Source organism: Pseudoxanthobacter soli DSM 19599 (assembly GCF_900148505.1).
GTDB classification, from domain to species: Bacteria; Pseudomonadota; Alphaproteobacteria; order Rhizobiales; family Segnochrobactraceae; genus Pseudoxanthobacter; species Pseudoxanthobacter soli.
Genome location: NZ_FRXO01000002.1, coordinates 170,841 through 226,414, shown reverse-complemented (window position 1 = coordinate 226,414; position 55,574 = coordinate 170,841). Strand labels below are relative to the sequence as shown.

The following is a 55,574-nucleotide window of genomic DNA, read 5'->3' as shown; positions in this document are numbered from 1 at the left end:
TTCATTTCGGGCGAACGTGGGTGGCGATCAGGCCGCCGCCGCTCGCCGCCAGCGTTCGGAAAGCGACGACCATGAAGAAAGACATTCACCCCGACTATCACAGCATCAAGGTGGTGCTGACCGACGGGTCCGAATATATCACCCATTCGACGTTCGGTTCCGAGGGCGACGTGCTGACCCTCGACATCGATCCGCGCACTCATCCGGCCTGGACCGGCGGCCAGCAGCAGCTGCTCGACCGCGGCGGCCGCGTGTCGCGCTTCAAGAACAAGTTCGGCAGCTTCCTCGGCTGAGGCAGCGGCATCGCTCCCGAAGTACCGTCGCCGCCGATCCGGCGCGATGGTTGTACATCCGGGAGGGCGCTGCGCCGTTCGATCGTTTCAAGCCGCGTCCGGGACCACCCGGGCGCGGCTTTCGTTTGTGAGGCGTGCCGTGTGAGGCACGGCGCGTGTAAGGCATGGGTGCGAAGGGTAGGGGCCGCCGGAGAAGGGTAGGGGCCGCCGGATAAGGGCGCGTCGACCCGGTCCGGTCAGGCCGGATTTCCGCCGCCGGCATCGCCGCCGTTGCGCGGGCCCGGCACCGGTGTGAACGCCGCTTCGAGGCGGGCGTGCGAGCGTGCGACGGGGTTGTCGTGCACGAGCTGAAGCACGGCGCGCGCGGGGCGGCGCGCCGGCCGTTCCGCCGTCAGCGCCGCCTCGATGGCGCCGGCCCGGCGTTCGAGCCCGTGCAGCCGCGGGTCTTCGGCCGCTGCATTCCAGCCGGCCTCCTGGCAGGCCGGCATCGTGCGGGCGCGGGCGGCGATCCGCGCGCGCTCCGCTTCCGCGGTCTCGGGCGGAAGGTCGCCGCTGCGTTCCATGTCGTCGATCAGCGCAAGCCCGGCGATCCTGTCGAGCCGGGAATCGAGCCGTGCCCGGCCGGGGCCGGGTGGCAAGGCCGTGGCGGCCATGCGCAGCGCGATGATCTCGTCGAACAGGAACGCGGACACGGGTGGTTTTGCAGGCCGGACGGAGGAACAACCGAGGAGCCGTCCTACTAGCCGCTTGCGGCGGAAAAGGGGAGTCGCCGCTCAAGGCGGAAATCGCGCCCAAAAAGAAGCCGCGACATGCGCGGCTCTACCAGGTGGCCTCGAACAGGGGAGGGAACCGGGCAGAATCCGCGTCGCGGGTCAGGGCAGTCGAACCAGGGCGCCCGCAGCGCCAGCTTCCGCCATCCCCATTCGTCCCCGAAAGCGGTTAACGCCCGGTTGATGAAACCGGGCGATTGCGAGGATTTCTCGCGCTCAGCGCCGGAAAAGCGCGTCCGCGGCGTTCTGGGTGGCGCGCTTGGCCTCGATCGCGGCCCGGACCCGGGCGATTTCCGCCTCCAGATCACCGACGAGCGCCTCGAGTTCCGTGACCGACAGCCGCGCGAGTTCGCTGCCGAGCGTGTGCGCCTGCGCCTTGCGGGCGGCCGGGGTGGCGAACGGATCGTCCTCGATCATGGCGTCTTCCTCCTGCAGGGCGCCGGCCCCGTCTCCGGGCGTTCATAGCAAAGAGAGCGCCCGCAGGCATCCGCTTCGCCTCGACCTCGCCGCGCGGGGGTGGCATCAGGAGGGTCGAGAGCCGCGCACGCTGGCGACACTGCCGGGCGTGCTGCAGCGGGGTTCCGGCCGGATGGCCGCCGCCCGCGGGTTCGCCTCGCAAGCCAACGGAGATGTTCCATGAGCGCCAGCGTACCGGAAACCATGAGCGCCAGCCCGCCGGAAACCATGACCGCGATCGCCTGCCCGGTGCCCGGCGGCCCCGAGGCGCTGGTGGCCGAGACGCGGCCGGTGCCCAAGCCGGGCCCGGGCGAGATCCTGGTGCGGGTGGAAGCGGCAGGCGTGAACCGCCCCGACGTGCTCCAGCGCATGGGCCATTATCCGCCGCCGGCGGGCGCGCCGGATATCCCGGGCCTGGAAATCGCCGGCCGGGTCGCCGCCGTCGGGCCGGATGTGACGGCATTCGCGCCCGGCATGGCGGTGACGTCCCTCGTGGCGGGCGGCGGCTACGCGGAATATTGCCTGGCGTCCGCCAATATCGCCCTGCCGGTGCCGGACGGTCTCACCATGATCGAGGCCGCCGCGATCCCCGAGACCTTCTTCACGGTGTGGTCCAACGTGTTCGACCGCGCCGGCCTTGCCGCCGGCGAGACGCTGCTCGTCCATGGCGGTACGTCCGGCATCGGCACGACGGCGATCATGCTCGCCAAGGCGTTCGGCGCGCGGGTGATCGCGACTGCCGGTTCCGCGGAGAAGTGCGACGCGATGCTGGCGCTGGGGGCGGACCGGGCGGTCAACTACCGCGACGAGGACTTCGTTGCCGCCACGAAGGCCGAAACCGGCGGGCGCGGCGCCGACGTCATCCTCGACATGATCGCGGGTGACTATGTCGAGCGCAACTGGCGTGCCGCGGCGGTCGAAGGGCGCATCGTGCAGATCGCCACGCTGGGCGGCAAGGCGAAGAATCTCGATTTCACGCCGCTGATGGTGAAGCGCCTCGTCCATACCGGCTCCACGCTGCGTGCGCGAGAAGTGCCGTTCAAGGCGGCGATCGCGCAGGCGCTTCACGACCGCGTCTGGCCGTTGGTGGCGGTCGGCCGCGTCAGGCCGGTGATCGATTCCACCTTCCCGCTGGTGGAGGCCTCCGCCGCTCATGCCCGGATGGAATCGTCGTCCCACGTCGGCAAGATCGTGCTGACCGTCTGACGAACGCACCCGGCCGCGTTGCCGTTGAGCGGCTTTGGCGTCCGCTCACCCTCGCCGGCGTGCCGTTAAGGCGGCGTTGACCACGCCGGCCGAAACGTGGTGAACGGACCTTGATCCTGATCGGTACAAAGGCATCTTTCGATCAGCCATGGTGCGCGCAGCCCGTGCTTTTCCGGCTCGGGAAAGCGGGTGCGCGTGCCTGACCGGCCCCGAATGTCCGCGCGCAAGGGTCGCGCCGCGTCGCGCGCGGAGGGGCCGGCATCAGAGATGCCGGCTTGTGCCGCCGGCCCCATGTCTGCGTATCGGAGTTGGTGCGCGTATCGGAGTTGCCGGATGAAGAGACGCTCGAAGTTCGCTGCCTCCGCCTTGTTGTCGTTGGCCGGCGCTGTGGTCTCGGCGACGGCGGCAAGCGCGCAATATTACGATCCGTCCGCGTCGATGGATTCCTACGGCACGGCGGCGCCTGCTCCGGCCCCGCTGCCCGCCGCCGATGCCTATGCGGCGCCTTCGGCCGGCTACAAGTGGAGCGGCGCCTATGTGGGCGGCGTGCTTGGTGCCGGCTGGGGAACCGCGAACGTCGATTACGGCCTGTTCTCGACGACCAATTCGCCCTCCGGCGCGACCGGCGGCATCGTCGGCGGGTTCAATTTCAATCTCGCGTCGAATTTCGTGCTGGGTGCCGAGACCGACCTGACCTGGAACGGCCTGACCGACCGGCAGAACGCCGGGTTCACGGAAGTGACGACCCGCAGCAACTGGCAGCTCACCGCCCGCGGCCGCGCGGGCGTGGCGCTCGATCGCATCCTGCTCTACGGCACCGCGGGCGTGGCCTTCAACGATATCGAGGTGTCTGCCGCCGGTGCCTCCAACAGCGAGGTTCGCACCGGCTGGGTGGCGGGCGGCGGCGCGGAAGGTGCGATCACCCAGCACATCACCGCGCGCGCCGAACTGCTCTATTCGAGCTTCGGCCGCGACGAATACGCCGTCGGACCGACGCCGGCCTCGACGGATTTCAGCATGACCGTGCTCCGCGGCGGCATTGGCTACCGGTTCTGACCGCGCAGCCGAGCCGTCGTTGCCGGATCGAGTCCCTCAGCGCCCTTCGGGATCGGTCGCGGCGAACGCCGGCACCGCGGCGGCGAACGCGTCGAGCCAGGCGACGAGCGCCGGATGGTCCTTGCGCCAGCGGCCATCGAACCGGAGGTCGAGATAGCCGAGCGCGCAGGCGAGCGCAATCGAGCCGGCATCGGTGAAGGCGTGGTCCGGCTCGCGGGGCGGAGCGAGCTCCAGGGTGTCCAGCGCGCGGGCGACCTTGCCGGCCTGCCAGGCCACCCAGTCGGAATGGCGGCGGGCCTCCGGCCGGTAGCGCACTTCGTAGATCTGCAGCAGCGCCGCATCCATCATGCCGTCGGCCAGCGCCTGCAGCCGCAGCACGCGGAACCGGCCTGCGGGGTCGCTGGGCACCAGCACCCCGCCACCGGCGAGATGATCGACATAGTCGATGATGACGGCGGAATCGAACAGCGTCGAACCACCGTCGAGCACCAGCACCGGAATCTTGCCGAGCGGGTTCTCGTCGAAGAACGAGGGCGCAGGCGCCCGCGTATCCACCGATTCGACGGTGAGGGTGTCATCCAGCCCGGCGACCGCGAACGCGATGCGCACCTTGCGGCTGAAGGGCGAGGGAGGAGAGGAGCGCAGGATCGGCATGGGGGTCAGTCTCCCTCGAACGAGATCAGCGTGCGGACGGCGACGCCCTTGGCACGCAGGCGATCGGCGCCGCCGAGATCCGGCAGGTCGATGATGAAGGCGGCGGCGACGACTTCGCCGCCGGAGCGGCGGACGAGATCGATGGCGGCCTCGGCGGTGCCGCCGGTGGCGATGAGATCGTCCACCACCAGCACCCGGTCGCCGGGGCGGATCGCATCGGCGTGAACCTCGATGGTATCGACGCCGTATTCGAGCGCGTAGTCCTGACCGATGGTCTTGGCCGGCAGGCGCCCCTTCTTGCGGATCGGCACGAAGCCGCGGCCGAGTTCATGCGCCACGGCGCCGCCAAGGATGAAGCCGCGCGCCTCGATGCCGGCGACGAGGCTCACCCGTGCGTCGAGAAACGGCCATACCAGCCCGTCCACGGCGGCCCTGAGGCCGGCCGGGTTGGCGATCAGCGTGGTGATGTCGCGGAACATCACACCCGGCTTCGGGTAATCGGGGATCGTGCGGACGAGCGCCGCGAGATCGAGGTCGGCAACATCGAGATCGACGCGAAGCGTCATCGGCTGGCATCCTCCCGGCGGATCGTCACCCATGCGTCCGTTCATCCGTGCGCCGCGGGTGTGTTCCGCATCGATTCATGATTGGCGGATCGTCTTGCCTTGTCCGGGTGGGGCCCGTCCATCGTGCCAGAGCGACCTCGGCGTGCACCTTGCCCGGTCTCGTCGCCCGGAGCTACCGCCCCTGCCGCGACACAGGGTTGCATAACCGGCAAATCGATTGGCAGGCTTATGAATACGCCCGCACCGCGCCGGCAGGCAACGGCGAACTCTGGTCGGTTTTCGGCGCCCGCCGCCCTTCTGCGGCGCTATCGGGCCAGCACGCGGCCGGCGACCGCGCCGAGATTGGCGACGAGCGCGGGATCGCGATAGTCCGGCGCCGTCATGATGGCGAAATCGAGCGCGCGGTCCGAACCGGCCGGGCAGGGTTCATGCTCGTCCGGCAGGTCGGCGATCAGGCGTGCGACGAGGTCCTGCGCCTTCGCGCGGTTCTCGGTCATGACCCGGATGACCGACTGCACGTCGACATCGCCGTGGGCGTCGTGCCAGCAATCATAGTCGGTGACCATAGCCACGGTCGCGTAGCAGAGCTCGGCCTCGCGTGCGAGCTTGGCCTCGGGCATGTTGGTCATGCCGATCACGTCGCAGCCCCACGAGCGATAGAGCCGGGATTCCGCGAGGGTCGAGAACTGCGGCCCTTCCATCACGAGATAGGTGCCGCCGCGGACGACGGGCACCCCGGCCGAACGCCCGGCCGCTTCCAGCCGGTCGGCAAGGCGTGGGCTCACCGGCTGGCCGAACGCCACATGGGCGACGCAGCCGGCGCCGAAAAAGCTTTTCTCGCGCGCGAAGGTGCGGTCGATGAACTGGTCGACCACCACGAACGTGCCCGGCGGCAGATCCTCTCTCAGCGAGCCGCACGCCGAAAGCGACACGACGTCGGTGACGCCGGCGCGCTTCAGCACGTCGATGTTGGCGCGGTAGTTGATGTCCGTCGGCGAAAAGACGTGGCCGCGGCCGTGGCGGGGCAGAAACACCACCTCGCGTCCCTTGAAGCGTCCGCGCCGGACGGCGTCGGAGGGGGTGCCCCACGGGCTTTCGATGCGCTCCCATCGCGCATCCTCAAGACCCGGCAGGTCGTAGATGCCGGAGCCACCGATCACGCCGAGAACGCATTTCGCCATGGGATCGTCCTGATGCGGGGAGGGTCGTCAGCCGGCAATACCGGACCCGGACCTCCGCCTCAAGAGCGGGAAAAGCGCAGGGCGGCGGGGCGTGTCACGGCGGGCTCGAATCCCGCGCGGCCAGCGCCGCGTGAAGCGGCGCACAGGCGCGCATCGTTCAGGCGCCTCTTGCCGGTTCACCGGAACTCCCAATATAGCTGCCCGTGATGCAGACCGATCAAGCCACCTCGACGCCGCCCGAAGCCGCGCCCCCGACCGGGGCCGGCGCAGCGGACGACTATGCCACCGGCGCGGCGGACCATCCGCTTGCGACCCGGTCCGGCCGCGTCAAGGCGTGGCTCGACCTGATCTTCGTCGATCACGGCTTCATCCGGCTCGCCTACCTCAACCTTCACCATGTCGGCAGCGGCCTGTGGCGCGCGGCCCAGCCGGCGCCGGCAGATTTCCGCCGCTTCGCCGCGAAGGGCGGCCGCTCCGTGGTCAACCTGCGCGGCGGCCGCGACCTCGGCGCCTGGCCGCTGGAGCAGGAAGCCTGCGCGGCGGCGGGCCTCGCGCTCTACGAACTTCCGTTCCGCACGCGGCAGGCGCCGAGCAAGGAAACCGTGCGCGCGGCGGCGGACCTGTTCGCCCGCATCGAATATCCCGCGCTGATCCACTGCAAGTCCGGCGCCGACCGCACCGGCTTCGCCGCCGCGCTCTATCTGATCCTTCGGGAGGGCCGCACGGTGGCGGAGGCCAAGCGGCAGCTCCTCCTGCGATACGGCCACATGCGGGCCTCCCGCGCGGGCATTCTCGACGCGTTCTTCGACCGCTATCGCGAAGACGGCGAGGCCCGCGGCATGGAACTGCTCGACTGGGTCGAGACACGCTACGACCCTGATGCTCTCAAGCAGAGCTTCCGCCCGCAGACCTGGGCGAGCGTGGTCTACGACTGGATCCTGCGGCGCGAGTGACGCCGCGAGCCCGCGCGGCGCCGCCGTCTGGTGAGGCCCTCAGGCCGCGAGCGTGCGGCGTCCGGCGTGGCGGGCGCGGGCGGCGTCGCCGAAGGCGGTGAACAGGCCCTTCGACAGCCGATCCTCCCAGAACCGCCATTCCGGATGCCACTGCACGCCGATGGCGAAGGCGCGCGCGTGCGGCACCCTGAAGCCCTCGACGAGGCCGTCCGGCGCCGTCGCCTCTACGACGAGATCGGGCGCAAGTCGGGCGATGCCCTGGCCGTGAAGCGAGTTGACGCGCCACGTCGTCGTGCCGGCGAGCCCCGCGAACAGGCCGCCCGGTGTCAGCGACACCTCGTGGACCGGGGCATATTGCACGTCGAGCGGCGCGGTCTTGTCCTCACGGTGGTCGGCATAGGCCGGCTGCTCGTGCACCTTCTGGTGAAGCGTGCCGCCGAGCGCGACGTTCATCTCCTGGTAGCCGCGGCAGACGCCGAACAGCGGCACGCCCGCGGCGATGGAGGCGCGAATCAGCTCCAGCGAGACGCGGTCGCGGTCCGGATCGGCGGGCAGGCTCGGATCGGCCGGCTCGCCGCCATAATGGGACGGATCGACATTCGATGGGCTGCCGGGCAGGAATACGCCGTCGAGCACGGCGAACAGCTCGGCGAAGTCGATCGGTGTCGGCGCGAATCGCCCGTCAGTGTCCGACAGCCGCGCCGGGATCATCAGCGTCAGCGCGTCGGCGCCCTCGGCGACGGCATAGAGATATTTCTCGGTGATGGCGTGGATGCGGTGGCCTGCGCTTTCCTTGACGTCGCAGACGACTCCGATGACCGGCCTCATGATGTCCAATCCTGTCCGTGCCGGCCACGGCGGCCGGCCAGCGCCGCAGCGGCGCGTATTGCCTTCATCATATGGAGAAGAGACGCTTTCGTGGCCAGTCCGTGCGACTGCGACCCGTTCAGGCTCCCGGACGGCGCGAGCGCTCCCCGGCGGCCCCATCCGAATCGACCGGGTCCGTCCTGCGGGCGAAGCGAATCTCGCCGTTCACTTCGGTCGCCTCCAACACGCCGAGATCGAGGCCGACATTGACGACCCGCACCAGCGCCTTGACGAACTCCTCCATCCGCGTCTGCACCAGCGGTCGCTGCAGGATGCCCGACTTGAGGCGATAGCCCCCGCGCGGGTCCTCCTCCAGCAGGTCTTCCGCCACCATCTCCTTGATTTTGCGGCGCGTCGTCTCGCGCGGAAGCCCGGTCGCCTCCGAAACGGACAGGGCGCTGCAGGGAACCTGGTGCTCGGTGGGGAACTTCACGTCCATCGAACCGTAGAGCTTCATCAGCTCCGGGTTTTTGATGAATTTCGCGCCGGTGGCGATGCTGATCGTATGGATGATGATCGCCTTCTGAAAATCGAAGCTAGTGATATCATTGTGAAAGAAAGCCGTCTTAATCGTTAAGTCGCTGAAATAATATCCGAAGGTGCGCGACAGCTTCTTGTACTGGTCCTCCTTGAGGACGATTTTTGTCTGTGTATTCCGTGACATCGGTGTTACTCTCCCCCAAATGAGAGTCGGACCTTCATGCGCTTAAATCGGGATGGCCGTCACGGCCGGAGAATGAAGCGTGTGTCAATTTTCGACCGGGCACACCATGCTATCCCATTTTCGGGCGCCGCGGCCATTTCCATCGGCTGATGCAGACCCCAAATAAGGGGGCGGGGTGTGACACGACTGCGACGGAGGATGGCCTGCGCATTGCTTGCCTCCAGGCTGATACCAAAGCGATGACGGGCTAGAATTTCGAAATGGTCGAATCGAAGAAATCCAGGCGCAAGCCGAGAAAACAGGTGGGAGTGCTGCCGTACCGCTGGACGGACGACGGCGGCTGGGAGATCTACCTGATCACCTCGCGCGAGACGCGTCGCTGGGTCATTCCGAAGGGCTGGCCGATGAAGGGGCGCACCGCGTCCGGCGCGGCGACCCAGGAAGCGTTCGAGGAGGCCGGCCTCGTCGGCAAGACCGCCAAGCAGCTCGTCGGCACCTATGTCTACGACAAGCGCCTCGTCGGCGGCGGTTCCGTGCCATGCGCCGTGCTGGTCTATGGCATGGCGGTCGAAAAGCAGCTCGACGACTGGCCGGAGAAGGGCCAGCGCGACGGCCATTGGTTCAAGCCCGCCGATGCGGCCGAGGCCGTTCAGGAAGACGGGCTCGCCGCGTTGATCCTGGGCTTCGCGTCCGGCGGCGGGGATGGCGGCGCGCGCAAGGCCGGCTCGAAGGCGGCCGGGAAGGCCAAGGAAGCAGACGCGCAGGCTCCGAAATCATCGTCGGCTGCGAAACCGTCAGGTGCCAAGGCGTCTCCGAAACAGAAGGCCGTTGAGGGGCAGAGGCCCACGGATCAGAGAGTTTCGGAGGGTCAGGGATCGCGTCAGGGCGGGGCCGCGGCGCTCGCCAATGTCGGTGAGGCCGCGACGACCGTCTGATCGCAGGCGCCGCTCATCCGGTCGTGGCACCGCGCAGGGCCCCGGCGAGGGACAGCACCGCATCCACAAGGATGTCGACGTCCTCCGGCCGGGTGCGGTGGTTGACGAAGGCGGCGCGGATCGCAAGCCTGCCGCCGATGCGGGTGGTGGAGGGCGCGGCGATGCCGCTCTCCTGCAGTGCGACCACGATGTCGTGGTTGAGGGTGTCGGCGTCGTGTTCGTCGCGGACCCGGAAGCACACCACGTTGAGCGGCGCGGGCGCCAGGAGTTCCAGCCGCGGATCGGCGTCGACGCGGGCGACGAGTTCACGGGCGCGGTCGCAGCAGGCCTCGACCACCCGCCCGAGACCTTCGGCGCCATAGGTCTTCAGCGTCATCCAGACCTTGAGTGCCCGGAACCCGCGCGACAGCTCCGGTCCGAGATCGCAGGGCCACGGCGCATTGCCGGCGAGGCCGCGGGTCTCATGCTGCAGATAGTCGACATTCTGGGCGAAGGTGTCGGCGAGATGCTGCTGGTTGCGAACCAGCACGCAGCCGGCGTCGTATTGCACCTGTCCCCACTTGTGGAAGTCGAAGGCCACGGAATCGGCTTCTGAAATCCCGGCGACGAGCGGACGGAGCCTCTGCGACAGCGCCACGAAGGCGCCGAACGCGCCATCGACGTGAAACCACAGCCCATGTTCCCGCGCGATCCCGGCCACTGCGGCGAGATCGTCGACCGCACCGGAATCGACGGTGCCGGCAGTCGCCGCGATCAGGAACGGCGTGAAGCCGGCGGCGAGATCGGCCTCGATCAGCCGGCCGAGCGCGGCTAGGTCCATGCGGCGGTCGGCCGTCACCGGCACGCGGCGCAGAGCGTCGCTGCCGATGCCCGCCATGTCCATCGCCCGTGGCAGGCAGGCGTGCGCGCCTTCGGAGGCGTAGGCGACGAGCCGCGCCTCGCCGAGCCCCAGTCGGCGGACGTCGGCGCCGAGCGCCCGCCGCCGGGCGCAGAGCACGCCGATGAAGTTCGCCATCGAACTGCCGGTCAGGATCAGGCCGCCGGCGGTCTCCGGCAGTCCGAGCGCGGAGGCCGCCCAGCGGACCACCTGCCGCTCGACCTCGATCGGGGCATGGTCGCGGCCGCCGAGATTGGCGTTGAGCCCGGCCGCCAGGATCTCGCCCAGCATGGCGGCCGGATTACCGCCGCCGTGGACCCAGCCGAGAAAGCGCGGATGGGTGTTGCCCGTCGCGTAAGGTTCGACCAGCCGCCGGAAATCGGCGTAGGCCGCTTCAATTCCCACCGGTTCATCCGGGAGATGCGCACGCAGCTCCGCCCGCAATCCGTCCGGCAGCGGCTGCCAGACCGGCCTTTCCCGGATACCCGCGACATAGTCGATCATGTCGTCCAGCATCCGGTGACCCAGCGCGCGAACCTCGTCCCAGCTTTCGGGATCGAGGCTCGCCGCCCGTCCGGGCGCAGGCGGATGGGCGGCGGGCATGTCTGAGGAAGGCGCTTCGGGCGCCGCCGGCCGGGGATCGGATGCCGCTGTCATCGTGTCTTCGGGACTGCTGGGAAAGGGAGAACGAAGCCTGGAGCAGATGGACGGGCGATGGCAAGCCGCAGCCAGCGTATCGGGGATATCCCCACGGGGCGTGCGTTTCGCGGGGGTATTCGCCGATCTTATTGAGATTGTTGATGAAAGTGGCCCGCGCGCGCATCGGCTGCGGAAACCGCACCGTGTACAGCCCCTGCCTGCGCGCCGATGCCGCCCCTAATTTGGGGAATCGTACTCAGGACCGGCGGAGACGACGACGCGGTTCCGGCCCTCGCGCTTGGCGCGGTACAATGCCGTGTCCGCCCGGCGCAGCATCAGGTCGAAGCTCTCGTCGTCTCGCTCGCGCACGCTGACACCGACGCTGACGCGGGTCTCGATCTCGCCGGCGTCGGTCGGAATAGGCGTCGCGCAGATCGCCTGCCGGAGCCGGTCGGCCGCGACGGTCGCGGCGTGAACATCGAGCCCGGCGGCCATGACCACGAATTCCTCGCCGCCGAGCCGCGCGATCAGGTCCTCGCTGCGCAGCGCTTCGATGGAGCGCGCGGCGATGGCCTGCAGAACCTGATCGCCGGCGGCATGGCCGTAGGTGTCGTTGATCGACTTGAAGTGATCGACGTCGATCATCAGCGCGGCGAGCGACGGCGCGGTGGCGAAGGCGACTGCGCTCGCCTCCTCGAAGGAACGGCGGTTGCAGAGGCCGGTCAGCGGGTCGGTTTCCGCCAGCCGCCGCAGATTGCGCTCCAGCAGGTGACGCGCGGTGACGTCATGGAAAAGCCAGATGCGACCGTTCTGGCCGTTCGAACGGATCGGATGGGTATCCACCTCGAACTGGCGGCCGCCGAGGTCCCATGTCGCCACGACCGAATAGTCGATGTCGGTCTGCAGCGGGCGGTAGGCGTCGTCGAGTTCGGCGGCGTTGAGGCACGAAGCGCGCAGGCCGCGCATCGCCGCCGACAGGGTGTAGGGATCGAGATTTGCTGCGCCGAGGCCAAGCAGGTCGGCCGCTCCCTGGTTGACCAGGATGTCCATGCCGTCGTTGTCCAGAACGACGACGCCGCTCGAGACGCTTTCGAACAGGTCGTGAAACCGCTCGGTCATCAATTCCCGCTGCATGGCGGCGTTGCGGTCGCGCAGCAACTGGCCCGTCACGGACGTCAGCAGCCTCAGCCCGATTTCCAGTTCCGAGGGGGAGGGGGTGATACGAGGCGCGTCTCCCCGCGCCCAAGCCAGCAGGATGCCGCTGCGCCTGGCATTCTCCACCGGCGTGGAGATGAAGAAGGCCTTCTCGGCAGGCCCGCCGAGGGCAGTCAGCATCGAACTCGGCAGGTTGAGGGCCGACGTTTCGACAGCCCCGCTCGACCAGTCGACCGTGTCGATCCGGCTGCTGGCGAGCGAGAAAAGGCTTACCGGCCTCGCCGGATCGACGGCGAGGGGCACGGCATTGCGGGAATCATCGGCCGTGAACAGCACCGCGAGATCGGCGCCCGCCGCAGTGCGCGCGAACGCCACCAGCGCCTGCAGGCTGTCGGCCTGCGGCGTTCCGGTGGCGAGGCCGCGCTTGGCGGCAGGTCGAGAGGAAGCCATTGCGCCTGAATCCGTCACGCCGGTTGGAGCAGGCATTGGTCGAGTGCCCGCAACACCTCGCCGGGGGCGGTCATGTGGGGAAGGTGTCCGCTGGCGTCGATGATCTGGAGCGTCGAACCGCGGATGTTGCGGTGCAGCCATTCCGCGACGTCCATCGGCACCGCCACGTCCGCACGCGTCTGGATGATTGTGGTCGGGCAGTCGAGCCGGGTCGCGATCTCGCGGACGTCGGACTGGAAGATCGTCCGCGCGATGGACAGAGCGATATCGGGCCGCATCTGGAACAGGGTTCGGCAGAACTCGTCGATTGCCGCATTATCGGGCACGCCGACGACCGCAGGCGCAAACCCGGCGCCCCACGCCTGGAAATTGGTGGCCATCGCCGCGAACAGGGCGTCGAGATCGGCGCCTTCGAACCCCCCGACATATCCATCGTCGTTCAGGTAGCGCGGCGAGGCGCCGATCATCGTCATTTTCCTGAACAAATCAGGCCGCGTGAGCGCGGCGATGCCGCCGACCATGCCGCTGACCGAATGGCCGATATAGAGACAATTGCGGATGGAGAGCTCGTCCAGAATGTCGATCAGGTCATCGGCGAACCCGTAGATCGACCGGTGGCGGTGGCGATCGTAGGTCCGTGTGCCGTTCGGCCCGGCGCCGGCGAGATCGAAGGAGACGACGCGAAACCGCGCGTCGAGCCAGGGTCTTATGAATTGCCATGCGGTCTGGTCGGTGCCGAAACCATGCGAAATCACCACCACGTCCTCGCCACTTCCCGTGACGAGGCCGTTATAGGCCTTGAATCTTTGCGTCATGCGACCTCGCAGGTTCCGAGCGCAAGCCTTAGCAGAAATGAAAACGCGGCTTCAATGGCGATGCCGGTACGGTGTGTTCGCCACCGTACCGGCGAGACGGCCTCAACGGCCGAGAATCTCGCCGACCTCGTTTTCCTCGGCGACCGAGATGTCGAGGAATTTCAGGGCCGCCAGACTGTCCTCAAGCTGTGCGACGGAACGGGCGCCGATGAGCGCGGAGGTGATCGCGGGCCGGCGCAGCACCCATGCGAGCGCGAACTGGGCCAGCGTCTGGCCGCGGCCCGCCGCGACCTCGTTGAGGCGCCGGAGCCGCGTGATCAGGTCCGGCGTCACCGCGCCGGCCTGCAGGGAGCCGCCGCGGCTCGCGCGCGAGCCCTCGGGCACCCCATCGAGATATTTCGCCGAAAGCAGGCCCTGGGCGAGCGGCGAATAGGCGATGCCGCCGGCCCCGCACTGGCCGAGCGCCTGCAGCAGGCCGCCTTCCACCCAGCGGTCCAGCATCGAGTAGCGGGGCTGATGGATGGTCAGCGGCGTGCCGAGCGCCTTCAAGATCTCGGCCGCCCGAAGCGTCTCCTCCGCCGGATAGTTGGAGAGACCGACATAGAGGGCCTTGCCCTGGCGCACGACGTGGTCGAGCGCCGCCATGGTCTCCTCAAGGGGCGTCATCGGATCGGGGCGATGGTGGTAGAAGATGTCGACATAATCGACACCCAGGCGTTTCAGGCTCTGGTCGAGGCTCGCGATCAGATATTTGCGCGATCCCCAGTTGCCGTAGGGGCCGGGCCACATATCGAACCCTGCCTTCGTCGAGACGAGGATCTCGTCGCGGTAGGGTTTCAGGTCCGCCGCGATCATGCGGCCGAAATTCTCCTCCGCGGAGCCGTAAGGCGGGCCGTAATTGTTGGCGAGATCGAAGTGGGTGACGCCCAGATCGAACGCGCGCCGCACCAGCGCGCGACCCGTCTCGAACACGTCGGCGCCGCCGAAATTCTGCCAGAGACCGAGCGAGATCGCAGGCAGGTCGAGCCCGCTGCGGCCGCACCGCCGGTAGGCCATGGCGGCGTATCGCTCGCGCGCGGCAGTCCAGGGCTCAGGCATCGTCGGACCTCCCGTTGGCCGGTTCAGGGCGTGGTGATCTTGCCGGATGCAGTCGTGCCGGGCGACGCCGCCCGCGCCGATCCGGCATCCCAGTTCACGGCGTGGGCGAAGTAGGCGAGCGTCCCGCCGCCGCCAGGTTGCCAGGCACCGGCGTGATTGCGGAAGACCCGCGCCACCGTGCCGTTCAGCAGGTTTCGCGCGCCCGCCTGAACGATGTCGGGACCCTCCGTCGCCAGCGCGGCAGCGGGCTTCAGGCTGGGCCGCACGATGGCGATGTGCCCCGCCTTGCGCGGGTTCGGATTGGCCACGACCGCGACGACGAGGAAGCCCTGGTTCGCCGCCGCGACGGCGGCCCGGTCGCCTTCAACCGGAAGCCAGCCATCAGCGGCAGCATCGGGGCCGTCGAGCCAGCGGCGCTGGGCATTGGCGAGCAGGATCTGCCCGTGCTCTGGCGGGCGCAGCAGGTAGATGCCGAGGCGTTCGGCCATCGCCGCGGCGAAGGCACTGCAATGGGACCGCGAGCCGTGGCCGCCGGGCGCGTCGCGATCCGGTCTGCCGGTCTTCCAGTCGACATGCCAGCCCGGCAGCCAGAGCGTCTCAACGCCGCTCTCATCCAGAAACGTGCCGAGCGTGCGGCCGTCCGCGGTGATCGGTCCGCAGCAGGGTGCGGCGACGGCCGGAAGCCGGGTCGCCGGCACCGCGTCCGCAGCCGATGCGCCGCCCGGCGCGGCGAGCATGAGCACCGCCATCCCGATGGCGCGCCATGCCCCCATCCGTGGCCGGCCGACCTGCATATCAATGCGGTGCGTGGTCATCGTTCGATCCATGCGCTCGTCGTCTGGAGCGTAGAGTGCTTTCTCGCCGGAGGAAATCGCCGGACCAGCGAGAAATCGCGTGCGATCCCGACGCGGATATCGCGGTTGGGCGGTCGCCCCGCGACCTTCGCGGGCGGACGTGCCCGGACGGATACGTCCGTCGCGTTGCAACATCGGATTGATGCGACGCATGATTGACGTACATCAGTTTCTGATTGGATTATGGCACATCAGGCAATAAGCTCGCCGCCATGCTGCATGCATGCGGCGGCGGACGGCTGTAGAGGCCCCGTTTCCCATCAGAAGACGTTCCCGGTGCCGGCTGATTGGCCGCTTCAGCGGCTGCCCGAGGGGCGCGGCAGACGGGCAGGAGGAGACGAACGTGAGCCGTGCCACGCTTCAGGACGTTGCCCGGATGGCCGGCGTAAGCGTCGCGACGGTCGATCGCGTGTTGAACCGGCGGCCGGGCGTGCGTGCCGAGACGGTGCGGCGGGTCGAGACCGCTGTCGGCGCGCTCGGCTACCGGCCCGATCCCCTCGCGGCGCGGCTGGCGCGGGCCACCCACCTCAAGTTCTGTTTCCTGCTTCCGGTCCGCGCGACCTCGTTCGCGGCGATGCTGGAGGAGGAAGCCTGCGACGCCCGCCGCTGGCTCGCCGACCAGCGCGCCGAGGTCGACGTGCGGCGGGTGGACGTGTTCGACCCGGTGGTGCTGTCCGAGGCGCTGGCCGGGATCGATGAGACCTATCACGGCGTCGCGCTCGTCGCGCTCGACCATCCGAGCGTGCGCGAGGCGATCGACGCCCTTGTGGCGCGGGGCGTGACCGTCGTCACCGTCGTCTCCGACGTGCCCCATTCGCGCCGCCAGCATTTCGTCGGCGTCGACAACAGCGCCGCCGGTCGGACCGCCGGCAGCCTGATGGGCCGGCTCTGTCGCGGGCTGGAGGGTTCGATCGGCGTCGTCGCCGGCAGCTTCGCCCTGCGCGATCATGCCGAACGGCTGTTCGGCTTCCAGCAGGTGATGTCGGCGGAATATCCCGGCCTTACCGTGCTGCCGCCGCGCGAGACGCGGGACGATTTCGAGCGCAACCGCGCGGTCGGCGCGGAACTCCTGCGCGACCATCCCGACCTCGTCGGGCTCTATTCCATCGGCGCGGGCAACCGCGGCCTTGTCGAGGCGCTTGAGGCGGCCGGCCGGGCGCGGGACGTCGCCTTTATCGGCCACGAGCTCACCGACCATTCCCGCCAGTGGCTGCTGTCGGGCACGATGGATGCGGTGATCGACCAGAACCCCGGCCATGAAATCCGTTCCGCCGCCCGCGTGCTGATCGCCCATTGCACCGGCATGCCTCTGGTCGAGGGGCAGGAACGCATCCGCATCGGCATCTACATCCGCGACAACCTGCCCTGAAACGCGACCGGAAGCAGCGGCTCCGCGCCGTGCGCCGGCCACCATTCTGAGGTACGCTCCTCATGCATCTCGGCATCGATATCGGCACCTCCTCGGTGAAGACCGTCCTCGTCGACGACGACCAGCGCGTCGTCGCCGTGGCGGAGCATCCCCTCGAGGTCTCCCGCCCGCACGACGGCTGGTCGGAGCAGGACCCGGCGGACTGGTGGCAGGGAATCCTCGCGACCGTTGACCGGCTGAAGCAGAGCCATCCAGCCGAGATTGCCGCGGTGCGTGGCATCGGACTTTCCGGCCAGATGCACGGGGCGACGCTCCTCGGTGCCGACGACCGGGTGCTCAGGCCGTGCATTCTCTGGAACGACGGCCGCTCCGGAGCGGAATGTGCCGAACTCGAAGCCAAGCTGCCGGACCTGGTGCGCATCACCGGCAACCGGGCGATGCCGGGCTTCACCGCGCCGAAGCTCGCCTGGGTCGCCCGGCACGAGCCGGACATCTTCGCCGCCACCCGCACCGTGCTGCTGCCGAAGGACTATGTCCGGCTGCTGCTGACGGGCGAGAAGGTGTCGGAACCCTCCGATGCCGCCGGCACGCTGTGGCTCGACACCGGCGCGCGGACCTGGTCGCCCGAGGTGCTGGCCGCCACCGGTCTCGATCTCTCCCACATGCCTCGCCTCGTCGAGGGAAGCGAGCCGTCGGGTGTGCTGCGGAAGGAACTGGTCGAACGCTGGGGCATGGCGCGTGCGCCCGTCGTCGCCGGCGGCGCCGGCGACAATGCCGCGGGCGCGGTCGGCATCGGCGCGATCTCGGCGGGCGATGCGTTCGTCTCGCTCGGCACCTCGGGCGTGCTGTGGGTGACGACCGACGCCTTCCGTCCGAACCCGGCGCGCGGCGTCCACGCCTTCTGCCACGCGGTGCCCGGAACGTGGCACCAGATGGGCGTCATCCTCGCCGCCGCCTCGGCGCTGACCTGGGTCACGCGCCTCGTCGGCGCGCCGGGGGAGGCGGAACTCGTCGCCCGCATCGACCCCGCCCGGGCGGGGCACAATCCGGTGCTGTTCCAGCCCTATCTCTCCGGCGAGCGCACGCCACACAACGATCCCGACGCCCGCGCCGCCTTCGCGGGCCTCAGCCACGCCACGGGGCCGGAGGACCTGGCGCTCGCCGTGCTCGAAGGCGTCGCCTTCGCGGTGCGCGACTGCCTGGACGCGCTCGCCGAGGCCGGCTCGAAGCCGGCGGCGGTGGCGGCGATCGGCGGCGGCTCGCGCTCGGATCTCTGGCTCGGCATCATCGCCGCCGCGCTCGACCTGCCGGTGCATCGCCTCGCCGGCGGCGACCTCGGCGGCGCGTTCGGCGCCGCGCGGCTCGGCCGCATCGCCGCGGACTGTGCCGACCCGGCCGTGATCGCCACCAAGCCGCCGGTCGCCGCCGTGATCGAGCCGGATCGCGGGCTGGCCGCGCGCTACGGCGACACGCTCGGGCGCTACCGCGCGCTCTATCCGGCGCTGAAGGGCATCACCGGCAGGGCAACGGCCTGACCGATCCGGCCCGCGCGGCCGGGCGCCGACACCGAACAGCCGGCCGTTCGCAAAAGGAGCCGGCACGAACAACGAGGGGAACGCCACCATGACCGCCCACTTCTTCGATGCCGCGAAGCCGGTCGCCTACGAGGGGCCGGAAAGCCGCAACCCGCTCGCCTTCCGCTGGTACAATCCCGACGAGATCGTGCTCGGCAAGCGCATGGAAGACCATCTGCGCTTCGCGGTCTGCTACTGGCATTCGTTCGCCTGGCCGGGGTCCGACCCGTTCGGCGGCCAGACCTTCGAGCGCCCGTGGTTCGGCGGCGACGATCCCTTGGCGCTTGCCCGCGCCAAGGCGGACGTGGCATTCGACCTGTTCCGCATCCTCGACGTGCCGTTCTTCACCTTTCATGACCGCGACATCGCGCCGGAAGGCGCCTCGCTCGCCGAGTCCGACCGCAACGTGAAGGCCATCGGCGACATCTTCGCCGCCAGGATGGAAACGGCCAAGGTCAAGCTGCTGTGGGGCACGGCGAACCTGTTCTCCCATCGCCGCTACATGGCCGGCGCGGCCTCCAATCCGGACCCGGACGTGTTCGCCTATGCCGCCGCGCAGGTGAAGACGGTGTTCGACCTGACCCACGCCCTGGGCGGCGAGAACTACGTGCTGTGGGGTGGCCGCGAAGGCTACGAGACCCTGCTCAACACCGATTTCCGCCGCGAACTCGACCAGCTCGGCCGCTTCCTGTCGCTCGTCGTCGAGCACAAGCACAAGATCGGCTTCAAGGGCCAGATCCTGATCGAGCCGAAGCCGAAGGAGCCGACCAAGCACCAGTACGATTACGACGTCGCCACCGTCTACGCCTTCCTCCGGCGCTATGGCCTCGAGCACGAGGTGAAGCTCAACCTCGAGCAGAACCACGCCATTCTCGCCGGTCACAGCTTCGAGCACGAGATCGCGCTCGCCTTCGCCCTCGGCGTGTTCGGCTCGCTCGACATCAATCGCGGCGACTACCTGCTCGGCTGGGATACCGACCAGTTCGCCATGAACGTGCCCGAGCTGGCGCTGGCGCTCTACGAGTTCCTGAAGGGCGGCGGCTTCACCTCGGGCGGTCTCAATTTCGATGCCAAGATCCGCCGGCAGTCGCTCGATCCGGTCGATCTGATCCAGGCCCACGTCGGCTCGATGGATGCCATCGGCCGGGCGCTCAAGGTCGCCGCGGCGATGATCGAGGACGGCGAACTCGCCCGCTTCGTCGATGCCCGCTACGCCGGATGGGAGGGCGAGGAGGCCAAGGCGATGCTCGCCGGCCGCCGTTCGCTCGACGAGATCGCGGCCCGCGTCCACGCCGAAGGCCTCGATCCGAAGCCGCGCTCCGGCCGACAGGAATATCTGGAGACCCTGGCCAACCGCTATCTCTGACGGACGGCCGGATCGAACCACGGTCGATTCCAAGGCAGCGGACCGGTGAAGGCGCCGGTCCCCGCTGCTGTGGATATCGTATGCAGGCGAATGATGAGCCGTCTCAGTTCACGGGCCTGACATCTGGGCTTTTTATGGTCCCGCCATGCGCGCCAGGGTGGTTGCCGGCGGGGTCTGACGTCGTCTTGTTGTCGATGTGGCTGGGTAACCGTCCGCGCGCCTTTTCGGAAAAAGGCGGTTTTCCATGCGACACAACTGGCTTGCGGCGCTCGCGTTCGCCCTCGTCCCGGCCACGGCGATCCTGCCCGGCGCCGCTTTCGCCCAGACGGGCGAGACCAAGATGCTGGAGGCCGACGACGGCTCCCAGACGAAGATCTTCCCCCTCGATCGCGCCACGCTGCTTTCCGGCGGCAAGTTCGACCTCAAGGTCGAATTTCCGGCGGTGGTGAAGCAGGACGACATCAAGATCCTGATCGAGGGCCGCGAATACACCGAGGTCTTCAAGGAAAAGCCGGTCTATATCGAGAATGAGAACGACAAGGACGGTTCCTCCGTCGTCGTGAAGAACGTCTCGATCGAAATCCCGGGGCACTACACCATCGTCGCCGAGGGCAAGGGTGCCGACGGCAAGACCTACCGCCAGGAGGTGAAGTGGGAGGTGTTCGGCACGCCGAAGGAGGCGAAGGCCAAGAACATCATCTTCCTGCTCGGCGACGGAATGGCCGTTTCCATGCGCACCGGCGCGCGGATCATGTCCAAGGGCAACACCGAGGGCAAGGCCAACGGCAAGCTGAACATGGATACCCTGCCGGCGATGGCCTTCATCGGCACCTCGTCGACGGATTCCATCGCCGCCGACAGCGCCAACACCATGTCGGCCTACATGACCGGCCAGAAGTCGGCGGTGAACGCGCTCGGCGTCTATGCCACCCGCGCCAAGGGCTCCCTCGACCAGCCGCATCAGGAGACCATCGCCGAAGCCATCCGCCGCATGGCGCCGGGCAAGGCGATCGGCGTCGTCTCCAACGCCGAGATCGAGGACGCCACGCCGGCCGCGGTCGTGTCCCACACCCGCCGCCGCGCCGACAAGCCCGAGATCGTGGGCATGTTCTACGACGTGAAGCCTGAGGTGATGCTCGGCGGCGGCTCCGCCTATTTCCTGCCGAAGTCGGTGCCGGGCTCCAAGCGCAAGGACGACATCGACTACGTCGCCAAGTTCAAGAATGCCGGCTACGCCTTCGCCACCACCGAGCAGGAACTCGCCACCGCGAAGGGCACCAACACCGGCAAGCTGCTCGGCCTGTTCCACACCGGCAACATGGACGGCGCGCTCGACGAGAAGCTCGGCACCGGCACCACCAAGAAGTTCCCGGACCAGCCGCCGCTGACCGACATGATGACGGCCGCCCTCGACGTTCTCTCCAAGAACCAGGACGGCTTCTTCCTGATGGTCGAGAGCGCGCTGATCGACAAGTTCGAGCATCCGCTCGATTTCGACCGCGCGATCTATGAAACCATCGTCATGGACAAGCTGGTCGGCATCGCCCAGGAATATGCCAAGACCCATCCCGACACGCTGATCATCGCCACCGCCGACCACACCCACGGCGTTTCGATCATCGGCACCATCGACGACGACAAGCCGGGCACGGTCGTCGAGGAAGTCAGCGACAACGGCAAGGTCGTCGGCTCCGAGACCATGACCCCGGGCATCCAGATGCGCGAGAAGGTCGGCGTCTACCAGGATGCAGGCTTCCCGAACTATGTCGACGCCGACGGCGACGGCTTCCCGGACAAGGTGGACGTCTCGCGCCGCCTCGCCGTGTTCGCCAACAACTTCCCCGACTATTACGAGACCTTCCGCCCGAAGATGGACGGTCCGTTCGTGCCGGCGGTGAAGAACGAAAAGGGCGAATACGTCGCCAACGAAGCCTACAAGAACGTCCCCGGCGCCGTGCTGCGCATCGGCAACACGCCGCGCTCGGAAGACACCGGCGTTCATGCGGTCGACGACGTCGTGCTCCAGGCCCAGGGGCCGGGCTCGGAACAGCTCCACGGCTATATGGAGAATTCCGACGTGTTCCGCGTGATGGCGGACAGCTTCGCCCTCGGCGTGCAGCAATAAGCCGCTTCGACGATGCGGGGGTCCGGGCGTGTGCCGCCCGGACCTCATTTCCTTTTGCGCCACGGCGATCGAGCCGGGAGGCCGTGACATGACGAGACCAGAGATCGACATCGTAACCGCGCCGGAGCCCGCCGCCCCCGGCATCTCCCGGCGAAGGCTGCTGCGGACGGGCGTCCTGCTCGCGGCTGGTGGCCTCTGGGCAGCGCGCGTCGCGCCCGCCTTCGCCGCCGCGGAAGATCTGACCTTCGACGAGCTCTATTCGAAGATCGGCGTCCTCGGCATGGAGTTCTCCGAAAAGGTGAAGGCGCTCGCAGGCAAGCGCATCACCATGCGCGGCTTCATGGCGCCGCCCCTGAAGGCCGAAGCCAAGTTCTTCGTGCTGTCCTCGACGCCGCTCTCGATCTGCCCGTTCTGCTCCTCCGACGCCGACTGGCCGAGCGACATCGTGGTGGTCTATCTCGAACGGAAACAGACCTTCGTGCAGTACAACGCCGCCATCGACGTGTCCGGCACGCTGGAATACGGCTCCTGGACTGACCCCGAAACCGGGTTCGTCAGCCTCGTGCGGCTGGTCGATTCCTCGTTTTCACTGGCGTGATCGCGATGCCCGGTCTCGTGCTCGACGACATCTCGGTTTCGTTTCCCGGTCTCGCCGCCCCGGTGCTTGAGATCGCGCGCCTCGCGATCACGCCCGGCGAGGCGGTGGCGGTCACTGGCCCGTCCGGGTCCGGCAAGTCGACCCTCATCAACGTGGTGACCGGTCTCGAGCGGCCGAACCGGGGCCGGGTGATGTGGGCCGGCGAGGATCTCGCGCGCCGCTCCGAGGCGGCGCGGGATGCCTGGCGCGCGGCGAATGTGGGCCTCGTCATGCAGGACTTTCATCTGTTCCCCGGCCTCAGCGCGGTCGAGAACGTGCTGCTGCCGGCGCGCTTCCGCCGCCTTTCGGTCGATGCGTCGATGAAGGCGCGGGCGCTCGATCTCCTCGCCCATGTCGGCATCGCCCGCCCGGCCCAGTCTGTGGAGACGCTGTCGCGCGGCGAGATGCAGCGCGTGGCGGTCGCCCGCGCCCTCCTCAAACGCCCCGGGATCATCGTCGCCGACGAGCCCACCGCGAGCCTTGATGCCGAGGCGGGCGCGGTTGTCGGCGAACTCCTGACCGAACTCAGCCGCAAGGAAGGCGCGACGCTGGTCGCCGTCACCCACGACGACCGGTTGGTCGCCCGACTGGACCGGCAGGTGCGCCTCAAGGCGGGACGCATCGTCGCCGATGGCCCGGTGATGCGCGAAGGCGCGACGGGCGAGGGGGGCTCGCCCTCGATGGCGTTCGCGTCGAGCGATGTGGGGTCCGGCGCGTGATCCCGATCCGTCTCGTCCTCGCCGATCTCAAGCGTCTCTGGGTCGGGTCGCTCGTCATCGTCCTTCTGATCGGCTTCGCCACTGCTCTCGGCGTGACCGTGACGTTGCAGGAGCGCGCCCTGCGCCTCGGCAGCGCCCGGGCCGCGGATCGGTTCGACCTCGTCGTCGGTGCCGCGGGCAGCGAAACCCAGCTCGTGCTGTCGGCCGTGTTCCTGCAACCATCACCGCTCCCGCTGATGCCGGGGGCGGTTCTCGCGAAGCTCGCGGCCGATCCGCGCGTCGCCTGGGCGGCGCCGATCGGCTTCGGCGACAGCTTCGAAGGCATGCCCGTTGTCGGCACCACGACCGCGTTCGTCACCGACGGGGGCCGGGCGGCCCTCACCGAGGGCCGCGATTTCGCGGCCATGAGCGAAGCCGTGGTCGGGGCCGCCGTCCCGCTCGCCATGGGCGATACCGTCAAGCCGATGCACGGGCTCGTCGGCGAGGCCGGCCACACCCACACCGAACTCGCCTACACCGTCGTCGGCCGCATGGCGCGCACCGGCACGCCGTGGGACCGGGCGATCCTGGTGCCGATCGAGGGCGTATGGGCGATTCACGGCCTTGGTCACCATCACCACGAGGACGGCGACGACGATCACCACGAGGGTGCGGACGCGGACCACGATCACGAGGCGGAGGCCGACCACGATCATGAGGCGGAGGCCGACCACGATCACGAGGAAGCCGGCACCGCCGGTTCCGCCCACGCCCATCCCGACGAACACGATGCCGATCACGACCGCGAGCCCGCCGAGGGCGCTCATGCGGAGGGGCACGGGGCGCTGCCGGTGTTCGACCATATCGGCCCGCCGTGGTCGGCCGATATGCCGGGCGTCCCGGCGATCATCGTCAAGGCGGCCTCCATCGCCGACGCCTATCGGCTGCGCGGGGAATATCGCGGCAACGGCACGGTGGGTGTCTTCCCGGCGGAGGTCCTCACGCGGCTTTACGCCACCCTCGGCGATGCCCGTCTGGTCCTGACCTTGATCGCGATGGGCACGGAAGCGCTCGTGGCGGCCGCCGTCGTGCTGGTCACCGTGGTGCATCTTTCCCAGCGCCGCCGCGAGATCGGCGCGCTCAGGGCGCTCGGCGCCCCGCGATCCTCGATCTTCGCGTTGGTCTGGTGCGAGATTCTCGTGCTGGTCGGTGTCGGCGTGGCGCTCGGCTTCGGCCTCGGCTACGCCGCCGCCCGCGTCATCGCCTCGGTGATGACGAGCCGCAGCGGTATCGTGCTCCCCGTCGAATTCGAGCCGCAAGATGGGATGTTTGCGCTGCTCCTTCTCGCCGTCGCCGCGCTGATCGCCCTTGTGCCGGCCTTCCTTGCCTATCGCCAGCCCGCCGCCGCGGCGCTGCGGGGATAGCCGCCGCCTTCATTCGCTGCCGGCCCCGGAGCGCCTTGCGGCCGGATGGAATCGCCCGATCGACGTGAGGGCCGCCCGGCTTCAGATGTTGACCCTGTCCTTGTCGTTCAGGTCGGTTCGATCCCGACGGGATTTGCCTTCGCCCGTATCCACCGGGTGAAGGCGCGCACAAGGGATGAGCCGGCCTTCTGCTCGAGATAGACCACGAAATAGGCCTTGTCGGTGAACAGCGGCCGGTCGAACAGGATCTCCAGCCGGCCACCCTCCAGTTCCTCCTCCACCAGGAAGCGCGGCACCAGCGCCACCCCGAGGCCAGCGGCGGCGGCCTGCGCGATCATGGAGAACTGCTCGAAGCGCGGGCCACGCCAGGCGTTCGCGGTCGGCAGCCCGGCCGCCTCGAACCAGTCGCTCCAGGCGGTCGGCCGCGTGCTCTGGTGGAGAAGCGTCAGGCCCGCGAGATCGGACGGCGCGGCGATACCGTGGCGCGTGCGGAAGCCGGAGCCGGCGACCGGCACCATCTCCTCCCGCATCAGCGGCTCGCAGATCGCGCCGGGCCATTCCGGCTCGCCATAGTGGATGACGGCGTCGAAGGGCTCGGCGACGAGGTCGAACGGGGCGATGCGGACGGTGAAGTTGATTGTGGCGCCGGGATGCCGCTCGAGGAACTCCGGCATCCGCGGCATCAGCCAGCGCGTCGCAAAGGTCGGCAGCACCGCAAGGTTCAACGTGCCGTCGCCGCCGGCAAAGGCCGTCACGCGATGGGTCGCCTCGGACAGTTCATGCAGCAGGCGCGAGACGTCGTTGAAATAGAGCCGGCCGGCATCGGTCAGCACCACCCGCTGGCGCACGCGCTCGAACAGCGTCACGCCGGTCATGTCCTCGATCTGGCGGATCTGCCGGCTGATGGCGCCCTGGGTCAGGTTGAGTTCGGTGGCGGCGCGTGAAAAGCTGCCGTGGCGCGCGGCGGCCTCGAAGGCGGTCAGCGCGCCGACGGACGGCAGGCGTACCCGGCTCATGGTTCCAGTCCCGCTCCCACGGTTTCCCTCGTTGCGCGGCGCGTCCGCCCTCTGCCTTCGAATCTGCGGCTTTCGCATCGATCCTGCGGCGGTGACGCCCGGGGCGGCAAGCGCCGCGCGGACCGCGCCCCTTAGGTCATTACGAAAGCTCATGACCTTTTGACAACATATCGCTTTACGCGCCGCAAGCGGCGGACCTATAGCCGCTGATGTGGAGCACAAGGAAGGATCGGTCATGACCGTCGAAACCATCAGCGCTGGAACCGCCGGCGCGCTGCAGGGTGAAGTCACGGCGATCCTCGGCCGGCTCGGCGTGCCCGCTGCGGAACTCTCCGGCGGCACGCTGCCCGTCCGCTCCCCGATCACCGGCGAGGAGATCGCGCGGCTGCGCGAGGCGACCCCCGAAGGCGCCGCCCATCTGGTGGCGGAGGCGCATACCGCCTTCCTCGCCTGGCGCAAGGTGCCCGCGCCGCGGCGCGGCGAACTCATCCGCCTGCTGGGAGAGGAACTGCGCGCCGCCAAGACCGACCTAGGCCGTCTCGTCACCATCGAGGCCGGCAAGATCGGCTCCGAGGGCCTCGGCGAGGTCCAGGAGATGATCGACATCTGCGATTTCGCCGTCGGCCTGTCGCGCCAGCTTTACGGCCTCACCATCGCCACCGAGCGCCCGGGCCATCGCATGGCCGAGACCTGGCATCCGCTCGGCGTGGTCGGCGTCGTCACCGCCTTCAACTTTCCCGTCGCGGTGTGGTCGTGGAACGCAGCGCTCGCCTTCGTCTGCGGCGACGCGGTGGTGTGGAAGCCGTCGGAGAAGACGCCCCTGACCGCGCTCGCCGTCGCCGCGCTGTTCGAGCGCGCCGCGGCCCGGTTCGGCGACGTGCCGAAGGGCCTCCACGCGGTGCTGATCGGCGGCCGCGGGGTCGGCGAGGCTCTGGTCGACCATCCCCTTGTGCCGCTCGTCTCCGCCACCGGCTCCACTGCCATGGGGCGCGCGGTCGGGCCGCGGCTTGCCGGCCGGTTCGCCCGCGCCATCCTCGAACTCGGCGGCAACAATGCCGCCATCGTCTCGCCTTCGGCGGATATCGACATCACCGTGCGCGCGGTGGCGTTCGCCGCCATGGGCACCGCCGGCCAGCGCTGCACGTCGCTGCGCCGCCTGATCGTCCACGACGACATCTACGACACGCTGGTGCCGCGCCTGAAGGCCGCCTACCGTTCGGTGAGCGTGGGCGATCCGCGCGAGGCCGCCACGCTGGTCGGCCCGCTGATCGACGAAGCCGCCTATCTCGCCCACGAGCGCGCGCTCGATGCCGCCCGCGCCGAGGGCGGCGAGGTCACCGGCGGCGAGCGCATCGCGGTCGGCGACGGGCTCGCGAGCTTCTATGTCCGCCCGGCACTGGTGGAGATGCCGGCCCAGACCGGCCCGGTTGTGGAGGAGACTTTCTCCCCGATCCTCTACGTGCTGCGCTACAGCGACTTCGAGGACGCCATCGCCCTCAATAACGGCGTGCCGCAGGGGCTGTCGTCCTCGCTGTTCTCGCTGAACCTGCGCGAGGCGGAGCGCTTCCTGTCCGCCGAGGGGTCCGATTGCGGCATCGCCAACGTCAATATCGGCCCGTCCGGCGCCGAGATCGGCGGCGCGTTCGGCGGCGAGAAGGAAACCGGCGGCGGCCGCGAGGCGGGCTCGGATGCCTGGAAGGCCTACATGCGCCGCGCCACCAACACCGTCAATTACGGCACCAGCCTGCCGCTCGCCCAGGGCGTCACCTTCGACATCGGCTGAAGCGCGGGGCGCCGGGAATCGGGGCCGGAAGGACAAGGGGGAGGAAACATCATGGCCGGAAATGAGATGGGCGCGTTCGACTGGACCGATCCGTTCCTGATCGAGGAGCAGCTCGAGGAAGACGAGCGGCTGGTGCGGGATGCGGCACGGGCCTACGCCCAGGAAAAGCTGCTGCCGCGCGTCGTCTCCGCCTACGAACAGGAGCGGTTCGACCGCGAGATCCTGTCGGAGATGGGCGAGCTCGGTCTGCTCGGCCCCACCATTCCTGAGGAATATGGCGGCGCGGGCGCGAGCTACGTCGCCTACGGCCTGGTCGCGCGCGAGGTCGAGCGGGTCGATTCCGGCTACCGCTCGGCGATGAGCGTGCAGTCCTCGCTCGTGATGCACCCGATCTACGCCTATGGCTCGGAAGACCAGCGCCGCAAGTACCTGCCGAAGCTCGCCTCAGGCGATTTCGTCGGCTGCTTCGGCCTGACCGAGCCCGATGCCGGCTCCGATCCCGGCGGGATGCGCACCCGGGCCGAGAAGGTCGCCGACGGCTATCGCCTCACCGGCACCAAGATGTGGATCTCCAACGCCCCGGTCGCCGACGTGTTCGTGGTGTGGGCGAAGTCGGAGGCCCACGACGGCGCCATTCGCGGCTTCGTCCTCGACAAGGGCCTGAAGGGCCTCTCCGCGCCGAAGATCGGCGGCAAGCTGTCGCTGCGTGCCTCCATCACCGGCGAGATCGTGATGGACGGCGTGGTGGTCGGCGAAGAGGCGCTGCTGCCCGGCGTCTCCGGCCTCAAGGGGCCGTTCGGCTGCCTCAACCGCGCGCGCTACGGTATCGCCTGGGGCGCCATGGGCGCGGCGGAGGATTGCTGGCACCGCGCCCGCACCTATGTGCTCGACCGCAAGCAGTTCGGCCGGCCGCTGGCGCAGACCCAGCTCGTGCAGAAGAAGCTCGCCGACATGCAGACCGAGATCGCGCTCGGCCTTCAGGCCGCGCTGCGGGCTGGCCGGCTGTTTGATGAAGGCAAGCTCGCCCCGGAGACGATCTCGCTGATCAAGCGCAACAATTGCGGCAAGGCGCTCGATATCGCCCGCATGGCCCGCGACATGCACGGCGGCAACGGCATCTCCGAGGAGTTCCACGTCATCCGGCACATGATCAATCTGGAGACGGTGAACACCTATGAGGGCACTCACGACATCCACGCCCTGATCCTCGGCCGCGCCCAGACCGGGCTCCAGGCCTTCTTCTGAGCACGGGCCGGGCGGGGGAGGGCGCGATGGCGGACCATCCGCAGGCAGCCGTGGGCGAGAGTGGCCAGGGCGAAGCCCCGCTGCCACTCGCCGGCATCCGCGTGCTCGAACTCGCCCGCATCCTTGCCGGCCCGTGGGCGGGGCAGCTTCTCGCCGATCTCGGCGCCGAGGTCATCAAGGTCGAGCGGCCGGGCGTCGGCGACGATACCCGCGGCTGGGGCCCGCCCTTCGTCGCGGCGGCGGACGGCGGCTCTCTCGGTGCCGCCTATTTCCATGCCTGCAACCGCGGCAAGCGCTCGGTCGCCATCGATTTCGAGACGGAGGAGGGGCAGGCGCAGGTGCGCGCCCTCGCCGCCGGCTGCGATGTCGTCATCGAGAACTTCAAGGTCGGCGGGCTGAAGAAATATGGGCTCGACTATGCCGCGCTCCGCGCCGTCAACCCGCGGCTGGTCTATTGCTCGATCACCGGCTTCGGCCAGGACGGGCCTTATGCGGCCCGCGCCGGCTACGACTTCATGATCCAGGCCATGGGCGGTATCATGGACCTGACCGGCGAGCCGGACGGCGAGCCGCAGAAGATCGGCGTCGCCTTCACCGATGTGTTCACCGGGGTCTATTCGGTCGTCGGCATCCTCGCCGCCCTGCGCCGCCGCGATCTGACCGGCGAGGGCGGCCATCTCGACATGGCGCTGATGGATGTCCAGGTCTCGGTGCTCGCCAATCAGGCGATGAACTATCTCGTCTCCGGCAGGTCGCCGCGGCGCATGGGCAACGCCCATCCCAATATCGTTCCTTATCAGGTCTTCCCCGCCTCGGACGGCCACCTCGTCGTCGCGGTCGGCAACGACGGACAGTTCGCCCGCTTCGCCGCCGTGCTCGGCCGGCCCGAACTGGCGAAGGATCCGGCCTATCGCACCAATCCCGACCGGGTGACCAACCGCGCGGTTCTGGTGGACATCCTCGCCGGTCTCACGCGCACGTTCGCCCGCGATACGCTGCTCGCGAGCCTCGAAGCGGTCGGCGTGCCGGCAGGTCCCATCAATTCGGTCGGCGAGGTGTTCGCCGATCCCCAGGTCGTGCATCGCGGGCTGAGGCTCGATCTCGCGGATGCCGAGGCCGCCGGCGGCTCGGTGCCCTCGGTCGCGAGCCCCATCGTGCTCGACGGCCGGCGCATGGTCGCGGCGCAGGCGAGCCCGGCGCTCGGGGCCGACACCGCCACGGTTCCCGAACCGGCGGCACAGGACTGACATCCGGTCCGGTGCGGCTGGAGCAACCAGAGGGAGTTCATGATGAACGCGTTCCATCCCCGCACCGGCGGCCGCATTCTGGTCGACCAACTGCTGGCCCAGGGCGTCGAGCGCGTCACCTGCGTTCCCGGTGAAAGCTATCTCGCCGTGCTCGATGCGCTGCACGATGCGGCGATCGACGTCGTGATCTGCCGCAACGAGGGCGGCGCGGCGATGATGGCGGAGGCGGCGGGCAAGCTCACCGGGCGCCCCGGCATCTGCTTCGTCACCCGCGGTCCGGGCGCCACCAATGCCAGCCACGGCGTTCACATCGCGGCGCAGGATTCGACGCCGATGATTCTGTTCGTCGGTCAGGTCGAGCGCGGCATGATCGGCCGCGAGGCGTTCCAGGAACTCGATTACCGCGCCGTGTTCGGCTCTATGGCGAAATGGGTGGTGGAGATCGACAGCGCCGCCCGCGTACCGGAACTCGTCGCCCGCGCCTTCCGCGTGGCCATGCAGGGCCGGCCCGGCCCCGTCGTGGTGGCCCTGCCGGAGGACATGCTGGTGGAGACCGCCGCCGTCGCCGATGTGCCGCGCATCGAGCCGGCAGCACCCGCCCGGCCCGACCTCACCCATTTCTCGGATATGCTGGCGAAGGCGGAAAACCCGTTCGTCATCCTTGGCGGCACGCGCTGGACGGCCGAGGGCGTCGCGGCGATGGTGCGCGCCGCCGAACGGCTGGCGCTGCCGGTGGGCACGACCTTCCGCCGCGCCGACCGCTTTCCGCAGGATCATCCGAACTATGCCGGCGATGTCGGCATCGGCCAGAACCCGGCATTGACGGCGCGCATCAAGGCGGCCGATCTCCTGATCGTGGTCGGAACCCGGCTTTCGGAGATCTCCACCGGCGGCTACACCCTCGTCGATGTGCCGAACCCCTCCCAGGCCCTCGTCCACGTCCATCCGGGGGCGGAGGAACTCGGCCGCGTCTACGCGCCGATGCTGGCGCTTCAGGCGACGCCGGATGATTTCGCATTCGCCCTCGACGACATGAAGCCGGTCGAATCCCCGCGCTGGGCGGCGGCGACCATCGAGGCGAATGCGGCCTACCGTGCCTGGACCGATGCGCCGAAGGCCCTGCCGGGCACCTTCCAGTACGGCGACGTGGTGGCGTGGCTGCGCGAGCGGCTGCCGGCGGATGCAATCCTCACCAACGGCGCCGGCAACTACGCGACGTGGCTGCACCGCTACTATCGTCACCGCAGCTTCGGCACCCAGCTCGCGCCGACCTCCGGCTCGATGGGCTACGGCGTGCCGGCGGCGGTGGCCGCCAAGCTCGCCCATCCCGAACGCGTCGTGGTCGCCTTCGCCGGCGACGGCTGCTTCCTGATGAACGGCCAGGAATTCGCGACGGCGGTGCAGTACCAAGCGCCGATCGTCGTGGTGGTGGTCGATAACGGCATGTACGGCACCATCCGCATGCACCAGGAGCGGGAATATCCCGCCCGCGTCTCGGGCACGAGGCTGCAGAACCCGGATTTCGCCGCCTACGCTGTCGCCTTCGGTGGCCACGGCGAGCGCGTGACGGCGACCGCCGACTTCGCGCCGGCGTTCGAGCGCGCTCTCGAAAGCGGCAAGCCGTCGATCCTGCATTGCTTCATCGATCCAGACGCGATCACCCCTGCGACCACGCTCGGCGCCATCCGCGAGGCGGCGCTGAAGCGGCACACCTTGTGAGATCTCCCATTCCGTGACCGCGCCGGCGGCCCGGTCGGTTTCTAGAGCATATCCCGTTCAGATCGAACCGATCTGAACGACAATGATATGCTCAAGCCTTTGAATCTGGAGCGATTTCTTGTCGATCTGATGAGTCCATCAGATCGGAAAGCGTTCCTAGGCTCGGGTACATCCCCGCCGTCCGGCTTGCTCGATCCGGGCGGGATGTCTTGTGGAGGACGAAGGCGCCATGGCGCAGACTTATGATGTCGTGGTCGTCGGCGGGGCCGCCATCGGCAGTTCCGTTGCCTGCCATCTGGCGATGGACCCGGATTTCGGCGGTCGCGTTCTCGTCGTCGAGAAGGATCCGAGCTATGCGCGGTGCGCCTCCGCGCTGTCCGCCGCCTCGATCCGGCAGCAATATTCCACGGCGATCAATGTCGAGATCTCGCTCTACGGCATCCGCTTCCTGCGCGAGATCGGCGAGCGACTGGCGGTCGACGGCGACAGGCCCGATATCGGCCTTCACGAGGGCGGCTACCTGTTCATCGCCACCCCGGAAGGGGTGCCGGTGCTGGCGGAGAACCACGCGCTGCAACAGCGGCTCGGGGCCGACATCCGCTGGATGGACCCGGCCGCGCTGAACGCCCGGTTCCCGTGGCTTGCGGTCGACGATCTCGCGGCCGGCACGTTCGGCGCGAGCGGCGAGGGCTGGTTCGACGGCTACGGGCTGATGCAGGCGTTCCGTCGCAAGGCCCGTGCCGGTGGGGTCGATTATCTCGCCGGCGAGGTAACGGGGCTCGTCCGCTCGGGCGGGGGCATCAGCCACGTCCGCCTCGCCGACGGCACCGAGATCGCCTGCGGCGCGGTCGTGAACGCGGCCGGCGCCGGCGGACCCGCCGTCGCGGCGATGGCGGGCCTCGATATTCCCGTCCACAACAAGAAGCGGATGATCTTCACCTTCCGCTGCGCCGAGGCGGTGGAGGGCTGCCCGCTCTTGATCGACACCACCGGCGTCTACGTGCGGCCGGAAGGCGACGGCTTCCTCTGCGGGGTGGTGCCGCCGGAGGATCAGGACCCGGATTCAGACGATTTCGACGTCGATTTCAGCCTGTTCGAGGAGATCATCTGGCCGGCGCTCGCGACCCGCGTTCCCGCGTTTGAGCGCATCCGCACCGGCCGGGCCTGGGCCGGGCACTACGACATGAACCTGTTCGACCACAACGCCTTCGTCGGCCGCGCGCCGGGCCTGTCGAACTTCTATCTCGCCAACGGTTTCAGCGGTCACGGCCTGCAGCAGTCGCCCGCGGTCGGGCGTGGGCTTGCGGAACTCTTGGTCCACGGCGCCTATCGCAGTCTCGATCTCGGGGTGCTCGGCTTCGAGCGCCTGATCGAGGGCCGGCCCATCGTGGAGAAGAACGTGGTCTGACGGAAGCCGCCCGGATCGCCTCGATCTGAACGGAACATGTTTCAGCCGCCTACACCGATATCCGGCCGGCGATCGATCCGATCCAGCCCGGATTTGCCTCATCGCGTGGGTGAGCATCATCACGTCGCAGGTCGTGCGGCAACCGGTGGCGCCCGAACGAGCGGGCGCGCGATTTGAACCGCGCATCGGCAACCGAAGCCGCCCCGACACCCATCGGGGCGCCGCGCGCTTTCAGCGCAGCTTCATCAGCAGGCTCATCAGCGTGCCGCGTTCGGTCGCCGTCAGCGGCGCCAGCGTCGCCTCGGTCACGTCCAGCGCGCGGCCGATATGGAGGTCTGCGAGGTTCTCGCCTTCCTCCGTCAGCGACACGAGGATGCGGCGTCCGTCGTTCGGATCGGGCGCGGTCGCGACGATGCCGCGCTTGGTCAGCCGGTCGACCACGCCCTTGACCGTCGCGGCGTCCATCGCCGTCTGGCGGCCGAGCAGGTTCTGCGAACAGGCGCCGATTTCGTGCAGTTTGGAGATCACGGCCCATTGTGTCGGCGTGATCTCGGCGCCCATCTTTTCGGTGAACAGCGTCGTGTGACGCTGGAAAGCCTGCCGAAGAACAAACCCGACCTGGTCGTCAAGCAAATAGCGGCGACGCTTGCTCAGGGGCAGCGACGTTCGATTGGCGGTGATGTTCATGACGCTTCAGTGTTGAATATGATTCAACCGTCTCGGCAGCCGTGATGCCGAACGCGGTGTGAAATCGATGCGTGCCCCTGAAGACATTTGCTAGCACACATCCGATGGCCCGTGAAAGCCATTGAACGTCATGTTTTGCCAAAGAAAGCAAAAATTGTCAGCTGATTAAAGCTGAACTTTAACCATCGGGTCAAAACTATAGATGGCTTTTGCGTCTAACGAAAATTCGTTTCATGCCTCATGAGGGTTCGGGAGTGGCGGTGAATATTCCACGCGCTCCGCGTGTAGGGAGGCCGAGTCGCGGCAACGCGGCCGATCATGGCAAGCAGGTGGGATGCCGGCAGTCCGTGCCGGCATCCCGTGGCGAAGACTTGAGGCCCGTTCAGCGTTCCGCCGTTCAGCGGGCGGCGGTCCAGCCCTTGTACTCGCCGACATTCTCCGACGTGATCAGCTTCGGCTCCATCAGCACGGTGGTCTCGGCCGGCTTCTTGCCCTGCAGGATCTCGTTGCCGATGGCGACGGCACGCTGCGCCATCAGGTAGGGGTCCTGCGAGGCGGAGGCCTTGATCAGCGAGTTGCCGGTCTTCAGCACCGCCTCGATGTCGGGCGCGCCGTCGACGGCGGTGATGATGAACTCCTTGCGCCCGAGCTGCTTGGCGGCGAGCTCGAAGCCGATGGCGGTCGGGTCGTTGATGGCGAACACGCCCTGGATGTCCGGGAAGCGGGTCAGCAGGCCCTGGCCGACCGCGAAGCCGCCGTCGCGCGAGCCCTTGGCGTCCTGGTTGGAGGAGAGCACCTTGATGTCCGGGTGCTTGGCGAACACCGCCTCGCAGCCCTTCACGCGGTCGATGACCGACGACACCTGCGGGCCGTTGGCGATGACCACGTTTCCTTTGCCGCCGATGTGATCGACGATGTACTGGCAGGCGAGTTCGCCGGCCTGGATGTTGTTGGTCATCACGGTGTCGTCGGCGCCCTTGGCCGACACGTCGAACGCCGAGACGACGATGCCCGCCGCCTGGGCCTTCTTCACCGCCGGCTCGATCGCGACCGGATCGACGGCGTTGAGCAGGATCATGTCGACGCCGGCGGCGATGAAGTTGTCGATCTGCGTGAACTGCTTGTTGAGGTCGTAGTCGGACGACACCGCCGTCACCTTGACGTCGGGATTGATCTCCTTGGCCTGCGCCTCGGCGCCCTTGATGATGGCGACGAAGAACGGATTGCCGAGCGAGCCGACCGAGATGCCGAGGGTCTTCAGTTCCTTCGCCTCGGCTCCGGCCATGCCGGCGAGGCTGGCCGAAAGCGCGGTGGCGACCGTCAGGGCAGCCGCGAACGCGGTTCCGAGCTTCTTCATGGGCGTATCCTCCGGTTTCTTGGTTCGTTTTGCTTTTCGTTGCCGTTCCGCCCCGGTGTCCGGCGGCGGGTCTTGTCGCCCGGCACGGCCAGCCGCCGCACCGGGAATGGCCTGCGCGGTAGTGGCCGCGCCGGGAAGGGATTCCGGCCTCAGGTGCGCCCGCCGACGCCATGCTCCAGGCGGTAGCGGTCGAGCGCCACGGCGCCGATGATGACGAGGCCCTTGATGATGTACTGCCAGATGTCCGACACCCCGACGAGGATGAGGCCGTTGGACAGCACCGCGATGATGAGCGCGCCGATCAGCGTGCCCCAGATGGAGCCGATGCCGCCGGTGAACGAGGTGCCGCCGAGAATGACGGCGGCGATGGCGTCGAGCTCGTAGGACTGGCCGAGCTGAAGGCCGTTGGCGGCGTAGAGGCGGGCCGCCGACATCACGCCGCCGAGGCCCGCGAGCAACCCCGACATGCAATAGACGAACAGCAGGATGCTCCACACCTTGATGCCCGCGAGCCGCGCGGCGACCGGATTGCCGCCGACCGCGTAGATGCGGGTCCCGAGCACCGTCCGCCGCAGGATGAACCACGACACCACCACGACCGCGAGGGCGATGACGACGAGCCACGGCACCCCGAACAGCGAGCCGTTGCCGATGAAGTCGAACGGCAGCGACGGGTTGAACACCGTGGTGTCCTCGCCGAGCAGGCGCGCGATGCCGCGCACGGCCGTCAGCGAGCCGAGTGTCACGATGAAGGGTGGTAATCGGACGAAGGCGATCAGCACGCCGTTGAGGAGCCCGCAGCCGAGGCCGACGCCGAGCGCGAAGGGAATGCCGAGCATTCCCCAGTCCGGGATCAGCGAGCCGATCACCGCCACCATGGCCGAGGCTGCGAGGATCGAGCCGACCGAAAGGTCGATGCCGCCGGTCAGGATGACGAAGGTCATGCCAGCAGCGAGGACGATGTTGATCGCGGCCTGCTGGGCGACGATCGAGAGGTTGTTCCAGCTCATGAAGCGGTCGGTCAGGAGCTGGAAGCCGATGGCGATGACGATCAGCACCGGCAGCATGCCGGCGACCTGGATCGCCGTGCGGATCGCCTGCTTGCGTCGTTCCGCTTCCTGCCGCCGCAGGGCTTCCTCGGCGTCCCGGCCGTTCTCGGTGGTGGGCGTGTCGGCCATGCGGGCCTCCTTGTCAGCAAATCCGGGAGAGGAACGGGGGACTCAGGCGGCGGCGCCGGCGACGCCGGTCGCGAGCGCCATCACGGCCTGCTGCGCCGCGTCGGCGCCGAGCGCGGGGTCGACCTCGCCGACCAGCCGCCCGTCGCGCATCACGACGATGCGGTCGCTGATGCCGATCACCTCGGGCAGTTCGCTCGAGATCACCACCACGGCGATGCCGCTTTGGGCGAGGCTGTCGATCAGGCGGTAGATTTCGGACTTGGCGCCGATGTCGACCCCTCGCGTCGGCTCGTCGAGGATCAGCACCCGCGGCTTGGTTTCCAGCAGCCGCGACAGCAGCACCTTCTGCTGGTTGCCGCCGGAAAGCGCGCCGACGGTGATCATGTCGGTCGGGGCGCGAATGGCGAGGCTCTTCATGGCCGCCGCGGCGCGCGCCTTCGCCGCCTTGAAGTTGAGCGTGCCGCCCGCTCCGGAATCGCGGCCGATCACGCCGATATTGATGTTCTCGCGGATCGTCATGTCCAGAAACAGGCCGAGCGTCTTGCGATCCTCGGTGAGATAGACGACGCCGGCATCGATGGCGGTCTCGGGATCGCGGATGGCGACCTCCCGACCGTCGACGCGAATGCGGCCGCGGGTCGCCTTGTCGGCGCCGTAGATCAGGCGGGCGAGCTCGGTGCGTCCGGCGCCGACGAGGCCGGCGATGCCGAGCACCTCGCCCTCGTGGACCGCGAACGAGCAGCCGTGCACGCGCCGGCCGTCGGCAATGTCGTCGACCTCGATCACCACCGGCCTGTCGGCCGGCGGCGCGCGATGATCCTTCGTGTAGAACGACGAAAGATCGCGCCCGACCATCATGCGCACCACCGCGTCGGCGTTGATGTCCTCGCGCGCCAGTGTGCCGATGAAGGTTCCGTCGCGCAGCACGCTCACCCGGTCGGCGAGTTCATAAACCTCGCCCATGCGGTGGCTGATATAGATGATGGCCATCCCCTCCGCCTTGAGCTGGCGGATGAGCGTGAACAACCGCTCGGTCTCGCGGGCGGAAAGCGAGGTCGTGGGCTCGTCCATCACCAGGATGCGCGCCTGCGCCGTCAGTGCGCGGACGATCTCCACGAGCTGCCGTTCCGCGATTGACAGCGCTGCCACTTTCGTTTCCGGGGAAAATCCGACCGCGAGGCGCTCCATCACCGGGCGGCAGGCGTCCGCCATCGCCTTGCGGTCGATCATGCCGCCGGCTGATTTCTCCCGGCCGAGGAACACGTTCTCGGCCACCGACAGGTTCGGCGAGAGCGCGAGTTCCTGATAGATGATCGCGATGCCATGCTGGCGCCCTGCCAGCGGGCCGTCGATCACGACCGGCGTGCCGCCGATCAAGATCGATCCACCGGGATCGGCCTGATAGGCCCCGGACAGCACCTTCATCAGCGTGGATTTGCCGGCGCCGTTCTCGCCCATCAGCGCGTGAATCTCGCCCGCATAGGCGGAAAAGCTCACGTTCGCCAGCGCGCGCACGCCGGGAAACGACTTCTGGATGCCCCGCATCTCAAGGACCGGCGTATCGTTACTCGGCACGTCTGCGGCCTGACGGCCCGTTCCGGTCTCGGGGCTGTTGCTGTCGTTCGGCATCGGTCTCCTCCCGGGGATGTCCGCTGCGGGCGCTTGAGTTCGGCTGCGTGCGTCTGGCTGCCTGCGTCCGGGTTGACGACGGTCTGCCCGTGTCAGGGCATTGCCGTTGCCGGGTCGCGTCACGCTGCAGCGCGGGAAAGGCGAGAGGCGGGTGGTTGCGCCAGCCTCGGCGCCCGCATCGGACTAGAGAGCTTCCCGGTCGGATCGCGTCGCTCCGACCGGGACAAACTCCGCAGTCCACCGAAATTCCGATCCCGTACCGGCCGGAAGGACCAGCGAAAAGATCTTCGCACGCACGGCGTTCGAACGCATGGCGTCGCCTCTCCATCGACCGCCCTTAAGTGGCGGTTCTTTCTCTCGGCATCCGCGCCCGGCCGTCGGTTCGGGCTGAAGCCTCTTTCACAATCGAAGTTTGCATAGCGAAAATCCGTTGTCGAGTGGGTTCGCAAAAATGGTCCCGCATGGGGCGAGGCTTGCGCCCGTGTGCAACTGCGGTGCAGCAACCACGCGTGCAATGCAGCAGGAAACGCGCGCGTTTCAGCGGTTGCGGAGGGCGTGGTCTCCCGGTCAAGAACGTCGCCGGACATGCGGCGCGTGAGACAGGTGCGGGATTGCATTGGGCGCGGATTGGGGCGAAAGTCGCGCCCGCTTTCGAATTCAAAAGGTTGGGGCGGGGTGCCGTGACGGAGCAGGAGTTGGGCGAAGGCGGGTCGGCTGACTCGCTCGGCCGCCGCCGCCGTATGCTGTCCTTCATCCGCGCGCGGGATTTCGTGCGGGTGCTCGACCTCTCGCGACAGTTCGGCGTGTCCGAGGTGACCGTCCGCAGCGACCTCGATATCCTCGCGCGGGACGGCGGCGTGCGGCGGGTGCGCGGCGGCGTCATGGGCGTGCGGCCGAATGCCGCCGAGCTTGCGTTCGAAGCCCGCATCGGCACCCACGCCGACGACAAGCGTTCGATCGCGGCCGTGGCTGTGGATCTCGTTTCCTCCGGCGATTCCATCGTGCTCGATGTCGGCACCACCACGATGGCGATCGCCCACGCGCTGGCAGACCGCTCCGACCTCGAGGACGTCACGGTCTTCACCCCCGGCCTCAACGTCGCGCTGGCGCTGGAGCGGGCGGTTCCGCGCCTTCAGGTCATCGTCACCGGTGGGGCGCTCCGGCCGCAGCAGCATTCGCTGGTCGAACCGTTCTCGACCCTGATCCTCGAACGGATTCGCGCCTCGATCGCCTTCGTCGGCTGCAACGGCTTCGATCCCGAACTCGGCGTCATGGCGATCAGCCTGCCCGATGCCGCGCTGAAGCAGGCGATCCTGCGCGCGGGGCGGCGTCGGGTCGTGGTGGCGGATGCGAGCAAGTTCACCGCCGCCGCCCTGGTCGGCGTCTGTCCGTTCGCCGATATCGACCTCGTGCTCACCGCTGGCGGCCCGGATCCCGATGCCGTGGCTGCGATGCGGGAAGCCGGCGTCGAGGTGCGGCTTTGCGACGAGGGGAGCGCGTAGGCGGGATAGCCTTGCTCCCTCCGCCTGCGATCTTCCACGCCCGCATCCGATGTGCTTCTGCGGGCCACGGCTTTTTCGCCGGCCAACGAAGGCTTGCTTCATCGGTCCAAAGCCGACGATAGTGCGGAAAAGCCCGCCCGACGTTCGGCCCGTTTCCGCCAGACCGTGCGCTTGCCTTCAAGCTCCGCAATCCGCGGCGCGTCATCGGAACGTCGGCCGGGGCCATAAGACGCCGTTTTCAGGCCCATCCGTGGAGGTACGTCCGATGTCGCAAACCGCAGCGCCGTTTCGCTGGGGCATTCTCTCGACGGCCCGCATCGGAACCGGCAAGGTCATTCCCGGTCTCCAGCGATCGCGCCTCGGCGTGGTCGCGGCCATCGCCTCGCGGGATGGGGAGCGGGCGCGCCAGGCGGCCGCGGAACTCGGCATTCCGAAGGCTTATTCATCCTATGAAGAGCTTCTGGCCGATCCCGAGATCGACGGCGTCTACAATCCGCTGCCGAACAATCTTCACGTCGACTGGACTATCCGGGCCGCCGAGGCCGGCAAGGCGGTGCTGTGCGAGAAGCCGATCGGGCTCGATGCCGCCGACGCGGCGCGGCTGCGCAGGCTGCCGGCCGATCCCATGGTGATGGAGGCGTTCATGGTGCGCTTCCATCCGCAATGGCTCCGCGCGCGCGAGATCGTGCGGGAGGGCACCATCGGCCCAGCCCAGGTGCTGCAGATGTTCTTCTCCTACAACAACGTCGATCCGGCCAATATCCGCAACAAGCCCGAGACCGGCGGCGGCGCGCTGCTCGACATCGGCTGCTATCCCGTCACCGCCGCGCGCTTCATGTTCGAGGCCGAGCCGAAGCGCGCCATCGCGCTGATGGATCGCGATCCGGTGTTCGGGGTCGACCGGCTCACCACCGGCATCCTCGATTTCGGCGACGGCCGCCGCGCCGACTTCACCGTCGGCACCCAGATCGCGCCCTATCAGCGCTTCAACATCTTCGGCCCGAAGGGCAAGCTCGAGATCGAGGTGCCGGCGAACGCCCCCCAGGCGGAGCGCACCTATATCTCCGTCGATGTCGAGGGTCTGCTGAACGACCGCTCGGCCGTCGTCGAGACCATTCCGCAGTCGGATCAATATGCCGAGCAGGGCGACTGGTTCGTCCGCATGGTGCGCGGCGAGGTGCCGCGCGAATACGGCATCGAACACTCGATCAAGGGGATGCAGATCCTCGATGCGCTCGTCCGCTCGGAAACGTCAGGCCGGTGGGAGGACATCGGCTGAAACGCCGCGAGGCCATCCCGAGGCGGCGTCAGCGCTGATGCTTGATGCTGGAAACCGAGGATTCCGGCCGCCGGTCGTCGATCCGGTCCCAGGCTGAGGCATCGCGCGGCGACTGGCGCTTGATGTAGGAATAGGGCGTCTGGAACCAGGGGCGGATGATCTCGACCTTGTTGTCGAGCACGAGATCGCCCCGGTCGGTCCGAACCGTCAGCACGGCATGGCCGGCGCCGTCCTCGTCGCGGACCACGGTGATGAGCAGGGCGGAGGCGGGCCAGCCGCGCTGCATCAGCTCGCGGCGCTTGAGGAGCACATAGTCCTCGCAGTCGCCGCGGTCGACGGGATAGTCCCAGTATTCCTCGACGCCGAAAACCTCCATGTCGGTGGCCGCCGCGATGCGGTCGTTGACCGAGCGGTTGACCACGATCAGATCGAGCCAGCGGTCGTCGTTCAGCGTCACCACCACCGGGTGGGCGGTGCGGGCATGGCAGTCGTCGCCGTGGCGGTGGCAGAAATCGACATAGCCGACCGGCGCCGGCGCGGAACCCAGCACCGGCATGAACACTTTCGCATCGAAATCGCGCGCGATCGCCCCCCGCGGCATCAAGGCAGCGGAGAGAAGGGCGATGAGGGCGGCGCGGCGTCGGATCATTCCGTCGGTCCTGTTCAACGGCGCCATGATGGCTGAAGCGCGTTGCGCCGCGGCTAAATCCAAGGCGGAAATTTGATTCGACCTGTCTCGATTGTCGTCAGGCTTTGGTAAGGCAACCGGAGTGTTACCGGCGGCGCCTGCCCCCGGAACGCCCCGGTGCGCGCCTTGCGGCCCGGCGGGGCCTCGCCTATCAAGCGGTGGCGGGGCTCGCGGGCTGCCGCTGCCGCCACGCCTTGCAGCACCGATCCGGGAACACGGTCCGATGAGCGACTACGAGCAGCCGACGCGCGAACCCGTCTTCAACATCCCCGGGGTGGTCGTGGCCTTGCTCGCGATCTTCGCTGCGATCCAGGCGATCCGCGACGCGCTGCTGTCGCCGCAGCAGGACCTCTGGGTCATCCTCACGTTCGCCTTCATCCCCATCCGCTACGCCATGCCGGTCGGCTCGGAGCCGCTCCCGGGTGGCCTCGGGGCGGATCTCTGGACGTTCCTCACCTACGGCTTCCTGCACGGCGGCTGGCTGCACCTCATCGTCAACGCCGTCTGGATGCTGGCGTTCGGCAGCGCCGTCGCGCGCCGGTTCGGCACCGCGCGCTTCCTCGCCTTTTCCGCGCTCGCGACCATCGGCGGCGCGGCGCTGCATCTCGCCCTGCATTTCGGCGAGCCGGTGCCGGTGGTCGGCGCGTCGGCGGCGATCTCCGGCCAGATGGCCGCCGCCGCCCGCTTCGTGTTCGAGCCGGGTGCGCCGCTCGGCGGCTGGCGCCGGGCCGCACCGGACTGGGCCTATCGCCGCCCCGCCACCAGCCTCGCCGGTGTCGTCCGCAACCGTCAGGCGATGTCGTTCCTCGGCATCTGGTTCGGGCTCAACATCCTGTTCGGCGTGTTCAACCTGCCGCTTCTCGGTGGCGGCGGCGATGCGGGCATCGCCTGGGAGGCCCACATCGGCGGCTTCCTTGTGGGCCTTGTGCTGTTCCCGCTGTTCGACCCCGTGGGGCGTCAGCACGATCCCGCCTGACGGCGCGCCGGCGGACGAACGCGCCTAAAAGCTGGCATTCCCTGCAATTCATGGCATCATCGGTGGTGAAACGACGCGGGACGAAACCTGCGCGAGCCGCCGGAACGGATGGCTGACTCCGGCGGCACCATGCGGCCCCGCGCCCTTGCGGGGGCCGGGGCAAGCCCAAGGGAGGACATGCCATGACCGTTGCCGCCATTCTGGCCAAGAAGGGCCGGGACATCGCCACCATCGATCCCGAAGCCACCATTGCCGAGGTCTGCGACCTGCTGGCCGCGCGCCACATCGGCGCCGTCATCGTCGTCCGCGGCGAGGCAATCGCGGGGATCATCTCCGAGCGCGACATCGTGCGCGCGCTCTCGTCCGCCGGCGCGTCGGTGCTCGATCACCGGGTCTCGGATCACATGACCCGGGCGGTCGAAACCGCGACCGAAAGCCAGACCGTCACCGAGGTGATGGAACGCATGACCGCCCGCCGGTTCCGCCACATGCCCGTCGTTCGCGACGGCAGGCTCGTCGGCGTTGTCTCCATCGGCGACGTCGTCAAGCACCGCATCGCCCAGGCCGAGGACGAGGCCGAAAGCATGCGCAACTACATCACCATGGTGTAAGGGCGCGCATTTCCGAGCGGAAACAGATGCGTATCGGGCCGGCCGCCGTCAGGCCGGCCCCTTGCCGTAGAGCGCCTCGGGATCGACCATCGGTTCGGCCTCGACGAAGCGTAGCGCGCCGCCGCCGGGGCCGAGATCGACGGCCCGGTAGAAGCAGCTCCGGCGTCCGGTGTGGCAGCTTGCTCCGGAACCGTCGACCGAGACCTTCAGCACCACGGCATCCTGATCGCAGTCGACCAGCATCTCGCGCACGTGCTGCAGAGAGCCGGAGGTATCGCCTTTCCGCCACAGCGCGTTGCGCGAGCGGCTCCAGTAGTGCGCGACGCCGGTTTCGACAGTGAGCCGCAGCGCCTCCGCGTTCATGTGGGCGAGCATCAACACGGTCCCGTCGGCGGCGTCGGTGACAACGGCCGTCACGAGACCCGCCGCGTCGAAACGCGGCGTCAGCGCAAGGCCGCTCTCAAGCTCGGCCTTGGAACCGGGAGCGGGGAACGAGACGCGGCTGTCGCCGGACGCCGGGTCGGCAGCGGGTGAGGAAGGCGGGCAGGAAGCGCACACGGAGGTTGGTCCATCCGGGCGGACGCGCGCTGACGCTATCGGTCAGCGCGTTCCGCGGATCATGGTCATGAAGCGGACCTGTTCGGCCGGGTTGTCCTTGAACACGCCGGTGAACTGGCTGGTGACGGTCGAGACGCCGGCCTTCTGCACGCCGCGCAGCGACATGCACTGGTGTTCGGCCTCGAACAGCACGGCGGCGCCGCGGGGATGCAGATAGTCCTCCATCGCCTGGACCACCTGAGCGGTCAGGTTCTCCTGAGTCTGGAGCCGCCGGGCGAACACGTCCACCAGCCGCGCCAGCTTGGAGAGCCCCACCACGCCCTTGGAGGGATAGTAGGCGATGTAGGCCTTGCCGATGAACGGCACGATGTGGTGCTCGCAATGGGAATAGAACGGGATGTCGCGCACCAGCACCATGTCGCTGTAGCCGCTGACCTCCTCGAAGGTACGGTCCAGCACGGCGGCGACGTCGTCGCGATAACCCCGGAAGAATTCATCGTAGGCCGCGGTCACCCGGCGCGGCGTGTCGAGCAGCCCCTCGCGGTCCGGGTCGTCGCCGGCCCACTGGATCAGCGTGCGCACGGCCGCTTCCGCTTCCTCGCGGCTCGGGCGCGCGGGCGCGGTGGCGTCGCGTTCGCGGCGGTCGGAGAGACTCTTTACAACGGCATCCATCGGGGGGCTCCCCTCCCGCTCCCGGCCGGTGATATCCGTTCCGGGGCGTTCGATTCCTGATCTGTCGTCCAATTCGTGACCCGCCGCGACATTCCCGCGGTCCGATCCGGCCGGCGACGGGTCCCGTCGCCGATGCCGGCCGCCGCGAGGCATCCGGTCCGGCGACAGCCTCTTTCCCGCCTTGCCGTGACGATGACATGCGAAAGGATAGGGAGCAGGACTGTCGACCGGCTGCGTTCGCACCCTATATAGGACGTCAGCGGAGGGAGTGAAACCGGTCCCTTGCAAGACGGTACGTAGCGGTTTCAGCGACGATGGACGGACTGCCGCCATGCTCGATACGGTCTACAGCACGCGCATCCTGACCTATGCCGGCAATATTCCCCGGCTCGGCCATCTCGACCATGCGGATGGCACGGCGAGCGCTCATTCCCGGCTGTGCGGCTCGACGGTGACTGTCGAAGTGAGGCTTGAAGGCGACATGATCGCCGATTTCGCCCATCAGGTGCGCGCATGCGCGCTCGGCCAGGCCTCTTCGGCGATCATGGCGCGCCATGTTGTCGGCGCCGGGATCGACGAGGTGCGCGCCGTCCGCGATGCCATGCGCCGGATGCTGAAGGAAGACGGCCCCCCGCCGGAAGGCCGCTTCGCCGAACTCGCGGTGCTGGAGCCGGTGCGCGACTACAAGGCCCGCCACGCCTCGACGCTGCTGACGTTCGACGCGACGGTCGAGGCCATCGACAAGGCGCTCGCCGCCCGCGCAGCCCCTCCGGCCTGAGGCGTCGCGCGATGTGTCTCGGCTGCAATTGGCGGGACGATCCGGCGATGCCGGACGAGGCGGACCAGTCGGAGCCTGTCCCTCCGGCCGCCGCGCGCGGCCCCACATTCCGCCCCGGCGTGTTTCTCGCTCGCATCCTGATCCGGGTTTACCGGCTGACGCTGTCGCCGCTTCTGCCCAATGCCTGCCGCTACCTGCCGTCGTGCTCGGCCTACGGCGAGGAAGCCATCGGCCGCTACGGCTTCTGGGCCGGCGGCTGGATGACGCTCGCCCGCCTCATGCGCTGCCATCCCCTGGGGGCGAGCGGCTTCGACCCTATTCCGGAAGCGGCGCCGGCTGCGGCGCGGTGGTGGTCGCCATGGCGCTACGGCCGCTGGACCGGCCGCCACATCGATCCGAAGACGCGGCTCGACCGCTGATCCATCCGGGCTGCCGTTCTTGCGAACAAGGCCGCCGCCGTCATCCCTCATCCGAAACCGCCGCACGTCAGCTTTGAGTTGACGCCCGGCCGCTGGGGCGCGAAAACGCCGCGATCCGCGTCCATTGAGGCGTGGTTCAAGACCGGTGCCGTGCGCGGCCCGTTTCAACTCCGCTTACCTGCGCTCGTGGGCAGTGAGTGAGCAAACCAAGGTGCATTATGATCGAACTCTCCTTTCCCGATGGCGCTCGCCGCGCCTTTGAAGACGGCGTGACCGGCCGGGCCGTCGCCGAATCCATTTCCAAGTCGCTCGCCAAGAAGGCCGTCGCCATCGCCGTCGACGGCGTGGTGCAGGACCTCTCCGACGCGGTGCCCGACGGCGCCCGCATCGAGATCGTCACCCGCGAGGACCCGCGCGCGCTCGAGCTGATCCGCCACGACGCCGCCCATGTCATGGCCGAGGCGGTGCAGGAACTCTATCCCGGCACCCAGGTCACCATCGGTCCGGTGATCGAGAACGGGTTCTATTACGACTTCCACCGCAACGAGCCGTTCACCGTGGAAGATCTGCCGCGGATCGAGCAGAAGATGCGCGAGATCATCGCGCGCAATGCGTCGTTCACCAAGGAAGTCTGGACTCGCGACGAGGCCAAGAAGGTCTTCGCCGACAAGGGCGAGAACTTCAAGGTCGAGCTCGTCGACGCGATCCCCGCCGACCAGACCATCAAGATCTACCGCCAGGGCGACTGGTTCGACCTCTGCCGCGGTCCCCATATGGCCACCACCGGCCAGATCGGCCAGTCCTTCAAGCTGATGAAGGTGGCCGGCGCCTACTGGCGCGGCGATGCCAACAACCCGATGCTGTCGCGCATCTACGGTACCGCCTGGCAGTCCGACGCCGACCTCAACGCCTACCTCACCATGCTTGAGGAAGCGGCCAAGCGCGACCACCGCCGCCTCGGCCGGGAGATGGACCTGTTCCATTTCCAGGAGGAAGGTCCCGGCGTGGTGTTCTGGCACCCGAACGGCTGGCAGATCTTCCAGGGCCTGATCGCCTACATGCGCCGCCGGCTCGCGGCCGACTATGCCGAAGTCAACGCGCCGCAGGTGCTCGACAAGTCGCTGTGGGAGATCTCCGGCCACTGGGGCTGGTATCGCGAGAACATGTTCAAGGTGCAGTCGGCCGGCGACGAGACCGACGATGAACGCGTGTTCGCCCTGAAGCCGATGAACTGCCCCGGTCACGTGCAGATCTTCAAGCACGGGCTGAAATCCTATCGCGATCTGCCGATGCGGCTCGCGGAGTTCGGCGCGGTCCACCGCTACGAGCCGTCGGGCGCCATGCACGGGCTGATGCGCGTGCGCGGCTTCACCCAGGACGACGCTCACATCTTCTGCACCGAGGACCAGCTCGCCGCCGAGTGCCTGAAGATCAACGACCTGATCCTCTCGACCTATGCCGATTTCGGTTTCGAGGAGATCGTGGTGAAGCTCTCCACCCGGCCCGAGAAGCGCGTCGGCTCCGACGCGCTGTGGGATCATGCCGAGGACGTCATGAGCCGGGTGCTGGAGCAGATCGCGGCGCAGTCCGGCGGGCGGATCAAGACCGCCATCAATCCGGGCGAGGGCGCGTTCTACGGGCCGAAGTTCGAATATGTGCTGCGCGACGCCATCGGCCGCGACTGGCAGTGCGGCACCACCCAGGTCGACTTCAACCTGCCGGAGCGCTTCGGCGCGTTCTATATCGACCAGGACGGCGCCAAGAAGACCCCGGTCATGGTCCATCGCGCCATCTGCGGCTCGATGGAACGCTTCATCGGCATCCTGATCGAGAACTTCGCCGGCCACTTCCCGCTGTGGCTGTCGCCGGTGCAGGCGCTGGTGACCACCATCACCTCCGACGCCGACGACTATGCCGTCGCGGTGCGCGAGAAGCTGGTGGCTGCCGGCCTGCGTACCTCGATCGACCTGCGCAACGAGAAGATCAACTTCAAGGTGCGCGAGCATTCGCTGGCCAAGGTGCCGGTGATGCTGATCGCCGGCAAGCGAGAGGCGGAGGAGGGAACCATCTCCATCCGGCGCCTCGGTTCGCGCGATCAGGTGTCGATGAAGCTGGAGGAAGCGATCGCGCTCCTCGTCGATGAGGCGGTGCCGCCGGATCTGAAGCGCGCGCGCCTGGAGCGCCTTCCGATCTGATGGACTCATCAGATCGACAAGAAGTCGCTCCAGCTTCAAAAGCTTGAGCGCCTTCTAGTCGTTGAGATCGGTTCGATCTGAACGGGTAATGCTCTGGCGGCTACCGCAGCAGCCTGGCGCGACCGCCGAGAACAGAAAAGCGCCCCGGACAGCCGTTCCGGGGCGCTTTTTCATGGGTGCGACGGACGGACGATCCGTCCGGAGAGTCCGTGTTCGACTGAGCGCCGATCCTCACCGGTTCAGCGCATATCCTGCGCCAGAACCTCCAGATCGCGGTTCTGGCCGGCCTCCACGTCGAAGCTCTGGCTGTAGGTCTTCTCGCCGTTCTTCGCGACGATCTCGTACTTGCCTTCGGCCAGCACAAGGCTCGGGAAGGCGCCCATCTTCTCCGCCACCACCTTGCCGTCCTCGGCCTTCACCGACCACTGGGTGTTGGCGAGCGCCTCGCCGCCGTGCTTGGCGACGAGCTTCAGCGTCACCTCGGCGGCCTTGTGGTGCAGCGTCGCCTTGACGAGCTTGCCGGCCTCAACCTCGATGTCGGCCCGCATCACCGCGTTGACGCCGCCATAGTGGCTGGCGACGTGGTAGGTGCCGGCCGGCAGGCGCACGATCACGCCCGGCTTGACGCCGCGCACCACCGCCGGCCGCTCGCCGCTGGCGTCTTCCTCGGCCTTGAAGATGTCGAAGGTCACTTCGTCGGCGGGCAGCGGGATGTTCTCGTCGATCACCGCATCGAGTTCGAGCCCGCCGGCGTGCAGCACCACCGTCTCGCTGACGACGCTGCGGGTCAGGTCGACGCGGCTGGTGGCGCCGGCCCTGCCATAGGCGGCATGCACGAAATAGACGCCCGGCCGCAGGCGGAACTCGCCGTCTCCACCGGCCGCGACCGCCACCAGGGGCAGCTTGCCGGCGGCATCGGGATGGTCGCCGAACACACGCCACACCACGCCGCCATTGAGCGGCTTGCCGTCGGGCGTCAGCTTGGCGACGAGATAGAGCGGCACTTCCTGGCCGCTGGGCTTGCCGGTGTTGGGCGTGTTCGGCTGGGCGTAGGGCACCGCGGGAATGCCCGGCACCGTCACGGCGCCTGCCGCGGGAACGCCGAGGGGCTGGAGGGATTCCTCCGAGCCGGGCCTCGGCAGCGGCAGCACCGGCGTGCGCGACGACAGCATGGGCGCGGTCAGCATGTCCGATGCGGCCTCGGCCGCCGGCTGCGCGGCCAGCATCAGCCATGCGCCGAACAAAAGCGCTCCGGCCGCCTTCACGGAACGCAGCACCCGTGCTGTGCGCGCGCGTCCGCCATCAGCGCGACCGTGGCGTTCTTTACGCCCATGGTGTTCTTCACCCGTGGTCATCGCCGGCTTCGGCGCTCCGGCAGCATGGAGTCGTTCGCCATCGGCGATCCCTGTTCCGTCTTCATCCGTCGCCGCGTCCACGGTGCGCGTGGCGCTGGCGAGGGGCATCCGTCTGCAAGCGCAAAGGCATCACCGAGAACGGCGGCGAATTCAAGACTTGATCATCGCGATAATCCGCGCGGGCGGCCCTGCCATGCGATCGCCCCGCCCGGCGATGCGGGATTGCGTGTTGACACGAAAGGTGCTCTCCCATCCGATCTCAGTCCATGGGCCGGCTGCAGTGCCGTGCAATCGTCGCGCCGTCCGCCGCGCCCGTCTTCCTGTCCGCACCCCCTGCGGACCTGCCCGTCGAAAGCCGGAGCCCAGTCTCATGTCCAGTGCCATGACCGCCCCCGTGTCCGATCTCGCGTCCTATCTGAAGGTGCGCCGCTCCATCCCGGCCATCCAGCTCGGCGCGCCCGGGCCGGATGAAGAGACGCTGTCGCAGATTCTGACCATCGCCGCGCGCGTGCCGGATCACGGCAAGCTCGCGCCGTGGCGGTTCATCCTCTATCGCGGCGAGGGGGCGAAAGCGGCGGGAGAGCGCCTTGCCGCACTCGTTGCTGCGCGCAATCCCGACGCGCGGGCGCCGCAGCTCGACGCCGAGCGTCAGCGCTTCACCCGGGCGCCGCTCGTGGTCGGCGTGGTGTCGAAGCCCCAGCCGAACCATCCCAAGATCCCGCTGTGGGAACAGGAACTCTCCGCGGGCGCGGTCTGTTTCAACCTGCTCCATGCCGCCCATGCGTTCGGCTTCGCCGGCCAGTGGGTGACGGAATGGGTCGCCTACGACGCGGAGGCCGGCGAGATTCTCGGCCTCGGTGAGGGCGAGCGCTTCGCCGGCTTCGTCCATATCGGCACGCCGATGCAGCCGCCGTTCGAGCGCGACCGGCCGGATGTGCCGAGCCTCGTCAGCGACTATCGCTGAGCGGCGCCGCAAACCGGGAACCAGCGATGTACTACGACGCGATCCGCAACGACCACGGCCTGCCGCATGATCCGTTCAAGGCGCTGGTCGCACCACGGCCCATCGGCTGGATCTCGACCGTCGACCGGCAGGGCCGGCCGAACCTCGCGCCGTACAGCTTCTTCAACGCTGTCTGCGAGCGACCTCACATGGTGATGGTGTCGTCGAGCGGCCACAAGCACACCATCGCCAACATCGAGGCGACCGGCGAGTTCGTCTGCAACGTCGCGACCTACGGATTGCGGGAGGCGATGAACCTCACCTCAGCACCGCTGCAGGAAGGGCAGTCGGAGTTCGCGTTCGCCGGGCTGACGCCGGTGCCGTCGGTCGCGGTCGCGCCGCCCCGCGTCGGCGAGGCGCCGGCCGCGCTGGAATGCAGGCTGCTGAAGACCGTGCCGCTCACCGATCTCGACGGCCGCGCGGTCGATCAGTACATGGCGATCGGCATCGTCGTCGGCATTCACATCGACGATGGTGCCCTCGTCGACGGCCTGTTCGACACGGCGAGGATCCAGCCGCTCGCCCGGCTCGGCTATTTCGATTTCGCCGCGGCCAATGCCGGCGCGCTGTTCACGATGCGGCGCCCGCGCGGCGGCGGCAACGGCGCGTGAGGCCGGCGTTCAGTAACGGAACTGCTCGGAAAGATTGCGCTCTTCCCACGAGTGGTCGGGGTCGAACATCACGAGGCTTTCCGATTGGGAATCCTCGTAGACCACCACGCTCGCGATGGAGCGGATCTCGGTGTGATCGGCGGCGGCGGCCACCGGCCGCTTGTCGGCCTCGAACACATCGATACGCACGCGGGCGCGGGTGGAAAGCAGGGCCCCGCGCCAGCGCCGGGGCCGGAAGGCGCTGATCGGCGTCAGGGCGAGCAATTGCGCGTTGATCGGCAGGATCGGGCCGTGGGCCGAAAGATTGTAGGCGGTCGAACCGGCGGGTGTCGCGATCAGGATGCCGTCGCAGATCAGCTCCTCCAGCCGCACGCGGCCGTCGATGGAGATCGACAGCTTCGCCGCCTGATGAAGTTCCCGCAGCAGCGAAACCTCGTTGAAGGCGTGGGCGACGTGGCGGGCGCCGTCCTGATCGACCACTTCCATCTTGAGCGGCTTGAGCGCCACGATCTCGGCCGCCGAAAGCCGGTCGCGCAGGTCCTCTTCGCGATAATCGTTCATGAGGAAGCCGACCGAGCCGCGGTTCATGCCATAGATCGGCCGCCCGGTGTTCATGAAGCGATGCAGCGCCTCGAGCATCAGCCCGTCGCCGCCGAGCGCGACCACTGCGTCGGCTTCCTCGGGCGGAACCTCGCCATAGCGCCGCACGAGTTCCTCGCGGGCACGCCGCGCGCCGTCCGCCTCGCTCGACATGAACGCGAGTTTCTCGATCCGTACCGTTGTTGCCACCATGTCCGCTCTGTTCGACGGGTTCGGGAGGAGGGATCCGGACGGTTGCCGACCGAGGCCGATGGTCCCGCGGGGATCGGCTCTGCCGCTCGGCGACGTAGCACGGCGCGGGCGAATTGCCAACGAACCTTGCCGGTGGCGCGGCCCGTCGAACCTTCCGGCCGGCTTTTCTCCTTCGACCGGTTTGCGCGTTGGCCGGCGGTGCCCTAAGTAAGGGACTGCCCTTCCCGGCAGGCGTGTCCGACGCCAGCCATTGCGATCGAGCGAGTTCCGGCATGAAGGATTACAAGGTCCACCTTTCGCGCCTTGACGATGAGGAGGAGGACGAGAAGACCAAGACCCTGGCTTCGATTCCCGTCGACCGCCATCTGTTCGATGCGCGCACGGTTCTCATCACCGGCGGCATCACCCAGGAACTGGCTCGCGACGTGACCGCCCGCCTGTTCGCCCTGGCGCAGGTTTCCGAAGACCCGATCACCGTCGTGGTGTCGTCGCCCGGCGGCCACGTCGAATCGGGCGACATGATTCACGACGCCATCCGCTTCATCCGCCCGAAGGTGAACATCCTCGGCATGGGCTGGGTGGCGAGCGCCGGCGCGCTGATCTATGTCTCCGTGCCCGTGGAGCGCCGGTTCTGCACGCCGAACACGCGCTTCCTGCTGCATCAACCGTCCGGCGGCACCGGCGGCCCGGCGACGGACATCGAGATCCAGGCCCGCGAGATCATCAAGATGCGCGACCGCCTGAACCACATCTTCGCCGCCGCCACCGGCCAGCCCTTCGAGCGTATCGAGAAGGACACCGACCGCGATTACTGGATGGCGCCGGACGAAGCCATCGCCTACGGCCTCGTCGGCCGGGTGGTGTCGAGCATCACCGAACTCGCCTGACATCGATGGCGGGGCGCCCGAAGCGGCGCCCCTGCCGGCTTTTCAGCGCCGTGCGGCCGGGCGGATCCTGCGGTCCCGGCGAGCAGGCGTCCGCGGCCATGAGCGGCCCGGGATGCTGGCTACCCCGGATGTTGGCGCTCCTCGGTGATCCCCTGACATGACGCCGCTGATCTGGGCCATCGCCGCGCTCGCCCAACCCTCCAACATCATCGCGTTTCTCGCGATCGCCGGCGCCGTCGCGCTGTCCGTCGGATGGCGCCGCGCGGGGTTATTCGCTTGCGGCCTCGCCGCCGTGGGCCTCGTGGTGTTCGGCTTCCTGCCCACCGGCGCGCTCGTGCTGCGAGCTTTGGAAAACCGGTTTCCGCAGCCCGCCTTGCCCGGCCATGTCGACGGCATAATCGTCCTCGGCGGTTACCTCGACACCGTCGTCACCGCGGAGCGGGGAAGGCCCGAACTGCTCGAGGCAGCGGACCGGATCGTGGCGGTCGCCGATCTCGCGCACCGCTATCCGGGCGTGCCGATCGTGCTGTCCGGCGGCAACAAGTTCGAGCCGCGTACCGGGCATGCGGTGCCGGAGGCGGAGAGCGCCGCCGAAATCGCCCGCAGCATCGGCATCGATCCCGCACGTCTCGTCCTCGAAACCGGCTCCCGCAGCACCTGGGAGAACGCGACGGCGTCGATGGCGATCGTTCGTCCCGGCCTCGGCTCGACGTGGCTTCTCGTCACCTCCGCCGCCCATATGCCGCGTGCCGTCGGGACCTTCAGGGCGGCGGGCTGGCCGGGTCTCGTGCCTTGGCCGGTGGATTACCGCGTCCCCGAGGGCGCCGATCTTTGGCTCCGCCGGCCCGACGCGCTCGCCGGGCTGGCGGCGACGGATGCCGCGACGCGCGAAATCGAAGCCCTCATCGCCTACCGCTTGGCCGGCCGGTCGTCCGCGCTGCTTCCCGCGCCCTGAGAGTTCGGTGGTTTTCTCTCCCGGCGGGGCTCCCTTCGGCCGCGCGGCGGGATAGTCTGGCGGCGCTGGCAATCAAACGGGGCTGCAGGATGCACATGAAATCAATCGGACTGGCGCTGGTCGTGGGGCTCGGCGTGGTTCTCGGCTTGGCCGCCATCGAGGCTCGGGCGGCCGGCGCCATCGCCGTCGACGACGAGGATGGCGTGGCGGCGAAGGACATCGGCTACGGAGTGGGTTCGGGTTCGACCCGCGACGAGGCCGGCAAGAACGCACTTGCCGAATGCAAGTCGGCCGGCAACGGCAACTGCCATATCGCCGTGCGCTACGATCAGTGCGGCGCCTATGCCGCGTCCTCGTCCAACTACGGTGTGGGCTGGGGGCCGACGCTGAAGATCGCCGAATCGAAGGCGAAGGAAGCGTGCGGCGCTGGCTGCGGTATCGCGGTATCGGATTGCGACGAATGACGGCCTGCCGCCGCCCGGCGCATCGGGTGGTGCGGCACCGTCTGGCCAGCGCCGGCGGAGATCAGGGCCTCTTGTGATCCGGCGGCGCCTCGGTCAGGCGCGCGGCATGGTGGGAGGCGGACCAGAACTGGCGCCGCGCCTGCACATAGAGGATGAGCGTGGTCGCGACGAAGAACGCGACCGGGCCCGCCAGCCAGCCGAGAAAACCGATGGACAGGAAGAACGCCCGCAGGCCCAGCTTGAACTGGTGGCCGGCGGCGTTCGCCATCGCGGCCGCCCGCTCCACCGCCGCCCAGCCGGCCGGGGTGTCGACCTCCTTCGGCGGCGGCACCGCGCCCATCAGGATCGAGGCATAGTTGAACAGCCGGTACGACCAGCCGAACTTGAAGAAGGCATAGGAATAGATCAGCAGCAGGCCGATCCCTTTCGCCTCCCAAATCTGCCGGGCAGCCGGGGTCGGTACCGCGAGGTCCGAGAAGATCTGGATCAGCCGGTCGGTCGAGTTCAGCAGCGCCAGCGCGCCGCCGATCGCCAGAACGGCGGTGGAGGCGAAGAACGCGGTGCCGTTCTGCAGCCCGCTCATGATGCTGGCATCGACGATCCGGTTCTCGCGGGTCGCCATCATGCGCATCCACCGCCGGCGTTCCTCCCGCATGGTTTCGGACAGCGTCTCGCGCGTCCACGGGCTGTAGTCGATCAAGGTGCCGTAGACGAGCCAGCCGATCACGAACCAGCCGAGGGCGAGATAGTCGAGGAGGCTGAAGGAGGGCACCGATGCTATCCCGCGCAAGATCTGGACTGATATCTGGACCGGCGTCCGAGACCACATCTCAGCCAGATCGAGGCGATCTGGCCGGGATATGCCCAAGGTTTTTAATCCGGAGCGATTTCTTTTGGGTCGGATGATCCCCTCAGATCCGAAAGCGCTCCAAGCCGCTGCCACAGAATAGCGCGTGCATCGCCGTCGGGGCAGGGGGACTGTCCGGGAAGTCCCCGATATCCCGTTTCGGCGCCGGGGACGGGCTTCGCCGCCCGTGCGGCATCCATTCAGCCCGGTGATGCCGGCATCAGCGAATTTCGTTGGTCGCCGGCGTGGCGAGCGGCCATTGTGCCGACGGAAGCCGGCCGCCGGCCGGTGATCTCGTGCGGAGACTGCCTGGATGCCGCTTCACCTCGTCATCGCCAACAAGCGCTATTCGTCCTGGTCGCTCAGGGCCTGGCTGACGCTCGCCCATTTCGAAATTCCCTTCACCGAGACGCTGATCCCGCTCGACGAACCCGACACCCACGCCCGCATCCTCGAGGTCTCGCCGTCCGGCCGGGTGCCGTGCCTGATCGACGGTCCGATCCGCATCTGGGAATCGCTTGCAATCATCGAATATCTGGCGGAGCGGTTCCCGGAACATCCGGTCTGGCCGCGTTCCGTCGGTGCCCGCGCCCACGCCCGCGCGATCTCCTCGGAGATGCACGCCGGCTTCATGGCGCTGCGCTCGGCCTGCCCGATGAATCTCGGCCGGCGGTTCCCGCGTGCCGATCGCGGCGGAGAGGCCGCGAAGCGCGACGTCGCCCGCCTCGAGCAGCTGTGGCGCGACGCCCGCGCGACCTTTGCGGACGACCGTCCGTTCCTGTTCGGGCCTTTTTCCGCCGCCGACGCCATGTTCGCGCCCGTCGTGACCCGGCTGGACCGTTACGATATCGAGGTCGCGCCCGACACCCGCGCCTACATGGATGCCGTCCTGGCACTGCCGGCGATGCTCGCCTGGACGGAGGCCGCCGAGGCCGAGACGATGATCGTGCCCTCCGACGAGGTGGAGTGACATCGTCGAATTCCGGGCGGGGCAGTGGGATGCGGTCTTTCGGCGAGGCGCCGCCCCGCTG

Annotated in this window: 53 protein-coding genes; 30 read left to right on the top strand and 23 right to left on the bottom strand. The window is 68.3% G+C overall.

The genetic code is table 11. The annotated features are described in order from the left end of the window. Positions 1–71: 71 nt before the first annotated feature. Positions 72–293 carry a 50S ribosomal protein L31 gene (gene rpmE, locus BUF17_RS05505; RefSeq protein WP_073626421.1) on the top strand — a complete coding sequence of 74 codons (222 nt, stop codon included), beginning with the start codon at positions 72–74 and terminating at the stop codon, positions 291–293. 236 nt (positions 294–529) lie between these two features. Here the strand turns inward: rpmE and BUF17_RS05500 are convergent, their stop codons facing one another. Both BUF17_RS05500 and BUF17_RS05495 read right to left on the bottom strand, forming a co-directional pair. After that, positions 530–985, bottom strand: coding sequence for a hypothetical protein (locus tag BUF17_RS05500; protein WP_073626419.1), 456 nt, complete (start codon positions 983–985; stop codon positions 530–532). Positions 986–1,279: 294 nt separating this feature from the next. Then, positions 1,280–1,480: a DUF1192 domain-containing protein gene (locus BUF17_RS05495; protein WP_073626417.1), complete on the bottom strand. Its 201-nt coding sequence runs from the start codon at positions 1,478–1,480 to the stop codon at positions 1,280–1,282. Positions 1,481–1,699: 219 nt separating this feature from the next. Here BUF17_RS05495 and BUF17_RS05490 point away from each other — a divergent pair, with 219 nt between their 5' ends. Together BUF17_RS05490 and BUF17_RS05485 are read left to right on the top strand one after the other, a co-directional pair. Then, positions 1,700–2,725, top strand: coding sequence for an NAD(P)H-quinone oxidoreductase (locus BUF17_RS05490; protein WP_428977626.1), 1,026 nt, complete (start codon positions 1,700–1,702; stop codon positions 2,723–2,725). A 333-nt stretch (positions 2,726–3,058) separates the two neighbouring features. Then, a complete protein-coding gene (locus BUF17_RS05485) occupies positions 3,059–3,781 on the top strand; it encodes an outer membrane protein (protein WP_175563617.1) in 723 nt (240 codons plus the stop codon). A 36-nt stretch (positions 3,782–3,817) separates the two neighbouring features. Here BUF17_RS05485 and BUF17_RS05480 read toward each other — a convergent pair whose 3' ends face one another. From BUF17_RS05480 to BUF17_RS05470, 3 genes are all read right to left on the bottom strand, one after another. After that, a complete protein-coding gene (locus BUF17_RS05480) occupies positions 3,818–4,435 on the bottom strand; it encodes a glutathione S-transferase family protein (RefSeq protein ID WP_073626415.1) in 618 nt (205 codons plus the stop codon). A 5-nt stretch (positions 4,436–4,440) separates the two neighbouring features. Next, on the bottom strand, positions 4,441–5,001 hold the full coding sequence (locus BUF17_RS05475) for an adenine phosphoribosyltransferase (protein WP_073626413.1): 561 nt from the start codon (positions 4,999–5,001) through the stop codon (positions 4,441–4,443). Positions 5,002–5,306: 305 nt separating this feature from the next. Next, positions 5,307–6,182, bottom strand: coding sequence for an S-methyl-5'-thioadenosine phosphorylase (locus tag BUF17_RS05470; RefSeq protein WP_073626412.1), 876 nt, complete (start codon positions 6,180–6,182; stop codon positions 5,307–5,309). A 206-nt stretch (positions 6,183–6,388) separates the two neighbouring features. Here BUF17_RS05470 and BUF17_RS05465 point away from each other — a divergent pair, with 206 nt between their 5' ends. Beyond that, positions 6,389–7,135, top strand: a complete 747-nt coding sequence (locus tag BUF17_RS05465) for a protein tyrosine phosphatase family protein (protein ID WP_073626410.1) — start codon at positions 6,389–6,391, stop codon at positions 7,133–7,135. A gap of 39 nt (positions 7,136–7,174) precedes the next feature. Here the strand turns inward: BUF17_RS05465 and BUF17_RS05460 are convergent, their stop codons facing one another. Next, entirely contained in the window at positions 7,175–7,963 is a 789-nt protein-coding gene (locus BUF17_RS05460) for a gamma-glutamyl-gamma-aminobutyrate hydrolase family protein (protein ID WP_073627151.1), read from the bottom strand. 118 nt (positions 7,964–8,081) lie between these two features. After that, entirely contained in the window at positions 8,082–8,666 is a 585-nt protein-coding gene (locus tag BUF17_RS05455) for an IclR family transcriptional regulator (protein WP_073626408.1), read from the bottom strand. 302 nt (positions 8,667–8,968) lie between these two features. Between BUF17_RS05455 and BUF17_RS22845 the strand changes: the two genes are divergently transcribed. Continuing rightward, a complete protein-coding gene (locus tag BUF17_RS22845) occupies positions 8,969–9,601 on the top strand; it encodes an NUDIX hydrolase (RefSeq protein WP_244530771.1) in 633 nt (210 codons plus the stop codon). 13 nt (positions 9,602–9,614) lie between these two features. On the opposite strand, the gene BUF17_RS05445 is transcribed toward BUF17_RS22845, so the two are convergent. From BUF17_RS05445 to BUF17_RS05425, 5 genes are all read right to left on the bottom strand, one after another. Next, positions 9,615–11,135, bottom strand: a complete 1,521-nt coding sequence (locus BUF17_RS05445) for a pyridoxal-dependent decarboxylase (RefSeq protein WP_084564090.1) — start codon at positions 11,133–11,135, stop codon at positions 9,615–9,617. A 219-nt stretch (positions 11,136–11,354) separates the two neighbouring features. Beyond that, on the bottom strand, positions 11,355–12,722 hold the full coding sequence (locus BUF17_RS05440) for a GGDEF domain-containing protein (RefSeq protein ID WP_073626402.1): 1,368 nt from the start codon (positions 12,720–12,722) through the stop codon (positions 11,355–11,357). A gap of 14 nt (positions 12,723–12,736) precedes the next feature. Continuing rightward, positions 12,737–13,537, bottom strand: coding sequence for an alpha/beta fold hydrolase (locus BUF17_RS05435; protein ID WP_073626400.1), 801 nt, complete (start codon positions 13,535–13,537; stop codon positions 12,737–12,739). Between the two features lie 102 nt (positions 13,538–13,639). Continuing rightward, positions 13,640–14,635: an aldo/keto reductase gene (locus tag BUF17_RS05430; RefSeq protein WP_073626398.1), complete on the bottom strand. Its 996-nt coding sequence runs from the start codon at positions 14,633–14,635 to the stop codon at positions 13,640–13,642. A gap of 23 nt (positions 14,636–14,658) precedes the next feature. After that, entirely contained in the window at positions 14,659–15,450 is a 792-nt protein-coding gene (locus tag BUF17_RS05425; RefSeq protein ID WP_139282429.1) for a hypothetical protein, read from the bottom strand. A 382-nt stretch (positions 15,451–15,832) separates the two neighbouring features. On the opposite strand from BUF17_RS05425, the gene BUF17_RS05420 reads away from it, so the two are divergent. The 7 genes from BUF17_RS05420 to BUF17_RS05390 all read left to right on the top strand — a co-directional run bounded on the left by BUF17_RS05420 (position 15,833) and on the right by BUF17_RS05390 (position 24,682). Further along, the gene (locus BUF17_RS05420) at positions 15,833–16,858 is read left to right on the top strand and encodes a LacI family DNA-binding transcriptional regulator (RefSeq protein WP_073626394.1); all 1,026 of its coding nucleotides are present in this window, start codon (positions 15,833–15,835) and stop codon (positions 16,856–16,858) included. 62 nt (positions 16,859–16,920) lie between these two features. After that, a complete protein-coding gene (gene xylB / locus BUF17_RS05415) occupies positions 16,921–18,393 on the top strand; it encodes a xylulokinase (RefSeq protein WP_073626392.1) in 1,473 nt (490 codons plus the stop codon). 88 nt (positions 18,394–18,481) lie between these two features. After that, positions 18,482–19,798, top strand: a complete 1,317-nt coding sequence (xylA, locus tag BUF17_RS05410) for a xylose isomerase (protein WP_073626390.1) — start codon at positions 18,482–18,484, stop codon at positions 19,796–19,798. Between the two features lie 340 nt (positions 19,799–20,138). Next, a complete protein-coding gene (locus BUF17_RS05405) occupies positions 20,139–21,923 on the top strand; it encodes an alkaline phosphatase (RefSeq protein WP_084564230.1) in 1,785 nt (594 codons plus the stop codon). An 88-nt stretch (positions 21,924–22,011) separates the two neighbouring features. Next, the gene (locus tag BUF17_RS05400) at positions 22,012–22,521 is read left to right on the top strand and encodes a hypothetical protein (protein ID WP_073626386.1); all 510 of its coding nucleotides are present in this window, start codon (positions 22,012–22,014) and stop codon (positions 22,519–22,521) included. 5 nt (positions 22,522–22,526) lie between these two features. Next, positions 22,527–23,279 carry an ABC transporter ATP-binding protein gene (locus BUF17_RS05395; RefSeq protein ID WP_084564228.1) on the top strand — a complete coding sequence of 251 codons (753 nt, stop codon included), beginning with the start codon at positions 22,527–22,529 and terminating at the stop codon, positions 23,277–23,279. Then, entirely contained in the window at positions 23,276–24,682 is a 1,407-nt protein-coding gene (locus BUF17_RS05390) for an FtsX-like permease family protein (RefSeq protein WP_244530770.1), read from the top strand. The genes BUF17_RS05395 and BUF17_RS05390 overlap by 4 nt, the downstream gene beginning before the upstream one ends. Before the next feature lie 107 nt (positions 24,683–24,789). Here BUF17_RS05390 and BUF17_RS05385 read toward each other — a convergent pair whose 3' ends face one another. Next, positions 24,790–25,698 (bottom strand): LysR family transcriptional regulator, encoded by a 909-nt coding sequence (locus tag BUF17_RS05385; RefSeq protein WP_073626382.1) that lies wholly within the window; start codon positions 25,696–25,698, stop codon positions 24,790–24,792. A 235-nt stretch (positions 25,699–25,933) separates the two neighbouring features. Between BUF17_RS05385 and amaB the strand changes: the two genes are divergently transcribed. From amaB to BUF17_RS05360, 5 genes are all read left to right on the top strand, one after another. Beyond that, positions 25,934–27,481, top strand: a complete 1,548-nt coding sequence (gene amaB / locus BUF17_RS05380) for an L-piperidine-6-carboxylate dehydrogenase (RefSeq protein WP_073626379.1) — start codon at positions 25,934–25,936, stop codon at positions 27,479–27,481. Between the two features lie 51 nt (positions 27,482–27,532). Next, a complete protein-coding gene (locus BUF17_RS05375) occupies positions 27,533–28,726 on the top strand; it encodes an acyl-CoA dehydrogenase (protein WP_073626378.1) in 1,194 nt (397 codons plus the stop codon). A gap of 26 nt (positions 28,727–28,752) precedes the next feature. Then, positions 28,753–29,973: a CaiB/BaiF CoA transferase family protein gene (locus BUF17_RS05370; RefSeq protein WP_073626376.1), complete on the top strand. Its 1,221-nt coding sequence runs from the start codon at positions 28,753–28,755 to the stop codon at positions 29,971–29,973. Positions 29,974–30,015: 42 nt separating this feature from the next. Continuing rightward, a complete protein-coding gene (locus BUF17_RS05365; RefSeq protein WP_073627147.1) occupies positions 30,016–31,692 on the top strand; it encodes a thiamine pyrophosphate-binding protein in 1,677 nt (558 codons plus the stop codon). Between the two features lie 229 nt (positions 31,693–31,921). Next, positions 31,922–33,100 carry an NAD(P)/FAD-dependent oxidoreductase gene (locus BUF17_RS05360; protein ID WP_073626374.1) on the top strand — a complete coding sequence of 393 codons (1,179 nt, stop codon included), beginning with the start codon at positions 31,922–31,924 and terminating at the stop codon, positions 33,098–33,100. 231 nt (positions 33,101–33,331) lie between these two features. Here the strand turns inward: BUF17_RS05360 and BUF17_RS05355 are convergent, their stop codons facing one another. The 4 genes from BUF17_RS05355 to BUF17_RS05340 form a co-directional block, all read right to left on the bottom strand. Then, on the bottom strand, positions 33,332–33,787 hold the full coding sequence (locus BUF17_RS05355; protein ID WP_073626372.1) for a MarR family winged helix-turn-helix transcriptional regulator: 456 nt from the start codon (positions 33,785–33,787) through the stop codon (positions 33,332–33,334). Positions 33,788–34,184: 397 nt separating this feature from the next. Continuing rightward, on the bottom strand, positions 34,185–35,072 hold the full coding sequence (locus tag BUF17_RS05350; RefSeq protein WP_428977630.1) for an ABC transporter substrate-binding protein: 888 nt from the start codon (positions 35,070–35,072) through the stop codon (positions 34,185–34,187). A 221-nt stretch (positions 35,073–35,293) separates the two neighbouring features. Then, positions 35,294–36,322, bottom strand: coding sequence for an ABC transporter permease subunit (locus BUF17_RS05345; protein WP_073626369.1), 1,029 nt, complete (start codon positions 36,320–36,322; stop codon positions 35,294–35,296). A gap of 42 nt (positions 36,323–36,364) precedes the next feature. Further along, the gene (locus BUF17_RS05340) at positions 36,365–37,867 is read right to left on the bottom strand and encodes a sugar ABC transporter ATP-binding protein (protein ID WP_073627145.1); all 1,503 of its coding nucleotides are present in this window, start codon (positions 37,865–37,867) and stop codon (positions 36,365–36,367) included. Between the two features lie 764 nt (positions 37,868–38,631). Here BUF17_RS05340 and BUF17_RS05335 point away from each other — a divergent pair. Both BUF17_RS05335 and BUF17_RS05330 read left to right on the top strand, forming a co-directional pair. Continuing rightward, complete coding sequence (locus BUF17_RS05335; protein ID WP_210215397.1) at positions 38,632–39,453, top strand: DeoR/GlpR family DNA-binding transcription regulator; 822 nt, start codon at positions 38,632–38,634, stop codon at positions 39,451–39,453. Positions 39,454–39,718: 265 nt separating this feature from the next. Further along, entirely contained in the window at positions 39,719–40,732 is a 1,014-nt protein-coding gene (locus BUF17_RS05330; RefSeq protein WP_073626365.1) for a Gfo/Idh/MocA family protein, read from the top strand. A 28-nt stretch (positions 40,733–40,760) separates the two neighbouring features. On the opposite strand, the gene BUF17_RS05325 is transcribed toward BUF17_RS05330, so the two are convergent. Then, positions 40,761–41,381, bottom strand: coding sequence for a transglutaminase-like cysteine peptidase (locus BUF17_RS05325; protein ID WP_073626363.1), 621 nt, complete (start codon positions 41,379–41,381; stop codon positions 40,761–40,763). A 262-nt stretch (positions 41,382–41,643) separates the two neighbouring features. Between BUF17_RS05325 and BUF17_RS05320 the strand changes: the two genes are divergently transcribed. Next, positions 41,644–42,396, top strand: a complete 753-nt coding sequence (locus tag BUF17_RS05320) for a rhomboid family intramembrane serine protease (protein WP_073626361.1) — start codon at positions 41,644–41,646, stop codon at positions 42,394–42,396. A 182-nt stretch (positions 42,397–42,578) separates the two neighbouring features. After that, complete coding sequence (locus tag BUF17_RS05315; RefSeq protein WP_073626359.1) at positions 42,579–43,007, top strand: CBS domain-containing protein; 429 nt, start codon at positions 42,579–42,581, stop codon at positions 43,005–43,007. Positions 43,008–43,055: 48 nt separating this feature from the next. On the opposite strand, the gene hisI is transcribed toward BUF17_RS05315, so the two are convergent. Next, positions 43,056–43,565: a phosphoribosyl-AMP cyclohydrolase gene (gene hisI / locus BUF17_RS05310; RefSeq protein ID WP_073626357.1), complete on the bottom strand. Its 510-nt coding sequence runs from the start codon at positions 43,563–43,565 to the stop codon at positions 43,056–43,058. A gap of 42 nt (positions 43,566–43,607) precedes the next feature. After that, positions 43,608–44,237 (bottom strand): GTP cyclohydrolase I FolE, encoded by a 630-nt coding sequence (gene folE, locus BUF17_RS05305; protein WP_073626356.1) that lies wholly within the window; start codon positions 44,235–44,237, stop codon positions 43,608–43,610. A gap of 331 nt (positions 44,238–44,568) precedes the next feature. On the opposite strand from folE, the gene BUF17_RS05300 reads away from it, so the two are divergent. From BUF17_RS05300 to thrS, 3 genes are all read left to right on the top strand, one after another. Continuing rightward, positions 44,569–45,015, top strand: coding sequence for an iron-sulfur cluster assembly scaffold protein (locus tag BUF17_RS05300; RefSeq protein ID WP_073626354.1), 447 nt, complete (start codon positions 44,569–44,571; stop codon positions 45,013–45,015). A 47-nt stretch (positions 45,016–45,062) separates the two neighbouring features. Then, a complete protein-coding gene (gene yidD, locus BUF17_RS05295; RefSeq protein WP_084564224.1) occupies positions 45,063–45,434 on the top strand; it encodes a membrane protein insertion efficiency factor YidD in 372 nt (123 codons plus the stop codon). Between the two features lie 218 nt (positions 45,435–45,652). After that, on the top strand, positions 45,653–47,629 hold the full coding sequence (gene thrS, locus BUF17_RS05290; RefSeq protein ID WP_073626352.1) for a threonine--tRNA ligase: 1,977 nt from the start codon (positions 45,653–45,655) through the stop codon (positions 47,627–47,629). A 239-nt stretch (positions 47,630–47,868) separates the two neighbouring features. Here the strand turns inward: thrS and BUF17_RS05285 are convergent, their stop codons facing one another. Beyond that, positions 47,869–48,894, bottom strand: coding sequence for a hypothetical protein (locus tag BUF17_RS05285; protein WP_175563615.1), 1,026 nt, complete (start codon positions 48,892–48,894; stop codon positions 47,869–47,871). A 460-nt stretch (positions 48,895–49,354) separates the two neighbouring features. Between BUF17_RS05285 and BUF17_RS05280 the strand changes: the two genes are divergently transcribed. Next, the gene (locus BUF17_RS05280; protein WP_244530769.1) at positions 49,355–49,948 is read left to right on the top strand and encodes a nitroreductase family protein; all 594 of its coding nucleotides are present in this window, start codon (positions 49,355–49,357) and stop codon (positions 49,946–49,948) included. Positions 49,949–49,974: 26 nt separating this feature from the next. Then, positions 49,975–50,598: a flavin reductase family protein gene (locus BUF17_RS05275; protein WP_073626348.1), complete on the top strand. Its 624-nt coding sequence runs from the start codon at positions 49,975–49,977 to the stop codon at positions 50,596–50,598. A 9-nt stretch (positions 50,599–50,607) separates the two neighbouring features. On the opposite strand, the gene BUF17_RS05270 is transcribed toward BUF17_RS05275, so the two are convergent. After that, the gene (locus BUF17_RS05270; protein WP_073626346.1) at positions 50,608–51,390 is read right to left on the bottom strand and encodes an NAD kinase; all 783 of its coding nucleotides are present in this window, start codon (positions 51,388–51,390) and stop codon (positions 50,608–50,610) included. Positions 51,391–51,662: 272 nt separating this feature from the next. On the opposite strand from BUF17_RS05270, the gene BUF17_RS05265 reads away from it, so the two are divergent. The 3 genes from BUF17_RS05265 (at position 51,663) to BUF17_RS05255 (ending at position 53,696) form a co-directional block, all read left to right on the top strand. Continuing rightward, on the top strand, positions 51,663–52,277 hold the full coding sequence (locus BUF17_RS05265; RefSeq protein WP_073626344.1) for an ATP-dependent Clp protease proteolytic subunit: 615 nt from the start codon (positions 51,663–51,665) through the stop codon (positions 52,275–52,277). Between the two features lie 157 nt (positions 52,278–52,434). After that, on the top strand, positions 52,435–53,232 hold the full coding sequence (locus BUF17_RS05260; RefSeq protein ID WP_073626341.1) for a YdcF family protein: 798 nt from the start codon (positions 52,435–52,437) through the stop codon (positions 53,230–53,232). A 95-nt stretch (positions 53,233–53,327) separates the two neighbouring features. Further along, positions 53,328–53,696 carry a DUF4189 domain-containing protein gene (locus BUF17_RS05255; protein WP_073627140.1) on the top strand — a complete coding sequence of 123 codons (369 nt, stop codon included), beginning with the start codon at positions 53,328–53,330 and terminating at the stop codon, positions 53,694–53,696. Between the two features lie 61 nt (positions 53,697–53,757). Here the strand turns inward: BUF17_RS05255 and BUF17_RS05250 are convergent, their stop codons facing one another. After that, entirely contained in the window at positions 53,758–54,468 is a 711-nt protein-coding gene (locus BUF17_RS05250; protein ID WP_073626339.1) for a DUF599 domain-containing protein, read from the bottom strand. Between the two features lie 388 nt (positions 54,469–54,856). On the opposite strand from BUF17_RS05250, the gene BUF17_RS05245 reads away from it, so the two are divergent. Further along, positions 54,857–55,513 carry a glutathione S-transferase family protein gene (locus BUF17_RS05245; RefSeq protein ID WP_073626337.1) on the top strand — a complete coding sequence of 219 codons (657 nt, stop codon included), beginning with the start codon at positions 54,857–54,859 and terminating at the stop codon, positions 55,511–55,513. Positions 55,514–55,574: the final 61 nt, after the last annotated feature.

Bases quoted from the DNA above. Each gene is read 5' to 3' on its own strand.
- rpmE (WP_073626421.1), top strand. From the start codon at position 72: ATGAAGAAAGACATTCACCCCGACTATCACAGCATCAAGGTGGTGCTG.
- BUF17_RS05495 (WP_073626417.1), bottom strand. From the start codon at position 1,480: ATGATCGAGGACGATCCGTTCGCCACCCCGGCCGCCCGCAAGGCGCAG.
- BUF17_RS05490 (WP_428977626.1), top strand. From the start codon at position 1,700: ATGAGCGCCAGCGTACCGGAAACCATGAGCGCCAGCCCGCCGGAAACC.
- BUF17_RS05485 (WP_175563617.1), top strand. From the start codon at position 3,059: ATGAAGAGACGCTCGAAGTTCGCTGCCTCCGCCTTGTTGTCGTTGGCC.
- BUF17_RS05480 (WP_073626415.1), bottom strand. From the start codon at position 4,435: ATGCCGATCCTGCGCTCCTCTCCTCCCTCGCCCTTCAGCCGCAAGGTG.
- BUF17_RS05475 (WP_073626413.1), bottom strand. From the start codon at position 5,001: ATGACGCTTCGCGTCGATCTCGATGTTGCCGACCTCGATCTCGCGGCG.
- BUF17_RS05470 (WP_073626412.1), bottom strand. From the start codon at position 6,182: ATGGCGAAATGCGTTCTCGGCGTGATCGGTGGCTCCGGCATCTACGAC.
- BUF17_RS05465 (WP_073626410.1), top strand. From the start codon at position 6,389: ATGCAGACCGATCAAGCCACCTCGACGCCGCCCGAAGCCGCGCCCCCG.
- BUF17_RS05460 (WP_073627151.1), bottom strand. From the start codon at position 7,963: ATGAGGCCGGTCATCGGAGTCGTCTGCGACGTCAAGGAAAGCGCAGGC.
- BUF17_RS05455 (WP_073626408.1), bottom strand. From the start codon at position 8,666: ATGTCACGGAATACACAGACAAAAATCGTCCTCAAGGAGGACCAGTAC.
- BUF17_RS05445 (WP_084564090.1), bottom strand. From the start codon at position 11,135: ATGACAGCGGCATCCGATCCCCGGCCGGCGGCGCCCGAAGCGCCTTCC.
- BUF17_RS05440 (WP_073626402.1), bottom strand. From the start codon at position 12,722: ATGGCTTCCTCTCGACCTGCCGCCAAGCGCGGCCTCGCCACCGGAACG.
- BUF17_RS05435 (WP_073626400.1), bottom strand. From the start codon at position 13,537: ATGACGCAAAGATTCAAGGCCTATAACGGCCTCGTCACGGGAAGTGGC.
- BUF17_RS05430 (WP_073626398.1), bottom strand. From the start codon at position 14,635: ATGCCTGAGCCCTGGACTGCCGCGCGCGAGCGATACGCCGCCATGGCC.
- BUF17_RS05425 (WP_139282429.1), bottom strand. From the start codon at position 15,450: ATGACCACGCACCGCATTGATATGCAGGTCGGCCGGCCACGGATGGGG.
- xylB (WP_073626392.1), top strand. From the start codon at position 16,921: ATGCATCTCGGCATCGATATCGGCACCTCCTCGGTGAAGACCGTCCTC.
- xylA (WP_073626390.1), top strand. From the start codon at position 18,482: ATGACCGCCCACTTCTTCGATGCCGCGAAGCCGGTCGCCTACGAGGGG.
- BUF17_RS05405 (WP_084564230.1), top strand. From the start codon at position 20,139: ATGCTGGAGGCCGACGACGGCTCCCAGACGAAGATCTTCCCCCTCGAT.
- BUF17_RS05400 (WP_073626386.1), top strand. From the start codon at position 22,012: ATGACGAGACCAGAGATCGACATCGTAACCGCGCCGGAGCCCGCCGCC.
- BUF17_RS05395 (WP_084564228.1), top strand. From the start codon at position 22,527: ATGCCCGGTCTCGTGCTCGACGACATCTCGGTTTCGTTTCCCGGTCTC.
- BUF17_RS05385 (WP_073626382.1), bottom strand. From the start codon at position 25,698: ATGAGCCGGGTACGCCTGCCGTCCGTCGGCGCGCTGACCGCCTTCGAG.
- amaB (WP_073626379.1), top strand. From the start codon at position 25,934: ATGACCGTCGAAACCATCAGCGCTGGAACCGCCGGCGCGCTGCAGGGT.
- BUF17_RS05375 (WP_073626378.1), top strand. From the start codon at position 27,533: ATGGCCGGAAATGAGATGGGCGCGTTCGACTGGACCGATCCGTTCCTG.
- BUF17_RS05370 (WP_073626376.1), top strand. From the start codon at position 28,753: ATGGCGGACCATCCGCAGGCAGCCGTGGGCGAGAGTGGCCAGGGCGAA.
- BUF17_RS05365 (WP_073627147.1), top strand. From the start codon at position 30,016: ATGAACGCGTTCCATCCCCGCACCGGCGGCCGCATTCTGGTCGACCAA.
- BUF17_RS05360 (WP_073626374.1), top strand. From the start codon at position 31,922: ATGGCGCAGACTTATGATGTCGTGGTCGTCGGCGGGGCCGCCATCGGC.
- BUF17_RS05355 (WP_073626372.1), bottom strand. From the start codon at position 33,787: ATGAACATCACCGCCAATCGAACGTCGCTGCCCCTGAGCAAGCGTCGC.
- BUF17_RS05350 (WP_428977630.1), bottom strand. From the start codon at position 35,072: ATGGCCGGAGCCGAGGCGAAGGAACTGAAGACCCTCGGCATCTCGGTC.
- BUF17_RS05345 (WP_073626369.1), bottom strand. From the start codon at position 36,322: ATGGCCGACACGCCCACCACCGAGAACGGCCGGGACGCCGAGGAAGCC.
- BUF17_RS05340 (WP_073627145.1), bottom strand. From the start codon at position 37,867: ATGCGGGGCATCCAGAAGTCGTTTCCCGGCGTGCGCGCGCTGGCGAAC.
- BUF17_RS05330 (WP_073626365.1), top strand. From the start codon at position 39,719: ATGTCGCAAACCGCAGCGCCGTTTCGCTGGGGCATTCTCTCGACGGCC.
- BUF17_RS05325 (WP_073626363.1), bottom strand. From the start codon at position 41,381: ATGATCCGACGCCGCGCCGCCCTCATCGCCCTTCTCTCCGCTGCCTTG.
- BUF17_RS05320 (WP_073626361.1), top strand. From the start codon at position 41,644: ATGAGCGACTACGAGCAGCCGACGCGCGAACCCGTCTTCAACATCCCC.
- BUF17_RS05315 (WP_073626359.1), top strand. From the start codon at position 42,579: ATGACCGTTGCCGCCATTCTGGCCAAGAAGGGCCGGGACATCGCCACC.
- folE (WP_073626356.1), bottom strand. From the start codon at position 44,237: ATGGATGCCGTTGTAAAGAGTCTCTCCGACCGCCGCGAACGCGACGCC.
- BUF17_RS05300 (WP_073626354.1), top strand. From the start codon at position 44,569: ATGCTCGATACGGTCTACAGCACGCGCATCCTGACCTATGCCGGCAAT.
- yidD (WP_084564224.1), top strand. From the start codon at position 45,063: ATGCCGGACGAGGCGGACCAGTCGGAGCCTGTCCCTCCGGCCGCCGCG.
- thrS (WP_073626352.1), top strand. From the start codon at position 45,653: ATGATCGAACTCTCCTTTCCCGATGGCGCTCGCCGCGCCTTTGAAGAC.
- BUF17_RS05280 (WP_244530769.1), top strand. From the start codon at position 49,355: ATGTCCAGTGCCATGACCGCCCCCGTGTCCGATCTCGCGTCCTATCTG.
- BUF17_RS05275 (WP_073626348.1), top strand. From the start codon at position 49,975: ATGTACTACGACGCGATCCGCAACGACCACGGCCTGCCGCATGATCCG.
- BUF17_RS05270 (WP_073626346.1), bottom strand. From the start codon at position 51,390: ATGGTGGCAACAACGGTACGGATCGAGAAACTCGCGTTCATGTCGAGC.
- BUF17_RS05265 (WP_073626344.1), top strand. From the start codon at position 51,663: ATGAAGGATTACAAGGTCCACCTTTCGCGCCTTGACGATGAGGAGGAG.
- BUF17_RS05260 (WP_073626341.1), top strand. From the start codon at position 52,435: ATGACGCCGCTGATCTGGGCCATCGCCGCGCTCGCCCAACCCTCCAAC.
- BUF17_RS05255 (WP_073627140.1), top strand. From the start codon at position 53,328: ATGAAATCAATCGGACTGGCGCTGGTCGTGGGGCTCGGCGTGGTTCTC.
- BUF17_RS05245 (WP_073626337.1), top strand. From the start codon at position 54,857: ATGCCGCTTCACCTCGTCATCGCCAACAAGCGCTATTCGTCCTGGTCG.